The sequence below is a fragment of the Neoroseomonas lacus genome (assembly GCF_014644535.1).
Taxonomy (GTDB): Bacteria; Pseudomonadota; Alphaproteobacteria; order Acetobacterales; family Acetobacteraceae; genus Neoroseomonas; species Neoroseomonas lacus.
Map to the genome: position 1 here is coordinate 168,246 of NZ_BMKW01000011.1, position 55,451 is coordinate 223,696.

At 67.9% G+C, this 55,451-nt stretch carries 56 protein-coding genes, 1 tRNA gene and 1 other RNA gene (2 of these 58 cut by a window edge); 30 read left to right on the plus strand and 28 right to left on the minus strand.

The genetic code is table 11. The features are described from left to right. The 4 genes from IEY36_RS21560 to IEY36_RS21575 form a co-directional block, all read right to left on the minus strand. Positions 1-592, minus strand: the 5' portion of a protein-coding gene (locus IEY36_RS21560; protein ID WP_188970705.1) for an acyl-CoA dehydrogenase. It extends 419 nt beyond the left edge of the window; the window shows 592 of its 1,011 coding nt (coding positions 1-592); the start codon lies at positions 590-592; its stop codon lies beyond the left edge, outside the window. After that, a complete protein-coding gene (locus IEY36_RS21565) occupies positions 592-1,731 on the minus strand; it encodes an acyl-CoA dehydrogenase family protein (protein WP_188970707.1) in 1,140 nt (379 codons plus the stop codon). Before IEY36_RS21565 ends, IEY36_RS21560 begins: the two co-directional genes overlap by 1 nt. 43 nt (positions 1,732-1,774) lie before the next feature. Then, entirely contained in the window at positions 1,775-2,680 is a 906-nt protein-coding gene (locus IEY36_RS21570) for a DUF808 domain-containing protein (protein ID WP_188970710.1), read from the minus strand. 135 nt (positions 2,681-2,815) lie between these two features. Next, positions 2,816-4,024: a CaiB/BaiF CoA transferase family protein gene (locus IEY36_RS21575; RefSeq protein WP_188970712.1), complete on the minus strand. Its 1,209-nt coding sequence runs from the start codon at positions 4,022-4,024 to the stop codon at positions 2,816-2,818. A 119-nt stretch (positions 4,025-4,143) separates the two neighbouring features. Here IEY36_RS21575 and IEY36_RS21580 point away from each other — a divergent pair, with 119 nt between their 5' ends. Further along, positions 4,144-5,121, plus strand: a complete 978-nt coding sequence (locus IEY36_RS21580; protein WP_188970714.1) for a Bug family tripartite tricarboxylate transporter substrate binding protein — start codon at positions 4,144-4,146, stop codon at positions 5,119-5,121. A 37-nt stretch (positions 5,122-5,158) separates the two neighbouring features. Next, positions 5,159-5,845 (plus strand): lysozyme inhibitor LprI family protein, encoded by a 687-nt coding sequence (locus IEY36_RS21585; protein WP_188970717.1) that lies wholly within the window; start codon positions 5,159-5,161, stop codon positions 5,843-5,845. 297 nt (positions 5,846-6,142) lie between these two features. Here IEY36_RS21585 and rfaE1 read toward each other — a convergent pair whose 3' ends face one another. The 21 genes from rfaE1 to IEY36_RS21690 form a co-directional block, all read right to left on the minus strand. Further along, entirely contained in the window at positions 6,143-7,603 is a 1,461-nt protein-coding gene (rfaE1, locus tag IEY36_RS21590) for a D-glycero-beta-D-manno-heptose-7-phosphate kinase (RefSeq protein WP_456307054.1), read from the minus strand. 78 nt (positions 7,604-7,681) lie between these two features. Continuing rightward, a complete protein-coding gene (locus IEY36_RS21595; RefSeq protein ID WP_188970719.1) occupies positions 7,682-9,007 on the minus strand; it encodes a TldD/PmbA family protein in 1,326 nt (441 codons plus the stop codon). 20 nt (positions 9,008-9,027) lie between these two features. After that, positions 9,028-9,774, minus strand: a complete 747-nt coding sequence (locus IEY36_RS21600) for a class I SAM-dependent methyltransferase (RefSeq protein ID WP_188970721.1) — start codon at positions 9,772-9,774, stop codon at positions 9,028-9,030. Then, positions 9,771-11,036: a M16 family metallopeptidase gene (locus IEY36_RS21605; protein WP_188970723.1), complete on the minus strand. Its 1,266-nt coding sequence runs from the start codon at positions 11,034-11,036 to the stop codon at positions 9,771-9,773. Before IEY36_RS21605 ends, IEY36_RS21600 begins: the two co-directional genes overlap by 4 nt. A gap of 123 nt (positions 11,037-11,159) precedes the next feature. Continuing rightward, the gene (thrC, locus tag IEY36_RS21610; protein WP_188970725.1) at positions 11,160-12,557 is read right to left on the minus strand and encodes a threonine synthase; all 1,398 of its coding nucleotides are present in this window, start codon (positions 12,555-12,557) and stop codon (positions 11,160-11,162) included. Between the two features lie 204 nt (positions 12,558-12,761). Beyond that, positions 12,762-13,568, minus strand: coding sequence for a sulfotransferase domain-containing protein (locus IEY36_RS21615; RefSeq protein ID WP_188970727.1), 807 nt, complete (start codon positions 13,566-13,568; stop codon positions 12,762-12,764). Further along, on the minus strand, positions 13,568-15,055 hold the full coding sequence (locus tag IEY36_RS21620; RefSeq protein ID WP_188970730.1) for a carboxypeptidase M32: 1,488 nt from the start codon (positions 15,053-15,055) through the stop codon (positions 13,568-13,570). The genes IEY36_RS21615 and IEY36_RS21620 overlap by 1 nt, the downstream gene beginning before the upstream one ends. Next, complete coding sequence (locus tag IEY36_RS21625) at positions 15,055-15,777, minus strand: SURF1 family protein (RefSeq protein WP_188970732.1); 723 nt, start codon at positions 15,775-15,777, stop codon at positions 15,055-15,057. The genes IEY36_RS21620 and IEY36_RS21625 overlap by 1 nt, the downstream gene beginning before the upstream one ends. 76 nt (positions 15,778-15,853) lie before the next feature. Next, positions 15,854-16,204 carry a DUF983 domain-containing protein gene (locus tag IEY36_RS21630; RefSeq protein WP_229681483.1) on the minus strand — a complete coding sequence of 117 codons (351 nt, stop codon included), beginning with the start codon at positions 16,202-16,204 and terminating at the stop codon, positions 15,854-15,856. Positions 16,205-16,315: 111 nt separating this feature from the next. Next, positions 16,316-17,182, minus strand: a complete 867-nt coding sequence (locus IEY36_RS21635) for a cytochrome c oxidase subunit 3 (protein ID WP_188970734.1) — start codon at positions 17,180-17,182, stop codon at positions 16,316-16,318. Positions 17,183-17,551: 369 nt separating this feature from the next. Then, positions 17,552-17,785 (minus strand): ribbon-helix-helix domain-containing protein, encoded by a 234-nt coding sequence (locus tag IEY36_RS21640; protein WP_188970736.1) that lies wholly within the window; start codon positions 17,783-17,785, stop codon positions 17,552-17,554. Next, the gene (locus IEY36_RS21645; protein WP_188970738.1) at positions 17,782-19,194 is read right to left on the minus strand and encodes a class II fumarate hydratase; all 1,413 of its coding nucleotides are present in this window, start codon (positions 19,192-19,194) and stop codon (positions 17,782-17,784) included. The genes IEY36_RS21640 and IEY36_RS21645 overlap by 4 nt, the downstream gene beginning before the upstream one ends. Before the next feature lie 258 nt (positions 19,195-19,452). Next, positions 19,453-19,860, minus strand: coding sequence for a VOC family protein (locus tag IEY36_RS21650; RefSeq protein WP_188970740.1), 408 nt, complete (start codon positions 19,858-19,860; stop codon positions 19,453-19,455). A gap of 65 nt (positions 19,861-19,925) precedes the next feature. Beyond that, the gene (locus IEY36_RS21655; protein WP_188970742.1) at positions 19,926-20,243 is read right to left on the minus strand and encodes a YXWGXW repeat-containing protein; all 318 of its coding nucleotides are present in this window, start codon (positions 20,241-20,243) and stop codon (positions 19,926-19,928) included. A 121-nt stretch (positions 20,244-20,364) separates the two neighbouring features. Further along, the gene (locus tag IEY36_RS21660; RefSeq protein WP_188970744.1) at positions 20,365-20,751 is read right to left on the minus strand and encodes a RidA family protein; all 387 of its coding nucleotides are present in this window, start codon (positions 20,749-20,751) and stop codon (positions 20,365-20,367) included. 48 nt (positions 20,752-20,799) lie between these two features. Continuing rightward, positions 20,800-21,057, minus strand: coding sequence for a DUF1272 domain-containing protein (locus IEY36_RS21665; protein WP_188970746.1), 258 nt, complete (start codon positions 21,055-21,057; stop codon positions 20,800-20,802). A 31-nt stretch (positions 21,058-21,088) separates the two neighbouring features. After that, the gene (locus IEY36_RS21670) at positions 21,089-21,337 is read right to left on the minus strand and encodes a DUF2798 domain-containing protein (RefSeq protein WP_229681484.1); all 249 of its coding nucleotides are present in this window, start codon (positions 21,335-21,337) and stop codon (positions 21,089-21,091) included. Between the two features lie 192 nt (positions 21,338-21,529). After that, positions 21,530-23,191 (minus strand): fumarate hydratase, encoded by a 1,662-nt coding sequence (locus tag IEY36_RS21675; protein WP_272873140.1) that lies wholly within the window; start codon positions 23,189-23,191, stop codon positions 21,530-21,532. Between the two features lie 322 nt (positions 23,192-23,513). Further along, positions 23,514-24,032 (minus strand): SspB family protein, encoded by a 519-nt coding sequence (locus IEY36_RS21680; RefSeq protein WP_188970748.1) that lies wholly within the window; start codon positions 24,030-24,032, stop codon positions 23,514-23,516. 39 nt (positions 24,033-24,071) lie between these two features. Further along, positions 24,072-24,392: a transfer-messenger RNA gene (gene ssrA / locus IEY36_RS21685) on the minus strand. A 2-nt stretch (positions 24,393-24,394) separates the two neighbouring features. Next, the gene (locus tag IEY36_RS21690) at positions 24,395-25,567 is read right to left on the minus strand and encodes a M20 aminoacylase family protein (protein WP_188970750.1); all 1,173 of its coding nucleotides are present in this window, start codon (positions 25,565-25,567) and stop codon (positions 24,395-24,397) included. A 230-nt stretch (positions 25,568-25,797) separates the two neighbouring features. On the opposite strand from IEY36_RS21690, the gene thyX reads away from it, so the two are divergent. Genes thyX through IEY36_RS21715 form a run of 5 tightly spaced genes read left to right on the plus strand, consistent with a single transcriptional unit; the run spans position 25,798 to position 28,050 of the window. Beyond that, positions 25,798-26,739 carry an FAD-dependent thymidylate synthase gene (gene thyX / locus IEY36_RS21695; RefSeq protein ID WP_188970752.1) on the plus strand — a complete coding sequence of 314 codons (942 nt, stop codon included), beginning with the start codon at positions 25,798-25,800 and terminating at the stop codon, positions 26,737-26,739. Beyond that, a complete protein-coding gene (locus tag IEY36_RS21700) occupies positions 26,729-26,875 on the plus strand; it encodes a hypothetical protein (RefSeq protein ID WP_188970754.1) in 147 nt (48 codons plus the stop codon). Before thyX ends, IEY36_RS21700 begins: the two co-directional genes overlap by 11 nt. Further along, entirely contained in the window at positions 26,872-27,138 is a 267-nt protein-coding gene (locus tag IEY36_RS21705) for a hypothetical protein (RefSeq protein WP_188970756.1), read from the plus strand. The genes IEY36_RS21700 and IEY36_RS21705 overlap by 4 nt, the downstream gene beginning before the upstream one ends. Before the next feature lie 35 nt (positions 27,139-27,173). Continuing rightward, a complete protein-coding gene (locus tag IEY36_RS21710) occupies positions 27,174-27,533 on the plus strand; it encodes a solute carrier family 23 protein (RefSeq protein WP_272873141.1) in 360 nt (119 codons plus the stop codon). Between the two features lie 58 nt (positions 27,534-27,591). After that, positions 27,592-28,050 carry a DoxX family protein gene (locus IEY36_RS21715; RefSeq protein WP_188970758.1) on the plus strand — a complete coding sequence of 153 codons (459 nt, stop codon included), beginning with the start codon at positions 27,592-27,594 and terminating at the stop codon, positions 28,048-28,050. 49 nt (positions 28,051-28,099) lie between these two features. Here the strand turns inward: IEY36_RS21715 and ilvD are convergent, their stop codons facing one another. Together ilvD and IEY36_RS21725 are read right to left on the minus strand one after the other, a co-directional pair. Then, the gene (gene ilvD, locus IEY36_RS21720; RefSeq protein WP_188970759.1) at positions 28,100-29,956 is read right to left on the minus strand and encodes a dihydroxy-acid dehydratase; all 1,857 of its coding nucleotides are present in this window, start codon (positions 29,954-29,956) and stop codon (positions 28,100-28,102) included. Positions 29,957-30,273: 317 nt separating this feature from the next. Then, positions 30,274-31,380, minus strand: coding sequence for an Mrp/NBP35 family ATP-binding protein (locus IEY36_RS21725; RefSeq protein WP_188970761.1), 1,107 nt, complete (start codon positions 31,378-31,380; stop codon positions 30,274-30,276). Between the two features lie 326 nt (positions 31,381-31,706). Here IEY36_RS21725 and hflK point away from each other — a divergent pair, with 326 nt between their 5' ends. From hflK to IEY36_RS21750, 5 genes are all read left to right on the plus strand, one after another. Then, complete coding sequence (gene hflK, locus IEY36_RS21730; protein ID WP_456307053.1) at positions 31,707-32,807, plus strand: FtsH protease activity modulator HflK; 1,101 nt, start codon at positions 31,707-31,709, stop codon at positions 32,805-32,807. Beyond that, positions 32,804-33,778 (plus strand): protease modulator HflC, encoded by a 975-nt coding sequence (gene hflC / locus IEY36_RS21735; protein WP_188970765.1) that lies wholly within the window; start codon positions 32,804-32,806, stop codon positions 33,776-33,778. Before hflK ends, hflC begins: the two co-directional genes overlap by 4 nt. Beyond that, complete coding sequence (locus IEY36_RS21740) at positions 33,775-33,969, plus strand: DUF2065 domain-containing protein (RefSeq protein WP_188970767.1); 195 nt, start codon at positions 33,775-33,777, stop codon at positions 33,967-33,969. Before hflC ends, IEY36_RS21740 begins: the two co-directional genes overlap by 4 nt. 107 nt (positions 33,970-34,076) lie before the next feature. Next, positions 34,077-35,591, plus strand: coding sequence for a DegQ family serine endoprotease (locus IEY36_RS21745; protein ID WP_188970769.1), 1,515 nt, complete (start codon positions 34,077-34,079; stop codon positions 35,589-35,591). A 75-nt stretch (positions 35,592-35,666) separates the two neighbouring features. Then, the gene (locus IEY36_RS21750; protein ID WP_188970771.1) at positions 35,667-37,361 is read left to right on the plus strand and encodes a DUF6311 domain-containing protein; all 1,695 of its coding nucleotides are present in this window, start codon (positions 35,667-35,669) and stop codon (positions 37,359-37,361) included. Here IEY36_RS21750 and serB read toward each other — a convergent pair. Then, positions 37,331-38,224 (minus strand): phosphoserine phosphatase SerB, encoded by an 894-nt coding sequence (serB, locus tag IEY36_RS21755; protein ID WP_188970773.1) that lies wholly within the window; start codon positions 38,222-38,224, stop codon positions 37,331-37,333. The genes IEY36_RS21750 and serB overlap by 31 nt on opposite strands. Before the next feature lie 23 nt (positions 38,225-38,247). On the opposite strand from serB, the gene miaA reads away from it, so the two are divergent. The 18 genes from miaA to IEY36_RS21845 all read left to right on the plus strand — a co-directional run. Further along, on the plus strand, positions 38,248-39,213 hold the full coding sequence (miaA, locus tag IEY36_RS21760; RefSeq protein WP_188970775.1) for a tRNA (adenosine(37)-N6)-dimethylallyltransferase MiaA: 966 nt from the start codon (positions 38,248-38,250) through the stop codon (positions 39,211-39,213). Between the two features lie 89 nt (positions 39,214-39,302). Continuing rightward, positions 39,303-41,102 (plus strand): acetolactate synthase 3 large subunit, encoded by a 1,800-nt coding sequence (locus tag IEY36_RS21765; RefSeq protein ID WP_188970777.1) that lies wholly within the window; start codon positions 39,303-39,305, stop codon positions 41,100-41,102. A gap of 12 nt (positions 41,103-41,114) precedes the next feature. Beyond that, entirely contained in the window at positions 41,115-41,633 is a 519-nt protein-coding gene (gene ilvN / locus IEY36_RS21770) for an acetolactate synthase small subunit (RefSeq protein ID WP_188970786.1), read from the plus strand. Between the two features lie 38 nt (positions 41,634-41,671). Further along, positions 41,672-42,688 carry a ketol-acid reductoisomerase gene (ilvC, locus tag IEY36_RS21775; protein WP_188970789.1) on the plus strand — a complete coding sequence of 339 codons (1,017 nt, stop codon included), beginning with the start codon at positions 41,672-41,674 and terminating at the stop codon, positions 42,686-42,688. Positions 42,689-42,796: 108 nt separating this feature from the next. Next, entirely contained in the window at positions 42,797-43,243 is a 447-nt protein-coding gene (locus IEY36_RS21780; protein WP_188970791.1) for a hypothetical protein, read from the plus strand. A gap of 231 nt (positions 43,244-43,474) precedes the next feature. Beyond that, positions 43,475-44,401, plus strand: coding sequence for an allantoinase PuuE (puuE, locus tag IEY36_RS21785; protein WP_188970793.1), 927 nt, complete (start codon positions 43,475-43,477; stop codon positions 44,399-44,401). A gap of 64 nt (positions 44,402-44,465) precedes the next feature. Continuing rightward, positions 44,466-45,452 (plus strand): tripartite tricarboxylate transporter substrate binding protein, encoded by a 987-nt coding sequence (locus IEY36_RS21790; protein WP_188970795.1) that lies wholly within the window; start codon positions 44,466-44,468, stop codon positions 45,450-45,452. A gap of 271 nt (positions 45,453-45,723) precedes the next feature. After that, on the plus strand, positions 45,724-47,304 hold the full coding sequence (locus IEY36_RS21795; RefSeq protein ID WP_188970797.1) for a 2-isopropylmalate synthase: 1,581 nt from the start codon (positions 45,724-45,726) through the stop codon (positions 47,302-47,304). Further along, complete coding sequence (locus tag IEY36_RS21800; protein WP_188970799.1) at positions 47,301-47,576, plus strand: hypothetical protein; 276 nt, start codon at positions 47,301-47,303, stop codon at positions 47,574-47,576. The genes IEY36_RS21795 and IEY36_RS21800 overlap by 4 nt, the downstream gene beginning before the upstream one ends. Positions 47,577-47,724: 148 nt before the next feature. Continuing rightward, positions 47,725-48,768: a rod shape-determining protein gene (locus tag IEY36_RS21805; RefSeq protein WP_188970800.1), complete on the plus strand. Its 1,044-nt coding sequence runs from the start codon at positions 47,725-47,727 to the stop codon at positions 48,766-48,768. Between the two features lie 70 nt (positions 48,769-48,838). Beyond that, positions 48,839-49,705, plus strand: a complete 867-nt coding sequence (gene mreC / locus IEY36_RS21810; RefSeq protein ID WP_188970802.1) for a rod shape-determining protein MreC — start codon at positions 48,839-48,841, stop codon at positions 49,703-49,705. A 127-nt stretch (positions 49,706-49,832) separates the two neighbouring features. Then, a complete protein-coding gene (locus IEY36_RS21815; protein WP_229681485.1) occupies positions 49,833-50,273 on the plus strand; it encodes a rod shape-determining protein MreD in 441 nt (146 codons plus the stop codon). Beyond that, positions 50,270-52,174, plus strand: a complete 1,905-nt coding sequence (gene mrdA / locus IEY36_RS21820; protein WP_188970804.1) for a penicillin-binding protein 2 — start codon at positions 50,270-50,272, stop codon at positions 52,172-52,174. The genes IEY36_RS21815 and mrdA overlap by 4 nt, the downstream gene beginning before the upstream one ends. After that, positions 52,171-53,316, plus strand: coding sequence for a rod shape-determining protein RodA (gene rodA / locus IEY36_RS21825; RefSeq protein ID WP_188970806.1), 1,146 nt, complete (start codon positions 52,171-52,173; stop codon positions 53,314-53,316). Before mrdA ends, rodA begins: the two co-directional genes overlap by 4 nt. A gap of 90 nt (positions 53,317-53,406) precedes the next feature. Next, positions 53,407-53,482 (plus strand) — tRNA-Lys (locus tag IEY36_RS21830). Between the two features lie 424 nt (positions 53,483-53,906). Continuing rightward, positions 53,907-54,308: a GAF domain-containing protein gene (locus IEY36_RS21835; RefSeq protein WP_229681486.1), complete on the plus strand. Its 402-nt coding sequence runs from the start codon at positions 53,907-53,909 to the stop codon at positions 54,306-54,308. A 16-nt stretch (positions 54,309-54,324) separates the two neighbouring features. Further along, positions 54,325-55,296: a Bug family tripartite tricarboxylate transporter substrate binding protein gene (locus IEY36_RS21840; protein WP_188970811.1), complete on the plus strand. Its 972-nt coding sequence runs from the start codon at positions 54,325-54,327 to the stop codon at positions 55,294-55,296. Between the two features lie 65 nt (positions 55,297-55,361). Next, positions 55,362-55,451, plus strand: the start of a protein-coding gene (locus tag IEY36_RS21845; protein WP_188970813.1) for a crotonase/enoyl-CoA hydratase family protein. Its footprint extends 711 nt past the window's final position; the window shows 90 of its 801 coding nt (coding positions 1-90); the start codon lies at positions 55,362-55,364; its stop codon lies beyond the right edge, outside the window.

The following is a 55,451-nucleotide window of genomic DNA, read 5'->3' on the forward strand; positions in this document are numbered from 1 at the left end:
CCAGTGCCAGCGCCGCCTGCATCGCGCCCGCGATCTGCGCCGAGCGCAACAGGGCGGTGACCAGCATCGCGGCCTCCGCACCCCAGGCGTTCGGCAGCGTACCCTCGGCGATCGGCGCGCCAGACACCTCGGCCACGTCACGCGCCTCGCGCGCGGTATTGCCGCCTTGGGTCCAGCGCAGCGCCGCGGCCGGGTACAGCGCCACCCGCGCGCCATCGACCAGCGCGACATGCGCCGCATGCCGCCCCCAGGGCACCGGCTTGCCGGCGGCGGCGAAACTCAGCACGCCCTCGGGCGCTTCGATGCCGGCGGCGGCCAGCAGCGCGGCGGCGCCGATCCCTTCCGCGAGCGGCACCGGCGCCCCGGCGCGGCCGAGCGCCTCCAGCACCGGCACGATATCCAGGAAGCCGAGGCCTGCCCCGCCACGATCCTCCGGCACCAGCGCGGCGCCGAGGCCGAGGGCCTCCACCGCGCCCCAGGCCCCGGCGGGGAAGGCGCCGTCCTCCACGCTGCGCAGCACGGCGACGCCGGCGGCATCCTCCAGCGCGCGGGTCGCCTGCTCGGCGAGTTCCGCCCCGATCGTGTCGGCCATCACCGCAGCCCCAGCTCGCGGGCGATGATGCCGCGCATGATCTCCCGCGTGCCGCCGCGCAGCGAGAAGGTCGGCACGATCTGCGTCAGATAGGCGTGCATGCGACGCATCTCCTCGGGCATGGCGTCGGTGTCGATGACGTCGCGCATGCGGTCGGGCAGGCCCTGTTCGAAATCATTGCCGAGGTCCTTCACCAGCGCCGCCTGGCGCAGCGGGTCCTCGCCTTCCTGCAGCATGCCGGCGACGGCGGTGGACATCGACCGCAGCGTCCACAGACGCGCCACCTGGCGGCCCAGCGTCGCGGCGGCGGCGGGGTCGTCGCGCAACGCCGCGATGCCCGCCTCCAGCAGCGGGTGCGACGACATGTAGCGGTCCGGCCCGGAGCGTTCGAAGGCGAGTTCGCTGGTCGCCTGCGCCCAACCCGCGCCTTCCTGGCCGACCAGCGCGTCCTCGGGCAGCATCACGTCGTCGAAGGTGATCTCGTTGAAGCCCTTCTCGCCGACCAGGTCGCGGATCGGGCGGATGGTCACGCCGGGCGCCTTCAGATCAACGAGGACCTGCGACAGCCCCTGATGCTTCGACCCGCCTTCCAGCGCGGGAGAGGTGCGCACCAGCGCGATCATCCAGTCGCAGAGATGCCCGAAGGTGGTCCAGATCTTCCGCCCATTGAGCTTCCAGCTGCCATCGACGCGATCCGCCCGCGTGCGCAGCGAAGCGAGGTCCGACCCGGAATCCGGTTCCGACAACCCGATGCAGAAGGCGAACTCTCCGGTGGTGATCTTCGGCAGGAACTTCTGCCGCTGCGCTTCCGTCCCGAGGCGCAGGATCAACGGCCCCGATTGCCGGTCGCCGATCCAATGCGCGCCGACCGGCGCACCGGCGGCGAGCATTTCCTCCAGTACGATGTTGCGATCAAGGAAGCTGCGCGCCGCGCCGCCATACTGCTTCGGCCAACACATGCCGATCCAGCCCTTGGCGCCGACCGCGCGGGTAAAATCGCGGTCGAAGCCCATCCAGGACCGCGCGCGCACCTCGGGCGTCCAGCGATGCTCATGCTCGGCGATGAAGGTGCGGACCTCCGCGCGCAGCGCGGCGGCGCCCGGTGGCGGGTCTCGAAGGTCGAAGCGCAATCCGGTCATGGCGTTTACTCCCGCCGTGATCCTCGCTGTCGGGCGCGCCGCGTCAATGCCCCTTGCCGAGCAGGCGCGACAGCACGGGGATCACAGCCACGCCGACCGCCAGCCCGACCACGCCCGACAGCGCCGCCTCCACCACCCAGCCGATGAAGCCGCCGCCGACCGCGAGCCCCGCCGCATGCACCCCATGCTGCGGCGCGGACAGGCCGAAGAACTCCAACCCATGCAGGATGATCCCGCCACCGACCCAGATCATCGCGATGGTGCCGACGATGGACAGCAGCCTCAGCACCTTCGGCATGCCGCGCACCAGCAGCGCGCCGGCGCTCATGCCGCGCAGCACCATCGCCGCACCCACGTCGTCCGCCTTCACGATCATCGCGACCACGCCATAGACGCCGACGGTGATGCCCAGCCCCACCACGGCCAGCGCCATCGCCTGCGTCCAGACCGCCGATTCCGGCATGGTGGCCAGCGCGATCGCCATGATCTCGGCCGAGAGGATGAAGTCGGTCTTGATCGCGCCCTTGACGCGCGTGTCCTCCAACTGCTTCGCGTCCATCGGCACGGCCGAGGATTGCGCCTGGTCCGGGTGCGGGCGGGTCCATTCGAGCACCTTCTCCGCGCCCTCGAAGCACAGGTAGATCCCGCCCAGTGTCAGCAGTGGCGTGATCACCCAGGGCGCGAAGGCCGAGAGCAGCAGGGCGGCCGGTAGCAGGATGACGAATTTGTTGAACAGCGACCCGAGCGCGATGCGCCCGATGATCGGCAATTCGCGCGACGCATGGAAGCCGACCACATAGCGCGGCGTCACCGCGGCATCGTCGATCACCACGCCGGCGGCCTTGGCCCCGGCCTTGGCGGCCTGCGCGGCGACATCGTCGATCGATGCGGCCGCCACCTTGGCGATGGCGGCAACGTCGTCCAGCAGCGCCAGAAGGCCTGTGCTCATGCGATGATCCCCGGCGGGTTGTGTCGTGTTCGGGCCATCATGGCACAGCCGGGCGCGGCGCGGAGTGACCTGTCTGTCAACGCGCGGAACGGAGAGGTGACGCCCCTCCCATAGGCATCAGCGGCGATGCGTCGGTCAAATCACCCCGGCCTGCCGGGCCGCCGCGATCTCGTCGCCCGTCATGCCGGCGAATTCCGCCAACACCGCATCGGTATCCCCGCCCGGCGCCGGGATGCCGTGGCGCACGGTCGGCGGCGTCGCCGAGAGATGCAGCGGCGAGGCGACGACGCGCACATTCCGTCCCGCATGGTGCGGGATTTCGATGATGGTCTCGCGCGCGGCCACATGCGGGTCGGCTTCGAAATCCTTCGCCGTGTTGATCGGGCCGGAGGTAATCTTTGCCACTTCCAGCCGCGCCAGCCATTCGGCGCGCGGGCGCGTCCTCAGCAGCGTGTTCATCCGGTCGAGCAGCGCGGCGCGATGTTCCGAGCGGTCGCGCGCCCGCTTGAAGCGCGGATCATCCGACCATTCCGGGTGCCCGAGCGCCTCGGCCAAACGCACGAATTCGCGGTCGTTCAACACGCCGATGACGAATTTCGCGTCCGACGCCTGGAACACGCCGTAAGGCACTGCGACCGGACTGTCATTGCCGCTGCGCGGGAAGATGCGCCCGGCGTTCAGCCAGGACGACATCGGCGCCTGCATCAGCGACGCCATGGTCTCGAACAGGTTCACATCGATGCTCTGGCCTTCGCCCGTCGCATCGCGATGGCGCAGCGCGGCGAGGATCGAGACGGCGGCGGCGAAGCCCGTGAACATGTCCGCCACCGGCACGCCGACGCGCTGCGGCCCGCCGCCGGGCGCACCGTCCGCCTCGCCCGTCACTTCCATCAACCCGGTCATCGCTTGCGCGACGAAATCATAGCCCGACCGTTCGGCATATGGTCCGCTCTGCCCGAAGCCGCTGACCGAGCAATAGATGAGCCGCGGATTGACGGCACGCAGGTCCTCATAGCCAAGCCCGTAGCGCGCCAGCGTGCCGGGGCGGAAATTCTCGATCAGCACATCAGCATTGGCGACCATGCGCTTGAGGATCGCCGCCCCCTCCGGCTTGGCGAAATCAACCGAAACGGAGCGCTTGTTGCGGTTGAGCGTGACGAAATAGGTGCTGTCCTCCGCCCCCGGCACGAAGGGCGGGCCGAGCGCGCGCAGGTCGTCGCCATCGCCGCGTCGTTCCACCTTGGCGATGTCGGCACCGAGGTCGCCCAGCATCTGCGCGCAGAGCGGCCCTGCCACCACCCGCGTCAGATCGATCACACGCAGGCCATCAAGCGCGCCGACCATGTTTCCTCCGGTTCGATTCGGCGGGCAGGGTGGCGCAGGTCGCGCGCGACGCAAAGCCCGCTGGCGCCATGCCTCCCGCCAAGGCACGATGCCCGCAACGAATTCGGGAGGAACCAACCATGCAACGCCGGGTCATTCTGGGTGCTGCCGCCGCATCGCTGCTCGCCGCACCATCGCTACGCGCGCAGGACCGTTTCCCCTCGCGCCCGATCCGCGTCGTCGTCCCCTTCGCGCCTGGCGGGCCGACCGATGTCTTCGCGCGCCGCTTCGTCGATCGGTTCCAGCGCGCGCTCGGCCATACCGTGGTGATCGAGAACAAGGCCGGCGCCGGCGGCATGCTCGGCGCGCAGGATGTCGCGCGGTCGCGGCCGGATGGGTATTCGCTGATCTTCCACGCTTCCTCCTCGGCGCTGACCAGCCCGCTGGTCTATCGCCGTCCGCTCTATGACCCGGTGAAGGATTTCGAGCAGGTTTCGCTGCTGGGCGTGGTGCCCTTCGTGCTCGCCGTCGGCCCGCAGACCGGCGCGCGCACCACCGCCGAGCTGGTGGCGAAGCTGCGCGAACGGCCCGGCGCGCTGTCCTACGGTTCCTCGGGTGTCGGCACCTCGAACCACTTGGCCGGCGCGCTGTTCCTTGCCCGCGCCGGGGAACTTCGCGCCGAACACATCCCCTATCGCGGCTCCGGCCCGGCGATCCAGGATCTGGTCGCCGGCACCACCGCCTTCCAGGTGGATACCTTCGGCACGCTGTACGAACTGCATCGCGACGGCCGCATCCGCATCGTCGCGGTGATGCACCCGACGCGCAGCGCGGTGGACCGCGCCATCCCGACCATGGCCGAACAGGGCATCACCGGCGCGGAGGCGAGCACCTTCAACATCCTCGCCGCGCCCGCCGGCACGCCGCCCGAGGTGATGGCCGTGCTGTCCGATGCGACCGCGCGCGTCATGGCCGACACCGCCTTCCAGCAGGAACTGCTCGGCATCGGCATTGAGCCCGAATCCGACACCAGCCCCCGTCGCGCCCTGGCCTTCCTCGCCGGCGAAGTTGAGAAATGGCGTGTCGTGGTGCAGGCGGCCGGTGTCTCCATCGAGTGATGGACGCGCCGGCGCTTGGCGTGCTGGTCTCCCGCCCATGATCCGCGCCCTGATGCTGACCGTCCTCGCCTTGCTGCCGTTTTCTGCCCGCGCGCAGTCCGGCCCGTCCTTCGACTGTCGCCAGGCGCGTGCCTGGGACGAACGCCAGATCTGCGCCCAGGCGGACCTCGCGGAACTCGACCGCCGCATCGCCGCCGCCTGGCGCGCCGCAACCGCGGGCGCCACGGCTGAGCAACGCGCCGGCCTGCAGGCGGCGCAGCGCGCCTGGCTCGGCGAACGCCGCGCCTGCGAGGGGCCGCAGGCGCGGGAAGCGCAATCCTGCCTGCGCCGCGTCATGCGAGCCCGCAGCCGCGACCTCGAGGCCCTGGCCCAGGGCGCACCAGCCACGGCGCTGCCCACTGCCAAGCCCGCCCCCGAGGCGGCACCGGCGGCGGTTGCGCTGAGCGCCGTCTCCTGCCCCGCCACGGCCGGCTGGGCCGCGATGCAAATCTGCGCCACGCCGGGGATGCGGGAACTGGATTTGGCGGTGGCGCGGGAGGCCGAGGCGGCGCGGGCCCGGTTGGCACGCAACCCCGCCGCGCTGGCCCGGTTCGAGACCTTGCTGCGGCGCTACGTTGCTGCCCGCGACGCCTGCGGCCGCGCGCCAGGCCGGGTGCCGCTCGATTGCCTGCAGGAGACGATGGAGGATACGCGGGCGGAGATCAGGCAGTCCGGCGCTGGGTGAGGGCAGGGGTGCATAGAACCGGAGAGGGCTTTGCCCCCTCCGGACCTCCCCCACCAAAGGCCTAAGGTCCTTTGGAAACCGATACCTGGCATTGGGCCGTGAAGTGGGTTTGGCGGCGGCAGAACGACCGATGTGCGGGGCGCCGAGAATCATCCTAGGCACTGTGCTGGGCGCGCCTTTCTCGCCTCGGCAAAGCTGTGATTCCGCACGCCAAAAACTGGTGTCCAGAGGCCCTTTGGCCTTTAGTGGGGAGATGTCCGGAGAGGGGCGACGCCCCTCTCCTGGTAGTCCCGCCCTTCAGCCCTTCATCCGCGCGACCGTCGCTGTCGTCGAATTGCCCGGCAGCAACTGCGCCAGCCGTACCTCGCCGCCATAGTCCTGCACGATATCGCCGCCGACCACCTGCGCCACCGTGTAGTCCGCGCCCTTCACCAGCACGTCCGGCTTCAACAGCTTGATGAGCTCGACGGGCGTGTCCTCGTCGAACACCGTCACGCAATCGGCCGTCGCCAGCGAAGCCAGCACCGCCGCCCGCGCCGCCTCCGACTGGATCGGCCGCGACGGCCCCTTCAGCCGCTTCACCGAGGCATCCGAATTCAGCCCGACCACCAGCCGGTCGCACCAGGACCGCGCCTGTTCCAGCAGATGCACATGGCCCGGATGCAGCAGGTCGAAGCATCCATTGGTGAAGCCGATGCGCCAGCCACGGCGGCGCCAGCGTTCCACCTGCTCGGCGGCGGCGGCGCGCGACATCACCTTGCGCAGCGCGCCGCGCTCGGGCGTCAGCGCCTCGGCCAGCTCTTCCTCGCGCACCACGGCGGTGCCGACCTTGCCGACCACGATGCCGGCCGCGATGTTCGCCAGCCTGGCCGCGACCGGCAGCGGCAGCCCCGCCGCCATCGCCGCGGACAGCGTGGAGACCACCGTGTCGCCGGCGCCGGAGACGTCGTGCACTTCCTCCGCCTCGGCGGGGAAATGATGCACCACATCGCCTTCGAGCAGCGTCATGCCGTCCTCGCTGCGGGTCACCAGCACGGCGCCGAAGCCATGCGCCGCCTTAAGCGCGCGCATCGCCGCGAGGATATCCGCCTCGGTATCGACCGGCATGCTAGTCGCGACCGAGAGCTCGGCGCGGTTCGGCGTGATCAGATCCGCCCCGGCATAGCGCGCGTAATCGCGCCCCTTGGGGTCCACCACCACCCGCCGCCCGGCGGCATGCGCGGCCTCGATCAACAGATGCGCCGTGGCGCCATCGAGCACGCCCTTGCCGTAATCCGACAGCACCACCACTGCGGTCGCCGCCACCGCATCGCCGGCGATCTTGATCATCCGCTCAGCCAGGCGCGGATGGATCGCCTGCAGCACCTCATGGTCCGCGCGGAGCATGTGCTGGCCATTGGCGATGAAGCGCGTCTTGGTCGTAGTCGCGCGGCCGCCCTGCACCAGCAGCCAGGGCTCGACATTCGGCTGGCCGCCGATCAGCCCGGTCAGGTCGCTGCCCGCCTGGTCGTCACCGACCACCGAGACGAAGGCCACCGCCGCGCCCAGCGCCGTCAGGTTGCGCACCACATTGCCGGCACCGCCGGGCATCGCCACTTCGCGCTCGACCGCGAGCACCGGCACCGGCGCCTCCGGGCTGATGCGCCGGACCGAGCCGTACACGTAGCGGTCGAGCATCGCATCGCCGACCACCAGCACCGAGGCGCGCCGCAGGGCGCGGATCCCCTCGGCAAGCTCGGCCACGGGGATCTCCGGCAGGGGGCGGTCGGCGTCGGGCACGGGGCCTGTCATCGTCATGCCCCTAGCCTATGGTTGTGTTGCAATGCAAGATAACGGTCACGATCCGGCCATCGTCAGGCCCTCGATCCGCACCGTCGGGCTGTCCGTCCCGCGCCGGAATTGCAGGTCATCGGCGGGCGTCATGTTCAGGAAGATGTCCTTCAGATTGCCGGCGATGGTCACTTCGCTGACCGCCTCCGCCAATTGCCCATGCCGGATCATGAAGCCTGCCGCGCCGCGACTGTAGTCGCCGGTCACCCCATTCACGCCCATGCCGATCAGGTCGGTGACGTAGAGCCCCTCGACGATGTCGGCCATCAACTCGGCCGGCGATAGCCTGCCCGCTTCGAGCCACAGATTGGTCGCGCCCGGCCCCGGCGGCCCGCCGGTGCCCCGGCTGGCATGGCCGGTCGAAACCAGCCCGAGCTGCCGCGCCGACCGCCAATCCAGCAGCCAGCTCTGCAACACGCCATCGCCGACGATCACGCGGCCCTCGCCGGGCATCCCCTCCCCATCGAAGGGCCGCGAGCGCAGGCCGCGCCGTCGCGACGGGTCATCCCGCACCACCAGCCCCTTCGCCAGCACCTGCTCGCCCATGCGGTCCTTCAGGAACGAGGTCCCGCGCGCCACCGCCGAACCGTTGATCGCCCCGCTCAGATGTCCCAGCAGGCTGCCCGCCACCCGCGGGTCGAACACCACCGGAATGCGCGCCGTCTTCGGCCTGGTCGGGTTCAGCCGCCGCACCGCCTGTTCCGCCGCGCGCCGCCCGATCGCCACCGGGTCGTCGAGATCCGCTAGATGCACGGTCGAGGACCAGTCATAGTCCCGTTCCATTCCCGTCCCCGTGCCCACCACCGCGGTGGTCGAGATGGCATGTGAGGTCCGCGCATAGGCCCCGGCAAAGCCATTCGACCCGGCCAGGGCAATCTCGTACCGGCTCCAGCTCGCATCGGCGCCGTCGGAATTGGTCACGCCGGGCACCGCCAGCGCGGCTTCCTCGGCCGCCGCGGTGCGCGCGAGCAGCATCTCGGCGGTCGGCTCCGCCGCATCCACCAGGTCGAGGTCGCGCGGCGCCAGCGTCACCGCCTCGGGCAGCCCGGCGAAGGGATCCTCCGGCACCACGCGGGCCATGGCGACGGCGCGCTCGGCCAGCGCGTCGAAACCCGTCACCGCCGGGTCGGTCGAGGAGACGATTGCCACCCGCCGCCCGATGAAGACGCGCAGGCCAAGATCGAACCCCTCCGAGCGTTCCAGCTGCTCGATGGCGCCGAGCCGGCGGCGCACCGACAGCGAGGTGGAGGCGACGATCAACGCATCGGCGGCATCCGCCCCGGCACGCTTCGCGGCGGCGATGAGGTCGGAGAGCTTGGAAAGGCGGTCCATGGATTACTCTCAGGAATGGGTCAGGAGGCCGCGCCCTGGCGCGCCTCGATGGCCTGGGCGCAGAGGTCGATCGCCTCCTGCTCGCTCGCGCGCCGCAGGACGGCGTCATGCGCCTTCAGGTCGAACCAGGTCAGGCGCGAGATGCGTTCGAGGCTGTCGAACACCGGCTTGCGCATTGGGCTCGCCGCACGCCAAGCCAGGGTCTGCGGGTTCCCCGAGCCTACGATGGTCCGGTAGTCGAGGAAGGGGAAGAAATCATGGATCAGGAAGGCGATCTTGAAGACATCGCCATGCCAGGCATTGCTTTTGCCGCCGCTTTCCTTGCGCAGGCGCAGCGCGTCGCGCTGCGAGGGCAGGGCGGAAAAGACGTCGTTGGGGATCGTGTCGTCGATCAAGATGGCCGATCGCCAGCCGGTCCAGGCCAACGTGTTGGTGAGGTCGCGCACCACCTGTTCGAAGACATGCAGCCCGTCGATGAAGACGATATCGAAGGGTGCCGTGCCGGCCGCCTCGGCGAAGAAGCGGTCGCTCGTCATGGCGTGCAGCCGGGTCGCCGCGTTCGCCACCGCATCCGTGTCGAACAGGAAGCGCGGATCGACGCCAACGCGTTCGGCCATCTCCACCGTGCGGAACGTGCGCCCGGTACTCACCCCGATCTCGAGGTAGTGTCGCGCGCCGATGCGCTGAGCCAGCGCGTTCACCCGCCGTGACGAGTGCGTCTGCTGTTCTGGGGTAGTAGTTGCGGCCTCGTGATCATTGTCACTCATGCTGTCAACTCCTCCATGATGGCTGCAATCGAGGGCACATGCTCTGCCGGCCCCATCGCCGCGAGTGTTGGCGTGGCGCGGAACATTGCCGCCGCCGCCTGCTGGATCTGCTCTACCGTCACCGCGGCGATCTTCGCCTTGGTTTCCTCGACCGGGATCACCCGCCCGAACACCTGCAACTGCCGGGCAAGCTGCTCGCAGCGGCTGCCGGTGCTCTCCAGCGACATCAGCAGCGAGGCACGCAGCTGCGCCTTGGCGCGGTTCAGCTCGTCCTCGGTCACGTCGCGCTGCACGGCGCGCAGGGCTTCGATGGTCACCGGCATCAACTCGCCGGCCTCCTTCTCGCCGGTGCCGGCGTAGATCTGGAACAACCCGCCATCGCGGAAGGGCGAGGCGAAGGAGTAGATCGAATAGACCAGCCCGCGCTTCTCGCGGATTTCCTGGAACAGCCGCGACGACATGCCGCCACCGAGCAGCGTGGACAGCAGCTGCGTCGGGTAATGCATCGGGTCGCCATGCTGCACTGACGGGAAGCCGAGCACGATGTGCACTTGGTCCAGTTCCCGCGTCTCGCGGAACTCGCCGCCGCCGTAGCGTGCGGCTTCCGGCGTCATCGCGCTGGTCGCCGGCAGGTCGGCGAAATGGGTGCGCACCAGGTCGAGCAGCGCGTCGTGCTCCAGCGCGCCGGCGGCGGCGACGACCATGGCATTCGGGCCGTAATGGCTGCGCATGTAGCCGGTCAGCGCATCGCGGCTCATCGCCTTGATGGTGTCCTCCGTGCCCAGCACCGGGCGGCCCATCGCCTGGGAGGGAAATGCCGTCTCCTGGAAATGGTCGAAGACGATGTCGTCCGGCGTGTCGTTGGCTTGGCCGATCTCCTGCAGGATCACGCCGCGCTCGCGCTCGATCTCGTCGGGGGCGAAGGTGGAATGGGTCAGGATGTCGCCGATGATGTCGACGGCGAGGCCCGTGTCCTCCTTCAACACCTTCGCGTAGAAGGCGGTCTGCTCGCGGGCGGTGTAGGCGTTCAGGTGGCCGCCGACATTCTCGATCTCGCGCGAGATGGCGGCGGCGTCGCGCCGTGCCGTGCCCTTGAAGGCCATATGTTCGAGGAAATGGGAAACGCCGTTGACCTCCGGCGATTCATGTCGCGTGCCGACGCCGATATAGGCACCGACCGAGACGGTCTCGACGCGCGGCATGGTTTCGGAAACGACGGTCAGGCCATTGGGCAGGCGGGTGACGCGGACGGCATCGGTCATGGTGGGGCGGGGGTTCCCTGAGAACGGATCCCGACCAGGTGGCATCACCTGGTCGGGTGAAAACGCACGACAATGCTATTATCTGGCGCGGCTTCCATGGGCCATGGGCGGACGGAACTCGCGTCAGGCGGCATTGCGCCGGGCATGGGCACGAACGGCAGCCTCGATGGCACCGAGGTCGTTGGGCAGGACGCTGAAACGTTCCTCCCTGTCATATAGGTCGCCAAGCCGCGCCGGCAGAGGGGGGCGGATGCCGGTCGCGCGTTCCACCGCATCGGGGAACTTCGCGGGATGCGCCGTGGCGGCGACGATGACCGGGATGGCCGGGTCGGCCGGCGCCAGGGCACGGGCGGCGGCGGTGCCGACGGCGGTATGCGGGTCCGCCAGATAGCCGGTGCTGGTCCACAGATGGCGGATTTCCGTCAACGTGCCGGCATCGTCCAGGGTGAAGCCGCTGAACAGCCTGGTCGCCTCGCGCCAGGCGGAGTCGGGGACCGGCATGCGGCCCTCGGCGCGGAAGCGCGTCATGGTCCCGGCGGTGGCCGCCCCGTCGCGACCAAGCAGCTCGAACAGCAGCCGCTCGAAGTTCGATGAGACCTGGATGTCCATCGAGGGCGACAGCGAAGGCTCGACCGGCTGCGCCGACATGTCGTTGGCGGCGAGGAACCGCGCCAGGATGTCGTTGCGGTTGGACCCGATGATGAGGTGGCTGATTGGCAGCCCCATCCGGCGCGCTGCCCAGGCCGCCAGCACATTGCCGAAATTCCCGGTCGGCACGCTGAACGCCACCTCCCGGTCCGGTGCGCCGAAGGCCAGCGCGGCGGAGACGTAGTACGGGATCTGCGCCGCGATGCGCGCCCAGTTGATCGAGTTCACCGCGGAGAGGTGCATCTCGGACCGGAAGGGCGCGTCGTTGAACATCGCCTTCACCAGGTCCTGGCAGGCGTCGAAATCGCCGTGCACGGCGATGTTCTTCACATTGGGCGCGAGCACGGTGGTCATCTGGCGGCGCTGAACGTCGGAGGTGCGGCCCTCCGGGTGCAGGATGACGATGTCCACCGCAGCGCGGTCTCGGCAGGCTTCGATGGCGGCCGAGCCGGTGTCACCCGAAGTGGCGCCGACGATCGTCACCCGCTCCCCCCGCTTGTCGAGCACATGGTCGAACATGCGCCCCAGCACCTGCATCGCCATGTCCTTGAAGGCGAGGGTCGGGCCGTGGAACAGCTCCAGCGCAAAGCTGCGCCGGTCGAGTTGCACCAGCGGCACCACGGCGGGGTGGCCGAAGCCGGCATAGGCTTCCTCGCAGATCCGCCCGATCGGCATATCGCCGGCGCCGAACAGGGTGAGGATGCGCGCGGCGAGCGCCGGATAGGACAGGCCGCGCATCGCCCGCCATTCGGCCGGCGTGAGCACGGGCCACTCGGCCGGGACGAACAGCCCGCCATCCTCGGCGAGCCCCGCCAGGAGGACGGCTTCGAAGTCGCGCGGGGCAGCCTGCCCGCGGGTGGAGATATAGCGCATGGCAGGGTCTTTACCGGGTCGATGCGATGGCGGCGAGGGGCCTTGCGCGGCGGGGCCGGGCCGGGCGGCCCCGGGGCGATGGTGATGGACGCGGTTCAGCCTCGAGCGTGATTGGTTCACATTCGTTCACCCACCACGCCCTAACCTATTGTTTGATCGCGCGATTCAGACCTCCGGTGCATTCGCACCTGCGGCCATCACGATCTAGACCCCGAAGCGCAGCATCGCCTCCCCGAAGGTCTCGAAGCCCAGGCGGATATCGGCCTCCCCGAGCAGGCCGGGGTAGCGCAGCGCCTCGGGGTCCTTGCCGACGAAGAAGTCGCCGATGCCCTGGCGCACCTTCTCCGGCGCCATCTGGGTCACCGCGCGGCGGACATGTGCCTCCTGCCACGGCAGGCCGAGCACCCCGGCCGCGGCCAGCAGCCGCGCCACCGGCTCGCGCACCAGCCGGTCATAGGAGAGCACCGCGCAGGGCAGCCCGGCCTGGTCCATCGCCGCCCGCCAGCCGGCCAGATGGTCGGACCACGATCCCCACAGGGGCACGAATTCCGGCGCGCCGCGATGTTCGCAGAACAGCCGGAAAAAGGCGGCGACATCCCCGCGCGCGGCCGCCGCCTCGAAGGAGGTCTCCGGCGTGCCGAGCCCGGGGACGAAGCCCTGCGTCGCGATGACGTAGCGGCAGACCGAGACCGCCACCTCCAGCGGGTGGCGCTGCACATAGATGATGCGCCCGACGCGCGCCCAGACCTCGGGGAAGTCCCGCCGCACCGTCTCGGGCGGGCTGTGGGTGCGGATGGAGAAGCGGTGCAGGCTGGCGACGGAGCGCTCGAAGGCCGCGCGGTCCAACGCGGCATCGAGCTGGAAGCCGGTGCGCGGCCGCTTCTTGTCGCGCAGTTCCAGCATGCCCTCGCCTTGGTGCCACCAGGCCTCGGCCGAGGCGCAGGACCCCGCGGTGAAGGTGGTGCCCGACCGCGGATAACCCGCGACCAGGGTGATGCTGGCACCGGTCATCAGTCGCGCAGGTAGCGGCCGGTCAAGTGCTCGATGAAATCCGCCGGGTCGAGCGGCTTGCCCGTGGCTGACCGCAGCAGGTCCTGGAAGCCAAGCAGCGAGCCCTTGCCATGCACATTGGCCCGCAGCCAGCCCAGCAGCGGCGCCATGTCGCCGCAGGCCAGCCCGTCATCGAGCCCCGGCACCGCCGCCCGCGCCGCCTTCATCAGCTGCGCCGCCGCCATCGCCCCGAGGGTGTAGGACGGGAAATACCCGAAGGCGCCGTCATGCCAGTGGATGTCCTGCAGGCAGCCCTTGGCATCGTCCGGCGGCGTGATGCCGAGCATCTTCCGCATGCCCTCATTCCACGCCCCCGGCAGGTCCGCGACCTGCAGGTCGCCGCCGATCAGCGCGCGTTCGAGCCGGAAGCGCAGGATGACATGGGCGGGATAAGTGATTTCATCCGCATCGACGCGGATGAAGCCGCGCCCGACATGCCGCCACAGCCCGGCGAGGTTGCCGGCCGTATAGGGTTCCGCCGGCCCGCCGAACGCACGGCGCAATTCGCCGCCGAGGAAGCCCAGGAAGGCATCCGACCGGCAGGCCTGCATCTCGATGATCAGCGACTGCGACTCATGCGCCGCCATCCCCGCTGCCTCGCCAACCGGCTGGCGCGCCCAGGCCTCGGGCAGCCCGCGCTCATACAGCGCGTGGCCGGTCTCGTGCAGCACGCCGAGCAGCGCCTTGGCGACGTCCTGGGCGTCGTAGAAGGTGGTCAGCCGCACATCCTGGGGCGTGCCGCCGCAGAAGGGATGCAGCGATTCGTCGAGCCGCGCATGCTCGTAGTCGAGCCCGATCCGGGCCGATAGCGCCTGGCACAGCCGCCGCTGGACCTCGACCGGGAAGGGACCGGGCAGCGGCACGGGGGCGGGGCGGGCGGCCTGGATCGCCTCGGCGCGCGGCAGCGCCTCGGCCAGGAAGGTCTCATAGGCGGCGAAGACCGGCTCGACATCGGCCGCCGTCACGCCGCGCTGGTAGCCATCCATCAGCGCGTCATAGGGGTCCATGCCCAGCTCAGCGGCCAGCGCCTGCGCCGTCTCGCGCTGCAGCCGCACCACCTCGGTCAATGCTGGGCGAACCATGGCGAAGTCGGCGCGCGCCTTGGCCTCGCGCCAAATCTTCTCGCAGGCCGAATTGGCCCGGGCGGTGGCCTCGACCAGCTCGGTCGGCAGGGCCGTGGCGCGGGCATGGGCGCGGGTCATCAAAGCGAGGTTGGCGTCCTCCCATTCGCCGTCGGCCAACGCGATCTCGAGGTCTTCCTCGACCACCGGCGCGGTCAGCAATTCATGCGACAGCCCGGCCAGGGCCGCGAGTTGTTCCCCACGCGAGGCGCCACCGCCCGGCGGCATCATGACGCTGGCATCCCAATGCAGCATGCCCGCGGCCTCGCCCAGCGCGGCGATGCGCGTGAAGCGGGCCTTCAGGCGGGCGAGGGCGGCATTGGGCATCAGGGATTCTCCTTCAGGCGGCGGCGCGCCCAGACGAGGAACACGCCAACCAGCGCGGCGGCCAGGCCATACCAGGTGATGGCGTAACCGAGATGATTGTTGTTCGGCCGTGGCAGCGCCTGGGAGGGTTGCGGCAGGGTGTCGGCCACGGCCGGGTCCATCGCCACCAGGCCCCAGGGGGCCACCGCCGGCAGCCCGAGCGCGGCGCCGATCGCCGCTGGGTTGAAGGTATAGAAACGCCGCCCCGGCACATCGTCGGTCGCCGAGGACCAGCCGGCCGTCTCGGCGGGGCGCACCCAGCCAGTGACTGTGACCTCGCCTTCGGGGTGGGTGACGGGGCGATCGCGTTCGAAGGGCGCCCAGCCGCGATCGACCAGGACCGGTGGGCCGTCATCGCGCATCAAGGGCGTGATCACCCGCCCGCCCAGGGTGGTGCCGCGCAGCTCGATCTCGAGCATCGCCTCTTTCGAATAGTCGAAGCGGCCTGTCACCATGACCTTGCTGAAGGGGGCAGGCGAGACGCTCGCCGGCTGGGCCGGGGCGGCCTCGGCGGCGGCGAGGCGATCCAGCAATTCGGTCTTCCACAGCAATCGCTCGACCTGCCAGGTGCCCAGGCCAAGGAGCGCCAGCATGGCCGGCAGCGTCGCCAGGATGGGCAGCAGCAGCCGCCGCCTTGGCTTGACCGGGGCGGGGGCGGCGTGGGGGTGATGGCGCTTGGGCATGATCGGAGGGCCTATAGGGTCTCGCACCATCGGTCGTAAGGGCCGGAGGGTCTCGCGGTCCGGCGCAATTCGCCCGTCAGCCCGTATTCTGCCGGTGCCGCCACTGCAGCGCGACCAGCGCCGCCTTGGCCAGCCGCATGGTGCCGACCGACAGCGGCAGGATCACCATCGGCCAGACCACCGCATGCACCCAGAGCGGCGGCCGGTAATGCGCATCGACCCACAAGGCGAGGCCGACCGCGATGGCGCCGATGACGAAAATGCCCGCCACCGCCGGACCGTCGCCGGCGTCATGGGCGCTGAGGTCGAGGTCACAGACCTCGCAGCGCGGTCGGATATCCAGCAGCCCCTTGAACAGCTTGCCCTTTCCGCAGCGCGGGCAGCGCCCGAGCAGCGCTGCGGTTACCAGGGATGACCCTTCACTCACCGGCAGGCTCCCTTTCCAGGCCCCGGAACGGCAACCGGCCGGGCGTGGGGCCCGGCCGGGGTCGGCGCGACAGCAGGCGCCGGGATGCCATGCCTGGCGCCCGGCTCGGCGTCAGTGCTGCGCGATCTCGCCGGCACCCAGCAGGTAGATGCAGATGAAGAGGAACAGCCACACCACGTCGACGAAGTGCCAGTACCAGGCGGCCGCCTCGAAGCCGAAATGCCGCTCCGGGGTGAAGTGACCCTTATAGGCGCGGATCAGGCAGACCAGCAGGAAAGTGGTGCCGACCATCACATGGAAGCCATGGAAGCCGGTCGCGAGGAAGAACACCGAGGGGTAGATGCCGCCATCCACGAAGGGGAAGGGCGCCTCGGCATATTCCCAGGCCTGCAGCGAGGTGAACGAGATGCCGAGCAGCACCGTCAGCGTTAGCCCGCGCAGCAGCCCCTTGCGGTCGTTGTTGAGCAGCGCCGCATGCGCCCAGGTCACCGTGCAGCCCGACAGCAGCAGGATCATGGTGTTGAGGAAGGGTAGGCCCCACGGGTCGAAGGTCAGGATGCCACGCGGCGGCCAGACCGGCGGCGCCGCGGCACCCGACACATGCTGCGGGAAGAGCGCGAAGTGGAAATAGGCCCAGAAGAAGGCCACGAAGAACATCACCTCCGAGGCGATGAACAGCGTCATGCCGTAGCGCAGGCCAATCTGCACGATCGGCGTGTGCAGGCCGGGGGTGCGCGACTCCAGCACCACGTCGCGCCACCAGAAGAACATGGTGGCGAGCACGCCCATCAGGCCGAGCCCGAACATCCAATGGATGTTGTCATGGGCCCAGAGCACGATGCCGAACAGCATCGCCCCACCGCTGAACGCCCCGATCAACGGCCAGGGAGACGGATCCACCAGATGGTAGGGGTGCTTGTAGTGCGGCGCGACGTCGCCGGTCGCCGGATCGGCGTGTGCGAGGCTGGTGCTGGCCATCGGAATCCCTGGACCTGAAGGTTGCGCGCGATCGGCCTGCGCCGCCCGCCCGCATCGCGCCGCATCAATCCCGAAAAGCCCCGCCGGATCAAGCCCGCGACCGCGAATCTTGCTGTTTGCACCGGTGGTGTAACCATGGCGGCAGGGAAGTCCGGAAGGGCGCCGTCCCTCCGGACCACCCGGCCAAAGGCCCGAGGCCTTTGGAAACCGTCAATTGGTGTCGGACGCCCCGCCCGCCTCGGATCATCTCGGGCTCGCGGGGCGCAGGCGGGTCTCGCCGCCGATTCCGCCAGGGGCGCGCGGCACCGACAGGTGGCGTTCCAAAGGGCGCTGTCCGCTATGGGCGGGCAAGGCCGCCAATTCTTCGGCTCACCCGATGCCATCGACGGCCCGCCCCTGCCGCAGCGCAAAGACCCTCAGTGTACTGGCCAGGGGCGCGCCGTCTTCCGCCCGTGCCGCGTCCAGTTCCACCACCAGCCCCGCGAGGCTGACCGCGCGGTCCCGCGCGACCTGTTCCAGCACCGCCCAGAAATCGGGTTCCAGGGCGATCGAGGTGCGGTGCCCGGCCAGGCTGAAGGATCGCTTGGCCAGATGCGGCTTCACCCGCCGCCCTCCAGCGTGCCGCCCGGGCGCAGCATGTCCTCCGGGCGCACCCAGCGGTCGAAATCCGCCGGCGTCACATGGCCGAGCCGTTCGGCCGCGTCCTTCAGGGTGAGGTCCTCGGCCAGGGCGAGCTTGGCGATCTGCACCGCACGGTCATAGCCGATGCGGGGGTTCAGCGCGGTCACCAGCATTAGCGACTTCGCCATCTGGTCGGCGATCCGCGCCCGGTTGGGTTCCAGCTTGGCCACCATATGTTTGGCGAAGGAGGCGGCCGCGTCGCCCAGCAGCGTCGTGCTCTCCAGCACCGACTGGATGATCACCGGCTTGAACACGTTCAGTTCCAGATGCCCCTGCGCAGCGGCGAAGGTGACGGTGGTCTGGTTGCCCATGACGCGGGCGGCGACCATGGTCAGCGCCTCGGACTGCGTCGGGTTGGTCTTGCCGGGCATGATGGAGGAGGACAGCCCATCGGCCGGGATCACCAGCTCGCCGATCCCGGCCCGTGGGCCGGAACCGAGCAACCGGACATCATTGGCGATCTTGGTCAGCGAGACGGCGACGGTGTTCAGCGCGCCATGCAATTCGACGAAGGCGTCATGCGCGGCCATGCCTTCCGACTTGTCGGGGTTGGGGGCGAAGGCCTCGCCGGTGCGTTCAGCGACGATGGCGCAGAAGGTCTCGGCGAAGGCGGCATGGGTGTTCAGGCCCGTGCCGGCCGCGGTGCCGCCCTGCGGCAGCAACAGCAGGCGCGGGATGGCGTCGGTCACGCGGGCGATGCCGTTCTGCACCTGGCGGGCCCAGGTGGCGAATTCGCCGCCCAGGGTAACCGGCACCGCGTCCATCATGTGGGTCCGGCCGAGCTTCACGATCCCGGCGTATTCGTCTGCCTTGGCCGTCAGCGCGGTATGCAGCGCGGCCAGGCCGGGCAGTAGCCGGTGGCGCACCGCCTGGATGGCGGCGAGGTGCATCACCGTGGGGAAGCTGTCGTTGGACGACTGGCCCCGATTGACATGGTCGTTCGGATGGATCGGCTTCCGTGTCCCGAGCTTCTGGCCCAGCATTTCATTGGCGCGGTTCGAGATGACCTCGTTGGCGTTCATGTTGGTCTGGGTGCCGGAGCCGGTCTGCCAGACGGGCAGCGGGAAGTCGGCATCGCGCGCACCGGATTCGACCTCGGCCGCGGCCGCCTTGATCGGTTCGGCGATGTTCTCGGGCAATTCGCCGAGGCGGCGATTGGCCTCGGCCGAGGCCCATTTCTGCAGGCCGGTGGCGCGGACCACGCCAGGGTCGAGCCGGGCATCGCCGATGCGGAACAAGTCGCGGGCGCGCTCGGTCTGCGGGCCCCAGTAGCGATCGGCGGGGATCTCGATGGTGCCGAGGGAGTCTGTTTCCGTGCGGGTGGCGGTCATGGCGGCTGTCCCGGTTGAATACCCGTGGAGGGGCGACACCGCGCTGCGTTACCTCATCGGCATCGGATCGAGCGGGAGGGGCTCAGCGGTGACCCATAGGATTGAGGAGATCGAGGGGATCGAAAAGGTCCATGGCGAAAAGTTGCGCGCCAGCGGCATCGAGGGCGGCGAGAGGCGCCAGGCCGGCGGATATCGCCGCCCTGGCCGAGTCGAGCGGCATCATGGCCAGGCGGCGGCTGGCCGACGGCGCGAGGCGTTTCAGTCCCGCGCCCCGTAGGTCGAGATCTCGATCAGGTTGCCATCCGGGTCGCGGCAATAGACCGAGGTGATCGGCCCCAGCGCGCCGGCCTTGGCGACCGGACCCAGGGCGACGGCCACGCCGCATTGCTGCAAATGTGCGATGATCTGGTCGGCATCGACGGTCACGATGAAGCAGAGGTCGGCGGTGCCCGGCACGCCGCCGGCCGCCCCGGTCCACCATTCCTGCTGGGTCGCCTCGATCGGGCGGAGATTGATCTTCTGCCCGCCGAACTTCAGCGCCGTGCGGTTCTGTTCGCCGAACTCCTCGACATCCATGCCCAGCACGCGCTGGTACCAGGAGGCGGAGATGGTGACGTCCCGGCAGGTGACGACCAGGTGGTCAAGGCGATCGACGGCGAAGCGCATGTCGTGTCCCGGAACAGTGGCGGCGCCAGCCCTGTACAGGCCGGGGGCCGCCCTGTCACCCGCGCTCAGTTCCAGCGGCCGGGGTGGTAGCGCCAACGGTCGCCATCCTGGTCCCAGCGCGGCTGGGCGTATTCGCGGCCGCGCCGGCCACGGACCCAATGGCCTTCCTCCCAGACATAGCGGCGACCATTCCAGCGGTAATGCCCCTCCACCCAGACCCGGCCGCGCCGTGGCGGCGGCGCCGGGCGGGCATAGGGCGGCGGTGGTGGCGGACCGAACTGCAGGGTGATGCTCTGCGCCTCGGCGGTCGTGGGCAGGGCGAGGCCGGCCGCGACGGCGGCAAGGGCGGGCAGGGCGGCGAACAGACCTCGGCGCGTCGTCATGGCGTACTCTCCTTCGCGGGCGGTCGGTATTGGCCCGTCCCGACAAGCATCCGCGCCGCCTGCGGCGGCACGGAGGCGGGATTGCTGCGAAGGGTAACGGTCCGTGGCAGTAAGGGTTGCCTCAGCCGCGGCGGCGGGCGGTGACCTCGATCTCGATCTTCATCGCATCGGTCTGCAGGCCGGCATGGATCAGCGTTGAGGCCGGGCGGGCCTTGCCGAAATACTTCTTCACCACCGGCCAGCAGGGTTCCCAATCGGCGCGGTTGGGCACGATGAAGGTGACACGCACCACGTCGTCGAGCGTCGCGTCGGCCTGGGCCAGCGCCGCGGCGATATTGCGGAAGGTCTGGTCGCATTGCGCCGCGACATCCGGGGCAATGGTCATGGTCGCGTAGTCATAGCCGGTGGTGCCGGAGACCCAGATGTCGTCGCCGACCACGACGGCGCGGGAATAGCCGATCTCCTCCTCGAACTTCGAGCCGGAGGAAATGAGTCGGCGTTCGGTCATGGGGTGGATCCTTGATGGTGTCGGGTGGCGGGCATGAGTGCCCCGGCTTCAGGCGGTGACGGCGCCGCCGCAGCGTTCGGGGCGATGGATGCGTTCGGTCGAGGCGGGGAATGTCGAAAGCTTCGCCGCCGGGCGGATCGGGCGCGGCACCAGGTTGCCGCCGCAATTCGGGCAGAGCCCGCCGGGCAGCCGGGTGCGCGCGCAATCCACGCACCATGTGCATTCGAAGGAACAGATCAGCGCCTCGCGGCTGTCGGGCGGCAGGTCCCGGCCGCAGCATTCGCAGTTGGGACGGAGCTGGAGCATGGGTCGTTCCTTTCTCGGCCCGCCCATACTGTCATCGCATGGGCGGCGCGACGAGGACCGAGACGAGGTGCCGGACGATCGGCAGCACCACCAGCAGGGTGGGGAAGGCGAAGACCCAGGACATGGCCCAGGCGAGCGGCCAGGCATCGAGCGCCTCACGCGAGAAGCCCAAGGCGAGGAAGGTCGACACGCCCGAGATGATGCAAGTCATGATGACGGACAGCAGCAGGGGCATGACGATCCCGGCAAAGCGGGCCGGGATGCGGGGAATCGTGGTCACGATGGAACCTCACAGGACAAACGCCCGAACCAGCCGGCGGCATGGAGCCGCCTGGATGGGGGCAGGTTGGTGCGTTGCCTGGCGTGAGACGCTTACGGTCGCCGGGAGGCGACGGGCGCTGGATATCGCCAGCCGGCCCGGGTGGTCAAGCCATCGCGCCGGCCCCGCCTGCGCGGCCCGGCGCGGCGCGCGCTACTCCAGCCCTTCGTAGAAATCATTGCCCTTGTCGTCGACGACGATGAAGGCGGGGAAGTCCTCGACCTCGATCTTCCACACCGCTTCCATGCCGAGTTCGGGGTATTCCAGCACCTCGACCTTGCGGATGCAGTCCTGCGCCAGCCGGGCCGCCGGGCCGCCGACCGAACCGAGATAGAAGCCGCCGTACTTCTTGCAGGCGTTGAGCACCTGCTTCGAACGGTTGCCCTTGGCGAGCATGACCAGCGAGCCGCCATTGGCCTGGAAGGATTCGACGTAGCTGTCCATCCGCCCCGCCGTGGTCGGGCCGAAGGAGCCGGTGGCGTAGCCTTCCGGCGTCTTAGCCGGGCCGGCGTAATAGACCGGGTGGTCCTTGATGTATTGCGGCAGGCCCTGGCCGGCCTCGATGCGTTCCTGCAGCTTGGCGTGCGCGATGTCGCGGGCGACGACGATGGTGCCGGTCAGCGAGACGCGCGTCTTCACCGGGTACTGCGACAGCGTCGCGCGGATCTCGTCCATCGGGCGGTTGAGGTCGATCTTGACCACCTCGCCGCCGAGAATGTCCTCGGTGTGCTCGGGCAGGTAATGCGCCGGCTCGTGCTCCAGTTCCTCCAGGAACACGCCCTCGGGGGTGATCTTCGCCTTGATCTGGCGGTCGGCCGAACACGACACGCCGATGCCGATCGGCAGCGACGCACCATGCCGCGCCATGCGGATCACGCGCACGTCGTGGCAGAAATACTTGCCGCCGAACTGCGCGCCGATGCCGAGGTTCTGCGTCAGCTTGTGGATCTCGGCTTCGAGCTCGGTGTCGCGGATGGCGTGGCCGGAGGTGTCGCCCTTGGTCGGCAGTGCGTCGAGCCACTTCGTCGAGCCGAGCTTCACCGTCTTGAGGTTCATTTCGGCGCTCGTGCCGCCGATCACGATGGACAGGTGATAGGGCGGGCAGGCCGAGGTGCCGAGCGTCTTCACCTTCTCCTCGATGAAGGCGAGCAGCTTCGGCTTGTTCAGCACCGCGCGGGTCTGCTGGTACAGGAAGGTCTTGTTGGCCGACCCGCCGCCCTTGAGGATGAACATCAGGTGCATCTCATCGGCGTGGTGGTCGCCGGGCTGCGCCATGATGGAGAATTCGACCGGCATGTTGTTGCCGGTGTTGCTCTCCACGAAGGTGGAGATCGGCGCCATCATCGAATAGCGCAGGTTGGTCTCGGTGTAGGTACGCGCGACGCCGAAGGACAGCGCCTCCTCCTCGTCCCCCTCGACCCAGACGCGCTGGCCCTTTTTGCCGAAGACGATGGCGGTGCCGGTGTCCTGGCACATCGGCAGCACGCCGCCGGCGGCGATATTGGCATTCTTCAGCAGGTCGAGCGCGACGAAGCGGTCATTCGCGCTCGCCTCGGGATCCTTCAGGATGTTGGCGAGCTGCTGGAGATGCGCCGGGCGCAGCAGGTGGGAGACCTCGTGGCAGGCACGGAAGGCGAGTTCCGTCAGCGTCTCCGGCTTCACCTTGAGCACCGGCTTGCCTTCGACCTCGATGACCGAGACGCCGCCGATATCGAGCTTGCGATACGGCGTGGTGTCCTCGCCCAGCGGGAACATGGTGCTGAAGCGGTAGCCTTCGGGGCGGGCGGGGGCGGCGTCGTCGAGGGGCGGGGTCATGCGCGGTCTCCGGGCGCGCAACGGGCGCGCAAGGCGCGGTCTAGCGCAGGGCGGGGCAGGGCGCCAACCGGGCGCGGATGCGGCGATAAGGCTGGAGGGGCTCTGTCCCTCCAGACCACCTTGCCAAAGACCCGAGGCCTCTGGACACCTTTTGCCGCCTTTGCCATGGGGCGGCGCTGGATTTCGGAGAATTGTTCGTGTTATGTTCGCAGCATCAACAGGCGGATTGCGCTCAGCGCGGTAGCAGGCTGCGAGGAATAAAAGCTTAAAATCCTAAAATCTTAAAGTGTGCGATATCAAGCACTTCGATCCATTCGGCGGGTCAGCCATCCTTGGCTGGCTTGCGGCGGAAGGCATCCAAGCTGACCACCTGGGCCGGGCCGGACGGCGGTTCGGCGGCCGGGGCATCGGCCGGCGGCGCTTCCGGCTCCGGTACGTCATCCATCATCGCGGCGTCCATACCGAGCACCGGGAAGCGCAGGCCGAAGCGCACATGCGGGTCATGGAACATGGTCAGCGCGCCGAAGGGCACCACCAGCCGCGACGGCACGCCACCAAAGAACAATGTCACCTCGAAGCGCTGCGCCTGGCGGTCAACGATCAGGTCATCGTACTGGTGTTGCAGGACGATGGTGATCTCCTGCGGATAGCGCGCCTTGAGGTGCCCCGGCACCGAGGTGCCCGGATGATCGGTCCGGAAAGTCAGGTAGAAATGGTGATCCCCGGGCAAGCCATGGGCCGCCGCGCTTTCGATTGCGCGGATCGCGACTTCGCGCAGCGCTTCCTCCGCCCAGACATCGTAGGGCAGCAGGCTCTCAGGGGGTGGGGCATCATCGCTCATGCGGGCATCTATGGCACTTCGGCGAAAAATACCAAGAGAAGTGGGGGGCTTCTGTTGCCCGGTGCCCCCCGAACCGCGCTTACCTATCTCTAGGCAGCGAGCGCCACGGTCTCGCGACCGTTATCATTGGCACTTGTGATTTGGTCCGATGACGGCGGTACCATGCCGGGCAAAAGACGGATCTTTACCGCGCGCGTCGAGCCTATTTCGCCCCCATCTGCCGCTGATAAGGCGGGTTGAGTGGTGGAGGCGCCGGGTACCGCCCCCGGGTCCGCAACGCTTATTCCATACGCCGTTTATCGCCATAGTCACCAAGGTGACACGGTTCATATAGGCGAGAGCGCCGCGGATTTCGAGGGGTATTACGCTCCCTGCCCGTCGCGGCTCAATCCACGCTCGACAACGCGGGCATAGAGAGCCGCGCCATAGGGGATCGTCTCGTCGTTGAACTGGTAATGCGGGTTGTGCGGCATCGCCCCCGGACCGTTGCCGACATGGATGTACGCACCCGGGACCTTCTCCATCATGAAGGAGAAATCCTCCGACCCCATGCCCGGCGGATTGTCGCGCGCCACCTTCTCGGCGCCGACCAGTTCGGCCGCGGCCTCGGCATAAGCCTCGGTCTGGGTGGCGTCGTTGATGGTCGGGGCGAAGATCAGCCGCCAGTCGAGCGTCGCCGTCGCGCCGAAGCCGGCCGCCACGCCCTCGGCCAGGCGGCGCATTGCGTCCTCGATCTGCTCACCCACCTCGCGGGTGAAGAAGCGGGCCGTGCCCGAGATCGTCGCGGTCTCCGGGATGACGTTGTAGGCCTCGCCACCGATCACCTTGGTCACGCTGACCACGGCCGGGTCGCGTGGGGACAGCGTCCGGCTGACGATCGATTGCAGCGCGGTGGTGACGTGGCAGGCGGCGAGCACAGGGTCGATGCTGACCTCCGGCCGCGCGCCGTGCGAGCCCTTGCCGCGCACCACGATGTCGAAGAAGGCGCCACCGGCCGCGGTCGCGCCAGAACGGATGCCGTACTGGCCGACCGCCATGCCGGGCCGATTGTGCATGCCGTAGATGGCATCGCAGGGGAAGCGTTCGAACAGCCGGTCCGCGAGCATCGCCAGCGCGCCGCCGCAGCCTTCCTCGCCGGGCTGGAAGATGAAGTGGACGATGCCGTCGAAGTTGCGCGTCTCGGCCAGGTATTTGGCGGCACCCAGCAGCATGGTGGTGTGGCCGTCATGGCCGCAGGCATGCATCACGCCCTTGGTCGCGCTGCGGTAAGGGACGTCGTTGAGTTCCTCGATCGGCAGGGCGTCCATGTCGGCGCGCAGGCCGATGGCGCGGTTGCCGGTGCCGTTGCGCAGCACGCCGACCACGCCGGTGACGCCGACGCCGCGATGCACCTCGATGCCCCAGGATTCGAGCTTGCGGGCGACGATCTCGGCGGTGCGGTGTTCCGCCATGCCGAGTTCGGGATGGGTGTGGAAATCCTGCCGGATGGCAGTGAGTTCGGCATGGTCGCGGCGAATGGCGTCGAGGGGGGACATGGAGGCTCCGGTACGTGGTTGAGCCCATGCTGCACCCGGTTCCGGCGCCGGCCCAGCCCCCGGTCGGGCTGCCCATGCCCAGCGCTCCCAGCCTCGCGACCCCGCGTCCCCCCCCATGCCCATGGCCGGCGCCTTATCGGGTGCCGCTGTCTCTGGCCCTTGGCGCGGTGGTTCCAGGCCGCCTATTACGCGAGTTGGCGCGGCACGTTGCCGCCCCCGAGGGGACCGGCATGACGCTGACCGACGAACAGCAGCACGAAATCGAGGCCGCGCGGGCGGCGGAGGGCCGCACCCGCCGGCCGAGCGTGGCGGCGCTGGAACAGATGCTGTTTCAGGCGATTCCGGTGCTCGACCACGGCTTCGTCCGTGTCATCGACTATATGGGCGACGACGCGGCCATCGTGCAGGCGGCGCGCGTCTCCTATGGTCGCGGCACGCGGGCGGCGAATGAGGATCGTGGCCTCATCCGCTACCTGATGCGGCATCGCCATTCGACGCCCTTCGAGATGTGCGAGATCAAGTACCACGTGAAGCTGCCGATCTTCATCGCGCGGCAGTGGATCCGGCATCGCACGGCCAATGTGAACGAGTATTCCGCGCGCTATTCCATCCTCGATCGGGAGTTCTACATCCCCGCGCCGGACCAGTTGGCGGCACAGTCGGCGGTGAACCGCCAGGGTCGCGGCGATGTGCTGGAAGGTGCCGAGGCCGCCCGCGTGCTCGACCTGCTGCGCGAGGATGCGACGCGCAACTACGACCATTACCTCGAGATGCTGAACGAGGATGATGACGGCGCGGCGCGCGACCCCGGCCGGCAGGGGCTGGCGCGCGAATTGGCGCGGATGAACCTGACGCTGAATGCCTATACGCAGTGGTACTGGAAGACCGACCTGCACAATCTGCTGCACTTCCTCTCCCTGCGCGCCGATGCCCATGCCCAGTACGAGATCCGCGTCTATGCCGAGGCGATGCTGGACACCGTGAAGGCCTGGGTGCCGATGGCCTTCGACGCCTTCCGTGACTATCGGCTCGGCGCCGTGACGCTGTCGGCGCAGATGATGGGCATCGTGAAACGCATGTTGGCCGGCGAGGCGGTCGCGCAGGAAGGCTCCGGCCTGTCGAAGCGCGAATGGCGGGAGCTGATGGAGACGATCGGCCGCGATGCGGGCTGAGCGCGCCACGGCGATCCTCGATTTCCTGGCGGTCGCCGACCGGCTGAAGACCGTCGGGCGCCGTGGCCACGTGGTGCTGCCCGGCCGGCTTGATGACCGGGCGGAGGATGCCACCCTGTCGGGCCCGGCGGCATGAGCGGCAGCACGAAGACGCGTGCCCCCGCGAAACCGCGGACGGCAGGGACGCCGCGGGCGCCGCGGGCAAAGGCGAAGAAGCCGATCAGCCGGTGGGCCGCCCTCGGGCCCGCCACGCGGCGCTGGATCTTCATCGGGGGCTTCACGCTGGGCCTGCTGGTAGGCCTGCCGCTGGTGCATGCGCTGATGGGGGAGGTGGCGGCGATCCTCATCGGCACCTTCATCTTCGGCTTCGTGGTCGGACGGATGACCCAGAAGCGATAGCGCGTACCTGTCGGAAGGATTTCCGCGACATAACCATGGCCCTCCTTGTGCTTGAAGCGACGCCCGGTCTGTGGCGCGGCAGAAGGGCTTGGACATGGCATCACCCCCCCGTCGTGCATCCGGTTGACGAGACGCTGTCGCTGCCACGGCTGCTCCTGCTCGCCTTGCAGCATGTGCTGGTCATGTATGCCGGTGCCGTGGAGGTGCCGCTCATCATCGGTCGCGCATTGCACCTGCCGCCCAAGGACGTCGCCTTCCTGATCAGTGCCGACCTGTTCGCCTGCGGGCTTGCGACGCTGGTGCAGTGCGTGGGCTTTGGCGGGGTTTCATCGCGTGATCCAGGCCGCCGGCGCATGTGCGCCTGTGGTCATCATGCTCTAACGGCGCGCCTGTAACCTTCCGTCGCCGGCTGACGAAATCCTGATCAGTCCGACAGCTTGGGGGGAACCCGCCATGACCCGCACCGACCGCATCCTGCGCCTGCTCGCCTGGCCTGCCGCGATTTGGATCGCCTACGAATTTCTCTGGTACGAGCAGTACAAGCTGACTGGCCATCCGGCATCGGTGGAAGGAATATTCCAACCGCTGGCGAATTGGTTCGGCATCCCGGCTTATGAGAAGCCGTTCCGCTTGACCGTCGCGATCATGGAGATCATCGCCGCGCTGCTGGTGTTGGTGCCGCTGACGCGCGCCTGGGGTGCGCTGCTGGCGGTCGGGCTGATGAGCGGCGCGATCTTTTTCCACACGATCGGGCCGATCGGCATCGACCCCTATGGCGATGGCGGGCAGCTGTTCAAGGAAGCCTGCTTCACCTGGGTGATGGGCGTCTTCGTCGCCTATGCGCACCGGCAGGATATCTTCGCCGTCGCCGCGCGGTGCGGCCTGCCTGTGCGAGCCGTCCGGGCCGGGTAGGTCCGGTGCCCCGGTCGCGGCGTGCTGCGCGACCGGGGCGAGGGCTGCGTCACCGGCGGCGTAGCGTGCTCACATCCCGCACTGCCCCGCGCGAGGCACTGGTCGCCAGCGCCGCATAGGCCTTCAACGCCGTGCTCACCTGCCGCTTGCGCGGCGCGGCCGGCTGCCAGGCATCCGCGCCCTTCGCTTCCATCGCGACGCGGCGGCGGGCGAGGTCCTCCTCCGACACGGCGAGGCGGATGGTGCGGGCGGGGATGTCGATCTCGATCGTATCGCCTTCCTCGACCAGGCCGACCGTGCCGCCTTCCGCCGCCTCCGGCGAGCAATGCCCGATCGACAGGCCCGAGGAGCCGCCCGAGAAACGCCCATCCGTCACCAGGGCGCAGACCTTCCCCAGGCCCTTCGATTTCAGATAGCTGGTCGGGTAGAGCATCTCCTGCATGCCCGGCCCGCCGCGCGGGCCTTCATAACGGACCAGCACCACATCGCCGGCCTTCACGGTGCCGCCGAGGATGGCCTCGACCGAGGCGTCCTGGCTTTCGAAGACGCGGGCGGGGCCGGTGAAGCGCAGGATTGCGGCATCGACACCGGCCGTCTTCACAATGCAGCCTTCCTCGGCGAGGTTGCCGTAGAGCACCGCCAGCCCGCCATCGACCGAGAAGGCATGCGCCGCGTCGCGGATCACGCCCTTCTCGCGGTCGAGGTCGAGGCTCTCCCACCGTTCGGACTGGCTGAAGGCGACGGTGGTCGGGATGCCGCCGGGTGCGGCGCTGAAGAAGTCGTGCACCGCCTTGGCGTTGGTGCGGCAGACATCCCACTGGGCCAGCGCCTCGGCGAGGGAGGGCGCGTCGACGCGCGACACCGAGGTGTCGATCAATCCGGCGCGGTCGAGTTCGCCGAGGATGCCCATGATGCCGCCGGCGCGGTGCACATCCTCGACATGGACGTTGGCAACCGAGGGCGCGACCTTGCACAGCACCGGCACGCGGCGCGACAGGCGGTCGATATCGGCCATGGCGAAGGACACCTCGCCTTCCTGCGCAGCGGCGAGCAGGTGCAGCACCGTGTTGGTCGACCCGCCCATGGCGATGTCGAGCGTCATGGCGTTCTCGAAGGCAGTGCGGGTCGCGACGTTGCGCGGCAGCACCGTGTCGTCGTCGGTTTCGTAGTGCTGGCGGGTGATCTCGACAATGCGGCGGCCGGCTTCGAGGAAGAGGCGCTCGCGGTCCGAATGCGTCGCGACGACCGTGCCGTTGCCGGGCAAAGCGAGGCCGAGCGCCTCGGTCAGGCAGTTCATCGAGTTGGCGGTGAACATGCCCGAGCAGGATCCACAGGTCGGGCAAGCGGAGCGTTCGATGACCGCCACTTCCTCATCGGTCACCGAGGCATCGGCGGCGACGATCATGGCGTCGATCAGATCCACGCTGCGCTTCTGGCCGCGATGCACGACCTTGCCGGCCTCCATCGGCCCGCCCGAGACGAAGATGGTGGGGATGTTCAGTCGCATCGCGGCCATCAGCATGCCGGGCGTGATCTTGTCGCAGTTGGAGATGCAGACCAGCGCGTCGGCGCAATGGGCGTTGACCATGTACTCGACGCTGTCGGCGATCAGCTCGCGCGAGGGCAGGCTGTAGAGCATGCCGTCATGGCCCATGGCGATGCCGTCATCGACTGCGATGGTGTTGAATTCCTTGGCGACGCCGCCGGCCTTCTCGATCTCCCGCGCGACCAGCTGGCCGAGGTCCTTCAGATGCACATGGCCCGGGACGAACTGGGTGAAGGAATTGGCGATGGCGATGATCGGCTTGCCGAAATCGCCGTCCTTCATGCCCGTGGCGCGCCATAGGCCCCGCGCGCCGGCCATGTTGCGGCCATGGGTGGTGGTGCGGGAGCGATATTGCGGCATGCGGGCGTTCCTCGTCGCGGTTCCGGTGGCCGGGCGCCAATCAGGTCCGGCCGGCATTGCGCCAGGATGTAGCGCGGATGGCCGTCGAGGCCAAAATGGGTCGGTGGCTCGAGGGGCGCCGCCCCTCGAGCACCCCCGCCAGGAAACTCAGCTTCCTGGACCTTCGGGCGATTTCTGCGAAATCGAGTGGGCCCCGGGCACGACATGGCCGTCAGGAGCTAAAAGATGCCATTCCGAAGGTCGCCGGCCTTTGGTGAGGTGGCTTGGAGGGGCAAGGCCCCTCCAACCTTCAGCCGGTCAAGTCGATACGCGCGGCGTCAGTCCACCACGATGGCCGGCCCGGCCTCGGCCTTGGCTCGCGCCTTCTCCCACACCCGCGCGGCGATGGCGCGGTAGGTGGCGGCTTCCTCGCTGTCCGGCCGGGCGGTGACGATTGGTGTCCCGGCATCGGCCAGCTCGCGGATTTCCAGCTTCAGCGGCAATTCGCCGAGGAATTCGACGCCGAGGCGGTCAGCCTCCCGCTTTGCCCCGCCATGGCCGAACAGATCGGCCCGGTGGTTGCAGTTCGGGCAGCAGTAGTAGGACATGTTCTCGATCAGCCCGAGCACTGGGACGTTCACCTTCTCGAACATCCGCACGCCGCGGCGGGCGTCGAGCAGGGCCACGTCCTGCGGCGTGGAAACGATGACGGCGCCGGCCAGCGGCACGCGCTGGGACATGGTCAGCTGCGCGTCGCCGGTGCCGGGGGGCATGTCGACGATCATGATGTCGAGCGCGCCCCACTCGACCTGGCCCATCATCTGTTCGAGCGCGCCCATCACCATCGGGCCGCGCCAGATCATCGGCGTCTCCTCATCGACCAGGAAGCCGATGGACATGGCCTTCAGGCCCCAGCGGGTCAGCGGGGTGATGCGGTCCCCGGTCGCGCGCGGGCGTTCCCGGGTGCCGAGCATCTGCGGCAGGGAGGGACCGTAGATGTCGGCGTCCAGCAGCCCGACCTTCAGCCCCTGCGCCGCCAGCGCGACGGCGAGGTTCACCGCCGTGGTCGATTTGCCCACACCACCCTTGCCGGAGGCGACGGCGACGATCGCACCCACTTCCGGCAGCAGCATCGGGCCCTGCCCGGATGGCGCCTTCGCGGCCTGGCGGGGGGTAGCGGGTTGCGGCGCGACGTCGCGATGGGCGGTCAGCACGACGGTGGCGCTGAGGACGCCGGGCACGGCGGCGGCGGCTTTCTGGGCGGCGGCGCGCAGCGGTTCCATCTGCGCGGCCCGTTCGCGCGGCACCTGGAGGGAGAATTGCACTAGGCCATCGCGCGCCGCGAGGCCCTGCACTATGCCCGCGGATACCACGTCGCGCCCCGTTGCGGGGTCCTTCACCGACCGCAGCGCCACCGTCACCGCTTCCGCCAGAGTCTCAGCCATCGCTTGAAAAGCCCTCGTTACTGGACAATATCGCCTACGCCGGGCGAGGTTGACGCTTCGAACGGGTCACCCCCCCGGTGACCCGACCGGCATGCATATGGTCGGTCGCGGCGCGTCATGCATCCCCACATGGCAGGCGCCGGGCGAGACGTCACCACCTTGAATTGAGTTTGGAGGCCCAACGTCGAATGCCCTGGAACAACAGCGGCGGCCAGAGTCCCTGGGGGAACCCGAAGCCCGGCGGGCCGTGGGGCTCGCCGCCTCCGCCCGGCGGTGGCGGACCCGGTGGGCCCACCGGTGGTGGGCGCGGACCCGACCTCGATGATATGATCCGCCAGGCGCAGGAGGCGGTGCGCCGCTACCTGCCGCGCGGCGGCGGCAAGGGGCTGGCGCTGCTCGGTCTGGTGCTGGTGGCGTTCTGGGGGGCCTCGGGCTTCTATCGGGTGCAGCCCGACGAACAGGGCGTCGTGATGCGCTTCGGTGCCTTCAACCGCACGGCGCCGCCGGGCCTGAACTATCACATCCCCTGGCCGGTCGAATCGGTGACGACGCCGCGCGTGACGCGCATCAACCGCGTCGATATCGGCTTCATCGGCACGCCGGAGGTGGGGGTCGTCTCCGGCCGTGTGCAGCCGTCGCGCGACGTGCTGGCCGAAAGCATGATGCTAACGGGTGACGAGAACATCATCGACATCGACGTCGCGGTGTTCTGGCGCATCCGCGATGCCGGCGAATTCCTGTTCAACACCCGCAACCCGGAAAGCACCGTCAAGGCGGCCGCCGAATCGGTGATGCGGGAGGTGATCGGCCGCACGCCGATCCAGCCCGCGCTGACCGAGGCGCGCGCGCAGATCGAGCAGGATGTCCGTGCCGGCACCCAGGCGATCATGGACCAGTACAACGCCGGCATCGAGATCATGCAGGTGCAGTTGCAGAAGGTCGATCCGCCGCCCCAGGTGGTCGATGCCTTCCGCGATGTGCAGCGCGCCAATGCCGACCGAGAGCGGCTGCGCAACGAGGCGGAATCCTTCCGCAACGACATCATCCCGCGCGCCCGCGGCGAGGCCGAGCGGATCGTCCAGGAAGCCCGCGGCGTCCGCGAAAGCCAGATCGCCCGCGCCAGCGGCGAGGCGGCGCGGTTCACCTCGGTGCTGACCGCCTATCAGTCGGCGCGCGATGTGACGGTGCGGCGCCTTTACCTTGAAACGATGGAGGACATCCTGCGGCGCAACCCGATGGTGATCGTCGATGACCGGCTGCAGGGCGTGGTGCCCTTCCTGCCGCTCGGCGACGCCGGCAATACCCCGCGCGCGCTGCAGGGCAGCAGCAGCAGCGTGCCGACGACGCGGCCGGCACCCCTGCCGCCGTCCGGGGCGCCGGGCGGTCCCGCCGTTCAGGGCCGCATTCAGCCAGGAGCCACGCGATGAACCGCTCGGTCATTGCCATCGGTGCGCTGGTGGTCGTCGGGCTGACGGCGGTTTCCTCCGTCTTCACCGTGCAGCAGACGCAGCAGGTGCTCATCACCCAGCTCGGCGACCCGATCCGGGTCATCGAGACGCCAGGCCTGCATGTGAAGTTGCCGTTCATCCAGTCGGTCATCACCTTCGACCGCCGGCTGCTCGACTTCGATGCGCCGGGCGAGGAGGTCATCCTGGGTGACCAGCGGCGGCTGATCGTGGATAGCTTCACGCGCTATCGCATCACCAATCCGCTGGTGTTCTACCAAACCGTGGGAGCGACCGAGCAGGGCATCCGCGCGCGGCTGAATTCGATCGTCTCGTCCTCGTTGCGGCGCGTGCTGGGCAATGAGCCGCTGCTCTCGGTCCTGTCGACCGACCGGCCGCGGATCATGGGTGAGATCCGCAACCAGGTGAACGCCGAGGCGCGGCAGTTCGGCATCGAGGTCGTGGATGTCCGCATCCGTCGCGCCGACCTGCCGGAGGAAAACACCCAGGCGATCCTGTCGCGCATGCAGTCCGAGCGCGAACGCGTCGCCCGGGAAGCCCGCGCGGAGGGTGCCGAGGTGGCGCAGCGCGTGCGTGCCGGCGCCGAGCGCGAGCGGACCGTGCTGCTGGCGGAAGCCCAGGCGCAGTCCGACGTGTTGCGCGGCCAGGGCGAACAGGAAGCGATCGGCATCGTTGCCGCGGCATTCGGCCGTGACATCGAGTTCTTCCAGTTCTGGCGCAGCATGCAGGCCTATCGCGAGGCGTTCTCGGAAGGGCACACCCGCATGGTGATGACGCCGGATTCCGAGTTCTTCCGCTACTTCCGCGGCAGTGGCGGGCTGCCGCAGGCACCGGCGTCGACGTCCGCGACAGCGCCGACGCCCGCAACGGCTCCGGCTCCGGCTGATAGGCCGTCGCCAGCGCCGGCAACGGATGCGCCGGCGCCGAAGTGACGCTGACCGGGCTCCTCCAGGGTGTGGCCGTCGTGCTGGCCCTGGAGGGTATGGCCTACGCCCTGGCCCCCGCTGCCATGCGCCGGGCGATCAAGACCCTGGCCGAGGCGCCCGAACAGCGCTTGCGCCTCGGTGGTTTGGTGGCAGCCGTGCTGGGTGTTGCCATCGCCTGGGCGCTGAAGGATGGTTAAGTGGCCGTTCATGGCGTCCATGCAGCATTTCGTTGCATGATGAAGGCTTCCGCCCCAGGGCTGGATCGCCGCATCCTCCCTATACGACCCGCTCTGGATCATTCCGCATGAGGTTCACCGCCGTGCGCTTTGCCGTCATCGTCCTTTCCGCCGTTCTGGCGGGTGCTTCCCTCGTATCGCCCGCCGACGCGCAGCGAGCGCCGGAAACCTTCGCACCGCTCGCCCGCCAGCTGCTGCCGGCGGTGGTCAATATCTCGACCACGCAGGCCGTGCAGGCGCGCCCCGGCCGGCCGGATGCGCCGGAGATGCCGCAGGCCCCGCCCGGCAGCCCCTTCGAGGAATTCTTCCGCGACTTCTTCAACCGCAACCGCCCTGGCCAGGAAGGCGGCCCGCAGCAGCCGCAGCGCCCGCAGCGGCGCGGCCAGTCGCTCGGGTCGGGCTTCATCATCGATGCGGCGCAGGGCATCGTGGTGACGAACAACCACGTCATCGACGGCGCGGATGAGATCAACGTCATCCTGCAGGACAACACGACCATCCGTGCGGAGCTGCTGGGCACCGACCCGCGCACCGATGTGGCCGTTCTGCGTATCCGCACCGAACACCCGCTGAGCGCCGTCACCTTCGGCAATTCCGATGACGCGCAGGTCGGCGACTGGGTGCTGGCGATCGGGAACCCCTTCGGGCTGGGCGGGACCGTCACGGCCGGCATCGTCTCGGCGCGCGGCCGCGACATCCGCCAGGGGCTCTATGACGACTTCATCCAGACCGATGCCGCCATCAACCGCGGCAATTCGGGTGGGCCGCTGTTCAACATGGCTGGCCAGGTGGTGGGCATCAACACCGCGATCTATTCGCCTTCGGGCGGTTCGATCGGCATCGGCTTCTCGATCCCGTCCAATCTCGCGAGCCGCATCGTGGTGCAGCTGCGCGACGGTGGCCGGGTGCGTCGTGGCTGGCTCGGGGTCAATATCCAGCAGGTGACGGACGAGATTGCCGAGGCGCTGCGCCTGCCGGGCGGTGCCCGCGGCGCGCTGGTCGCCCGCGCCCAGGAAGGTGGGCCGGCGGCGGCGGGCGGTATCCGTTCGGGTGACGTCATCCTGCGCTTCAATGGGGCCGAGGTGCGCGAGATGCGCAACCTGCCGCGCATCGTCGCCGACAACACCGTGGGCGAGCAGGTGCCCGTGGTGATCTGGCGCGATGGCAAGGAAGAGACGGTGTCCATCACGCTCGGCGAGCTGCCGGCTGACCAGAGCCAGGCTGCCGCCGCCGCACCGGCCCCGGCCCAGCCGGCGCGCCCGGTGGAGCTGGAGGGTCTTGGCCTGATGGTGGCGCCGATAACCGATGAGCTGCGCCAGCGCTTCAGCCTGCGGGCCGAGCAGAACGGTGTCGTCATCGTGGAGGTGGCGCCGAACAGCCCGGCAGCCGAGCGGGAACTTCGGCCGGGTGACGTGATCGTCGAAGTGCAGCAGGAACGCGTGACCACACCGGCCGAGGTGCAGGAGCGCATCGCGCGGCTGCGCCAGCAGAACCGCGGCGTCGCCCTGTTCGGGGTGGAGGGCACGGGCGGCCAGCGCTTCGTGCCGCTGCGGTTGCGCGGGGAGCGCGGCGCGCCGGGTTGATCGCGGAGGGGCCAGACCCCTCCGGCTGTCACAGGCTGCCGTTGTTTCGACACGCGGGGCCGCGATGCTGCCCCGATGAAGCGTCAGGCCACGCCAGATCCGACGCTGAACGCCAGCCCCGCCGACTGGTTTGGCGGGCTGGCCGCGATGGTGCTGGGTCTGTTCGTCATCCACGCCGCTTTTGGCGCCCGAATCCTGTTGCCGGGCGAGACAGGCTGGATGCTGTCGGGGCGGATTGGCCCTGATCCCGTCCAATATTGGCTTGGCTGGACCGCCTTCGCCCAGGATGTCTGGCGCTGGCCGCCCGGGGCCAATCCCGGCTGGGGGCTGGAGCTGGCCTCCTCTATTTTCTATTCCGATTCCATTCCATTGCTGGCCTTTGCTTTCAAGGCGCTGCGGCCGGTGGTCGAGGTCGCCCAATATTGGGGGATGTGGATCTATGCCTGCGGGGCGTTGCAGGCGCTGTTTGCCTGGGCACTCATCGGGCAGGTGACGCGCCACCCGCTGGCACGGCTGGCGGGGGCAGGGCTGTTCGTCTTGCAGCCACTGCTGCTGGGGCGGCTGGGTGGGCATTTCGCCCTGGGCGGCCAGTTCCTGCTGCTGGCGGGGCTGTGGCTGTGCGTCGTGCCGGGGACGGGGCTCCGGCGCTTGCTCGCCTGGGCCGCGCTGCTGGTCGCGGCGTCGTTGGTGCAGGCCTATATCCTGCCGATGGTCGGCGCCTTCTGGATGGCTGACTGGCTGGCGCGGGCGAGTGATCCGGCACGGCGCGGCGGGTGGCGGATTGTCGCCGAGCTGCTGGTCGTGCCGGCGCTGGGCGTTGCCGGGCTCTGGGCTGGCGGGTTGTTCGAGCTTGCTGGCGGCTTCGGCGGTACCTGGGGCGGCTATGGCCAGATGCAGCTCGACTTGCTGGCACCCTTCGATGCCGGATACTGGGGCGCGCTGCTGCCGGACATCACGACCGCCGACCATCTGGAGGCCGGCAACTCCTATCCAGGGCTCGGCGCGCTGGCGGTCATCGCTGCTGGCGCGCTGGCTTGGCTGCTGGGGCCTCGCGGGGCGCTGCACCGCCGTTGGGCGCTCGTTCTGGTGATGGCCGGGCTGCTCGTGTTGGCCGTGTCGCATCGGGTCGCTATCGGTGGCGTGGTCTTCGAGGTGATCCCGATGCCAGATTGGTTCGTCTCCCGCGCTGATGCGTTGCGGGCGTCGGAGCGCTTCTTCTGGCCGGTCCTCTACACTGTCCTGTTCGGGGCCTGCGTCGCGCTGGTGCGCGGGTTGGGCAGCAAGCGCGCGGGCTTCGTGCTGTTCGCCGCCCTGATGCTGCAGGCGGCGGATCTACGCCCCGGCCTGGCACGGTTGAACGATTTTTTCTCGCCGCAGCCGCCAACTGTGGCGCTGCGCCTGGCTGACCCGTTCTGGGCCGAGGCGGCGCGCCGCTACGCTTATGTCCGTGTCGTGCCGACCGGCATGCAGGCGACGAATTGGGAGGAAGTCGCAGTCTATGCCGCCACGCTCGGCCTGCAGACCGACGCGGTTTATCTGGCGCGGCTTGATCCGCGTGCGGTCGAGGCGGTGAACGCCGCGGTCGCCCGCCACCTCGAGACCGGGGAGCATGAGCCGCACACGTTCTATGTACTCGGCGATGCGGCGTCGTTGGCGCGGGCCCGCGCCGGGCTGCACTCCACGCGGGACCGGCTTGAACGCATTGACGGGCGTTGGGTGCTGGCGCCCGACTGGGAGCATCAGTCGGCGACGAATTCCGTGTTGCGATAGCCCTGGGCGAACAGGAGCGCGCTCAGGTCACCGTGCTCGACGCGCGCCCGCGCGGCGGCGGCCACGACCGGCTTCGCGCGATAGGCCACGCCAAGGCCGGCGGCCTGGATCATGTCGAGATCGTTGGCGCCGTCGCCGACCGCCAGCGTCGCCTCGAGCCCGATGCCCTCCTCGGCGGCAAGCCGCTTCAGCGTGGCCAGTTTCGCGTTGCGTCCCAGGATCGGGTCGGCGACATCACCGGTCAGGCGGCCATCCGCCTCGAGGAGCGTGTTCGAGTGGTGTTCGTGGAAACCAACCAGGGCGGCGACGCGGCCGGTGAAGAAGGTGAAGCCGCCCGAGACCAGCGCACAGCGCGCCCCGGCCGCGCGCATCGTCGCGACCAGTTGCGTCGCACCGGGCATCAGCTCGGTTTCTTCCCAGGTGCGCTGCATGGCCTCGACCGGCAGGCCCTTCAGCATGCCGACGCGCTCGCGCAGGGCGCCTTCGAAATCGAGTTCGCCATTCATCGCGCGCTTCGTGATGGCGGCGATGCGCTCCTTGATACCGGCCTGGCCGGCGAGTTCGTCCAGCGTCTCGGTGGTGACGATGGTGCTGTCCATGTCGGCGATCAGCAGGCGCTTGCGCCGGCCGGCGGCTGCCTGCGCGATGATGTCGACGGGCTGGCCGGTGAGGGCGTGCCGGGCCGCGGCATCCGCCTGGTCAGCAGCGAGGCCGGCGAAGGGCAGGTCGGCGGCCTGCTCCGGCGCGAGCCAATCCGGCGTGCCGGTGGTCGCACCAATGCGGGCCAGGGCGTCGCGCGCGGCATGCAGCGAAGCGGTGGAAAGACCACCGGGCGCCGCGATCAGGGTCAGAACATGGTCCATGCGCGCCGGGGTATGCTCCTGCCATGAGCGCGGATCAACCGACCGCACTGCTGGTCGCCGGCCCGACCGCCAGTGGGAAGTCGGCGCTGGCGCTGGCGCTCGCCGAACGGCTTGGCGGTGTGGTGATCAATGCCGACAGCATGCAGGTCTATCGGGAGCTGCGGGTGATCACCGCACGGCCGACGGTGGCAGAGGAGGCGTTGGTGCCGCATCGCCTGTATGGCGTACGCCCGGCGGCGGAAGCGGCCAGCGTCGCCTGGTGGCGCGGCGAGGCTCTGGCGGCGATGGCGGAGGCGCACGCGGCCGGCCGGTTGCCAATTCTGTGCGGTGGGACGGGTATGTATTTCGCGTCCCTGACGCAGGGGCTGTCCGACATCCCCGCGATACCAGAGGCCGCGCGGGAAGAGGCGCGTCGCCTGCTCGCCGAGGAAGGCGTGGCGGCGTTGCATGCGCGGTTGATGGCCGAGGACCCACTGACGGCGGGCCGGCTGCGGCCTTCGGATAGCCAGCGGATTGCCCGTGCCTGGGAAGTGTGGCGCGGGACGGGCCGAGGGCTGGCTGCCTGGCAGGCGGATGGCGGGACGGGGCCGGCGCCCTGGCGCTTCGCCGCCATCCTGATCGACCCGCCGCGGGAGGCACTGCGCAGCGCCATCGCGGCGCGTTGGGCGGCGATGCTCGACGGCGGGGCGATCGAGGAGGTGCGAGCCCTGGTCGCGCAGGGGCTGGACCCGGCCTTGCCAGCGATGCGCGCGCATGGCGTGCCGGAACTGGCGGCGCTTCTGGCCGGGCGGGTGAATCTGGCCGATGCCTCCGCCCGGGCGATGCTCAATACGGGGCGGTACACAAAGCGGCAGGCGACCTGGTTTCGGCATCATCCGCTCGCTGATGCGTCGCGAATGCATACGATCCATGCGCGCATAGCGGATGTGGCGCAATTTTCGGAAAGTTTTGAGGCTGACGTCATCGCTTTTATTGATCGCGTGCGTTGACGCGTCGCGGCGCGGGGTCTAAGAGCGCCCCCTTGCCCGCGGGATCCTTCCGCGGGTGGCAACCGTTCGATGAGGAAAGATCAGCCCCGATGTCCGCCGCCACCAAGACCGCCAGCACCGAAGCCGCCCTGACGATGTCGGGCGCCGAGGTCGTCCTGCGCGCGCTCAAGGATAACGGCGTCGAGGTTATCTTCGGCTATCCCGGCGGCGCGGTACTGCCGATCTACGACGCGATCTTCCAGCAGAACGCCATCCGCCACATCCTGGTGCGCCATGAGCAAGCCGCGGTGCATGCGGCCGAGGGCTATGCCCGGTCCACTGGCAAGGTGGGCTGCGTGCTGGTGACCTCCGGCCCTGGCGCCACCAATGCGGTGACCGGGCTGGTGGATGCGCTGTTGGATAGCATCCCGATCGTCTGCCTGACCGGCCAGGTGCCGACGCATCTGATCGGCAACGATGCCTTCCAGGAAGCCGACACCACCGGCATCACGCGCCCGGCGACCAAGCACAATTATCTGGTCAAGAAGTCCGAGGACCTCGCCCGTGTGGTGCATGAGGCCTTCTATGTGGCGAAGTCCGGCCGGCCGGGCCCGGTGGTCATTGACCTGCCGAAGGACATCCTGATCAACAAGGCGCCGTATTCCGAGGCGCCGAAGACCGAGCACCGTTCCTATCGCCCGCAGACGCAGCCGGATGGAGAGCAGATCCGCAAGGCTATCGCGCTGCTGAAGGGTGCGAAGAAGCCGATCGTCTATGCCGGCGGTGGTGTCATCAATGCGGGGCCGGAGGCGTCGCGGCTGCTGACCGACTTCGTGCACATGACCGGCTTCCCCTGCACGAACACGCTGATGGGGCTTGGCGCCTTCTCCTCCGACGACAAGCAGTTCGTCGGCATGCTGGGGATGCACGGGACCTACGAGGCGAACCTCGCCATGCATGGCTGCGACGTCATGCTGAACATCGGGGCGCGCTTCGATGACCGCGTGACGGGGCGGCTCAATGCCTTCTCGCCGGGGTCGAAGAAGATCCATGCGGATATCGACCCGTCCTCGATCAACAAGAACGTGCCGGTCGATGTGCCGATCGTGGGCGATGCGGGACGCGTGCTGGCCGCGCTGATCGAGGCGTGGAAGGCCGATGGGCAGGCGCAGGACAAGCCTGCGCTGACCGCCTGGTGGCGGCAGATCGACGAATGGCGCGGCATCGACTGCCTGCGCTATCGCCAGGAAGGCAAGATCATCAAGCCGCAGCATGCGGTGAAGCGGCTGTACGAGATCACGCGCGAACTCGGGCGCGAGACCTTCATCTCGACCGAGGTTGGCCAGCACCAGATGTGGGCCGCGCAGTATTTCGGCTTCCAGAAGCCGAACCGTTGGATGACCTCGGGTGGGCTTGGGACAATGGGTTACGGCCTGCCGGCGGCGATGGGCGTGCAGATCGCGCATCCCGATGCGCTGTGCATCGACATCGCCGGCGAGGCTTCAATCCTGATGAACATCCAAGAGATGGGCACGCTGGCGCAGTACCGGCTGCCGGTGAAGGTGTTCATCCTGAACAACGAGTACATGGGCATGGTCCGCCAGTGGCAGGAATTGCTGCATGGCGGGCGGTATTCCGAATCGTATTCCGCCGCGCTGCCGGATTTCGTGAAGCTGGCGGAATCCTTCCATGCCAAGGGCATCCGTGTGACCGACCCGGCCGACCTCGATGCTGGTATCCGCGAGATGATCGCCTACCCCGGACCCGTCATCGCCGATATCGCGGTGGCCAAGGATGAGAACTGCTTCCCGATGATCCCCTCTGGTGCCGCGCATAACGAGATGATCCTCGGGCCGGAGCAGGAGGGCGGCGTTGCCGGCGTTACCGACGAAGGCAAGGTTCTGGTCTGAAGGGCGCGGGCAATGTCGGAAGCAGAGAACGCGCAGCGCGCGGCGACGATCGCCGTGCTGGTGGAAAACGAGGCCGGCGTGCTGGCCCGGGTGATCGGGCTGTTCAGCGGCCGCGGCTACAACATCGACAGCCTGACTGTGGCGCCGGTGGATGAGACGGGGCGGATTTCGCGCATCACCGTCGTCACCTCCGGCACCGAGATGGTGATCGAGCAGATCAAGGCGCAGCTCGATCGCCTGGTACCGGTGCACAAGGTGTCGGACCTGACGCTGGAGGGACCGCACCTGACGCGCGAGCTGGCGCTGATCAAGGTGGTCGGCAAGGGCGAACACCGGATGGAGGCGCTGCGCCTGGCCGATGCGTTCCGCGCTCGCGTCGTGGATGCGACGATCGAGAGCTTCGTCTTCGAGATGACCGGCAATGCCGACAAGATCGACGCGTTCTGTGCGCTGATGCGGCCGATCGGGCTGGCGGAGGTGTCGCGGACGGGTGCGGTGGCGATCGCGCGGGGACCGCGCGGAATCAACTGAGTTTTTGGACGTTCTGTAGAAGAAGGGAGAGCGCAGCCATGCGCGTCTACTACGACCGCGATGCGGATGTGAACCTGATCAAGGCCCGGAAGGTCGCGGTCATCGGCTTCGGCAGCCAGGGCCATGCGCATGCGATGAACATGCGCGATTCCGGCGTGAAGGATGTCGTCATCGGGCTGCGTCCGGGCGGGTCCTGGGCCAAGGCCGAGGCCGCTGGCTTCAAGGTGATGACCCCGGCCGAAGCGGCCAAGTGGGCCGATGTCATCATGGTGCTGACGCCCGATGAGCTGCAGGGCGACCTGTACCGCGACCAACTGCACGACAACATGAAGCCGGGCGCGGCGCTCGCCTTCGCCCATGGCCTGAACGTGCACTTCAACCTGCTCGATCCGCGCGCCGATATCGACGTGTTCATGATCGCGCCGAAGGGCCCCGGCCATACCGTGCGCGGCGAATACCAGAAGGGCGGCGGCGTGCCCTGCCTGGTGGCGGTGCACCAGAACCCGTCGGGCAATGCGCTCGAGATCGCGCTGTCCTATGCCTCGGCCATCGGTGGCGGCCGTTCAGGCGTGATCGAGACGAGCTTCAAGGAAGAATGCGAGACCGATCTGTTCGGCGAGCAGGTCGTCCTCTGCGGTGGTCTCGTGGAGCTGATCCGCGCCGGTTACGAGACGCTGGTCGAGGCCGGCTACGCCCCCGAGATGGCGTATTTCGAGTGCCTGCACGAGGTGAAGCTGATCGTCGATCTCATCTATGAGGGCGGCATCGCCAATATGAACTACTCGGTGTCCAACACCGCCGAGTATGGCGAATACGTCACGGGGCCCCGCATCATCACCTCGGAGACCAAGGCCGAGATGAAGCGCGTGCTCGAGGACATCCAGTCCGGCAAGTTCGCGCGCGACTGGATGCTTGAGAACAAGGTGAACCAGGCGTCGTTCAAGGCGACGCGTCGCCGCAATGCCGCCCATCCGATCGAGGAAGTGGGCGCGAAGCTGCGCGGCATGATGCCGTGGATCAGCAAGAACGCCCTGGTGGACAAGGCGAAGAACTGAGGCGGAAGCGGGGCGCCGGCACGGGGATGCCGGCGCCCCTTGTCGCGGTTTCACTTCCGGGTTGCAGCCTCACCTGGTACGATTTCGCTACGGCGCGGGAGATGTGCGATGGTGGGCCTCATCGTTTATGAGTCAGAACTGAAGAATATTGCCAATTGCACATTTAAATGGAATTCGAATGGTTTCATCCTGCTTGAATATGATAACCGCGGCAGTCATTACCGATTAGATCTCAACGTGCAGGAAGGTGGCCGCCGAGTCTATGGTGGCGGCGATTACAAGTATTCAGTCAACAGTATTCATCTCAAGGACCAGCTAGACATTTCATCAGATGAGGGAATCGTTTTCTGGCTCTATTATTACGTCGCCTATGATGGCGGCGGGGTTTGGAAGTGGTCGCGCGACTACGTGAAGGAAGAGAACGAGCGCTCCAAGCAGTTCCGAACCCACAAGACGGCTGGCGAGGACAGCGAGAACGGGCATCAGGCCATTGCCTGGCTGCTTGGTGAGTTGGGCCGCGTGACCAACACTACCCAGGGCATCGGCGTCGCGTAGTAGCGCCTGGCGGCATGTCCGGCGTCTGCGCGCCGCATGCAACTTTCCGCACAGTCGCGGCATTGCAGGGTTTTCCCGAACGGAAGCCCAGCCATGGGCCCATTGCCGGACCTCTACCCCTTCGTGCTGTCGCCGGCGGTGGTTGGAAATCTGGGTTTCATCCAGGCGCTCGTGCACGGCACGCAAACGCGGCGTTGACCGGGCGGGGAGTGTCTCGTCACTCTTGTCGCCATGATCCCCGACCCCGAGACCTTCTATCCTCGCAACTTCCGGGGCTACGGCCCCAACCCGCCCGATCCGTGCTGGCCGGGCGGAGCAAAGCTCGCTGTCTCCTTCGTGCTGAATTACGAAGAGGGCGGCGAGAACACGATTCTCAATGGCGATGCCGGCAGCGAGTTGTATCTGCACGAGGTGCCGGGCGGCTCACCTCTTGTTGGCGAACGCAATCGGACGGTGGAATCGCAGTTCGACTATGGAGCAAGGGCAGGTGTCTGGCGTGTGTTGCGCGCCTTTGCTGCACAGGATTTCCCGTTGACCGTGTATGGCGTTGGCCGGGCGTTGGAACTCAACCCCGAGGCGGCCAGCGCCTTTGCCGCCGCCGGGCATGAGGTTGCCTCCCATGCCTGGCGCTGGATCGACTATCAGAACATGGATGAGGCGACGGAACGCGCCGAGATCGCCCGCTGCGTCGAGACCATCGCACGTCTGACCGGTACCCGCCCGGTTGGCTGGTACACCGGACGCATCAGCCCGAATACGCGCCGGCTGGTGATGGAACATGGCGGCTTTCTCTACGACAGCGACGCCTATGATGATGACCTGCCCTATTACGTGCAGGGTGCGGCCGGGCCGCATCTCGTCATCCCCTACACGCTCGATGCCAACGACATGAAGTACGCGGTGCCGCCAGGCTTCTCGAGCCCGGATGGTTGGGAGCGTTACATGACCGACGCTTTCGAAGTTCTGCTCGCAGAGGGCCGCGGCGGTGCACCGAAGATGATGTCGGTCGGGCTGCATTGCCGCATGATCGGCCGGCCCGGGCGGGCGGCGGCTCTGCAGCGCTTCCTGGCCCGGGTAGCGGCTGAGACGGATGTCTGGGTCTGCCGCCGGGCCGACATTGCACGGCATTGGTGGGCGAGGCATCCGCCGGCGGCATAGTGCTTGCGTTCGTGGCTGCCGGACCGCGATCGTCCTCCGCGGAGATCGAGCTGGAGCTGCCATCATGTCTGTGCCGCGACCCGTTGCCGCCCTTGGCCGTCGTACCATCCTCGCCCTGCCGGCGCTCGCGCTTGCGCGTGGCGCTGTGGCGCAGGGTGGCCGCACGGTGGAACTCATCGTCCCCTATCCACCCGGCGGTGGGAACGACATTGGTGCCCGCGCCCTGGCGCCGCTGCTCGAGCGCGAGATCGGCATGCCCGTCGTCGTGCAGAACCGGCCCGGTGCGGGCAGTCAAATCGGCATGGGGCAGGTGGCGCGTGCCAGGCCGGATGGGTTGACGATCGGCTACGGGCTGTGGCCGCAGACCACGACGCTCTATCTCGACCCTTCGCGTCAGGCGGGCTTCGCGCGCGCCAGCTTCACTGCGCTCGCGCTGCATGTGACCGACCCGGGCGCCATCGTGGTGCGCGCCGACAGTCCGCTGCGTAGCCTTGCCGACATGATCGCCGCCTCGAAGGCGCGGCCGGACGACTTCCGGATGTCCGACAACGGCATCCTCGGGCATGAGCACCTGGCCTCGATCCGACTGCAGCGGCTGGCCGGCGTCACCTTCAACCAAGTGCATTTCAATGGCGCCGGACCGGCGCTGACGGCCCTGCTTGGTGGCCAGACCGAAGCCGCGATCTTCGCAGTCGGGACCACCAGCGGGCAGATCCGTCAAGGCACCATGCGGGCCATCGCCGTGCTCTCGCCGCAGGAGAGTCCCTTTTTGCCGGGCGTGCCGACGGCGCGGACGCAGGGTTATGACATCGTGGCCGGGTCGACCCGAGGCTTTGTCGGTCCGGCCGGGCTGCCGCCGGAGGTGCTGGCGCGAATGGCCGGCGGGCTGGAACGCGCCATCAAGGCGCCGGAACACGCCGAACGCATGCGTCAGCTCAACATTCCGATCACCTTCCAAGGGCCTGAGGGATTCGCCGCCTATTGGGCGAATGAGGAGGAGGAATTGCGGCCGCTGATCGAGGAATTACTGCGGGCCGGCCAGACCCAGTGATCCGCCCCGTCGCGGTGCCGTGCGGCCAGGAGGCTTGCCGGAGCGGCACGGCCATGACTAAACTATAGTTGCGATGAAGCTGCGCGCCATCTCGGCCGGTCTGATGTTGGGGCATTCCGCCCAGACCTGCGCGCGCGCCCCGCTCGGCCTCCTTCTGCTTCGACTTACTCGCCCCTGGGCGTGACGCCCGGCTGAACGCGGCCGGACATCGCTCAGGGGAAGCTGAGACCGATCGCGCGCAGCCACATCACGACCACGGGAAACGCAGTCCATGGCCATCAATCATCCCTCCTTCGGCGAACTGGCCGACGGCCGCATCATCATCTTCGACACCACCCTGCGCGATGGCGAGCAGTCGCCGGGCTTCTCGATGAACCTCGAGGAGAAGCTGCGCATGGCGGAGGCGCTGCACGAACTTGGCGCCGATGTATTGGAAGCCGGCTTCGCCATCGCCAGCCCCGGCGATTTCGACTCCGTGCAGTCGATCGCCAAACGCTTCGCGAAGGACGGGCCCGTGGTGGCCAGCCTCAGCCGCGCCAATACCGCCGACATCATGGCCTCGGCCGAGGCGACCAAGGGTGCGGCGCGGCCGCGCATCCACATCGTGCTCGCCACCTCCGACCTGCATATGCGGGTGAAACTGCGCATGTCGCGCGAGGATGTCCTGCAGCGCATCACGGAGACGGTGACGCTCGCGCGCAACCACGCCGCCGATGTGGAATGGTCGGCCGAGGACGGTTCGCGTTCGGACCTCGAGTTCCTGTGCCGCTGCGTCGAAGCCGCGATCAAGGCCGGGGCGACGACGATCAACATTCCCGACACCGTCGGCTATTCGCTGCCGGCCGATATGGGGCTGATCTTCTCGACGCTGATCAACAAGGTGCCGGGGGCGGAGAAGGTGATCTTCTCGACCCACAACCACAATGACCTGGGCCTCGCGGTGGCGAACACGCTGGCGGCGATCCAGGCCGGCGCGCGCCAGGTGGAATGCACCATCAACGGCATCGGCGAGCGGGCCGGCAATGCGAGCCTCGAGGAAGTGGCGATGGCGCTGCGCACGCGCCACGACGCGCTGCATGCGACGACGGGCATCGCTTCCCAGCGCATCCTGCGCACCTCGAAGCTGCTGGCGACCATCACCGGCTTCGACGTGCAGCCGAACAAGGCGATCGTCGGGCGCAACGCCTTCGCGCATGAATCGGGCATCCACCAGGATGGCGTGCTGAAGGATGCCTCGACTTACGAGATCATGACGCCGGAATCGGTAGGCTGGACGACCAACAGCATCATTCTTGGCAAGCATTCGGGCCGCGCCGCCTTCCGGGACCGGCTGAAGACGCTGGGCTATGAGGTCGGCGACAACCAGCTCAACGACGCCTTCAAGCGCTTCAAGGACGTCGCCGACCGCAAGAAGGTCGTCTATGACGAGGACATCGCCGCCCTGGTCGATGACGAGGTCGGCCGCGCCAATGAACGCATCCGCCTGACCGGGCTGAATGTCTCCACCGGCATGGGTACCAAGCCGATGGCGACGGTGGCGATCGAGGTCGATGGCGAGCGCGCCGACGGCATGGCCACCGGCGACGGCGGCGTAGACGCAACCTTCGCCGCGCTGCGCCAGGCCTTCCCGCATGAGGTGACGCTCAAGCTCTATGCCGTACAGGCGGTGACCAGTGGCACCGATGCCCAGGCGCGGGTGACGGTGCGGCTGGAGGAAGACGGCAAGCTGGTGGACGGGCAGGGGGCGGATACCGACACCATCGTCGCTTCGGCGCGGGCCTATGTGCATGCGCTGAACAAGCTGCTGGTGAAGCGGCAGCGGACGGAGCCGCCTGTCGTGCTCCGCGCGTGAGCCGGGTCCTGCGCCGGGCGGTGCTGGCAATGATGCTCGCACCGTCTGGCGCGGCGTTCGGTCAACAGGCGACCCCTTCCGACACGCCGATCGGCACGGCGCGGATGTTGGCGGATGGGACCATCGTGCTCGACCTGGTCGCCCGGGGGCGTGGCACCATCGGTGATGCCCGCCTGACCTACCCACTTGGCGACCCACAGTATCAGGCCATCCTGCGGCATCTCGGCGGTCTGCAGCCTGGCGAAATAAAGCCGGTTCGGCCCTTCCCCTGATCGGCATGGGGACGGTTTGGGGAATCCGGCTTGAGAGTCCGGCCAGGGGGGGGTAAAGCCCCCCGTCCTCTCTTAAGCCCCATCAGTCGCGACTGCGGCACTGGCCCGCATCGCCGGCTGTGCGGCACCGTCGGAAGGTCCGGTACGCATGTTTTCTCGCCTGTTCGGCTTCCTGTCCGCCGACATGGCCATCGATCTCGGCACCGCCAACACGCTTGTCTACGTGAAGGGGCGCGGGATCGTGCTGAACGAGCCGAGCGTGGTCGCGATTTCCGACCTGCGCGGCCGCAAGCAGGTGCTGGCCGTGGGTGAGGAGGCCAAGCTGATGCTGGGTCGCACCCCGGGCAACATCGCCGCCATTCGACCGCTCCGCGACGGCGTCATCGCCGATTTCGAGGTCGCGGAGGAGATGATCAAGCACTTCATCCGCAAGGTGCATAACCGGCGCTCCTTCGCCTCGCCGATGATCATCGTCTGCGTGCCGTCGGGCAGCACGGCGGTGGAGCGGCGCGCCATCCAGGAAAGTGCCGAGTCGGCCGGGGCGCGCAAGGTGCTGCTGATCGAGGAACCGATGGCCGCGGCGATCGGCGCCGGGCTGCCGGTGACGGAACCCTCCGGTTCCATGATCGTCGATATCGGCGGTGGAACGACCGAGGTCGCGGTGATTTCGCTGGGCGGCATCGTCTATGCGCGGTCGGTGCGCGTCGGCGGCGACAAGCTGGATGAGGCGATCATCTCCTACATTCGCCGTCAGTTTAACCTGCTGATCGGCGAGAGCACGGCTGAGCGCATCAAGCTTGAGATCGGCGCCGCTTCCCCGCCGGAGGATGGCGAGGACGGGCCGCTCGCGGAGGTGAAGGGCCGTGACCTGATGAACGGCGTCCCGCGTGAGGTTGTCGTCGGGCAGCGCCAGGTTGCCGAGTCGCTTGCCGAACCGGTGGCCCAGATTGTCGAGGCGGTGAAGGTCGCGTTGGAGAATACGCCCCCCGAGTTGGCCGCCGACATCGTGGACAAGGGGATCGTGCTGACCGGCGGTGGGGCTCTGCTGAACCGTCTGGACCAGGTGCTGCGGGATGCGACGGGCCTGCCTGTCGTCGTGGCAGAAGATGCCTTGTCGTGCGTCGCCCTTGGCACCGGGCGCGCGCTTGAGGATATCAAGCGGCTTCGCCATGTCCTGAGTTCGATGTATTGATATCCATATCGGCCTCGCCGTTCCGGCGGGGCCATGGGCTTCACAATCCGGGCAGGGGGATGAGGGGCGCGTGATCCGGCTGAGCATTCCGCTCCGTCAGGCATTGGCGCGGCTATCGCTGCCGCTGATGATCGCGGCTGCCTTCGGCATCATGCTCCTTGGCAAGGCCGATACGCTGTTGGCCGAGCGACTGCGCACGCACCTGTCCGATGCGCTGTCCCCGATCTACGCCGCGCTTGCGGAGCCCATGGCGGCCGTGCGGTCGGCCATCCAGGACCTCCAGGATCTCGCGACCTTGCGGGAGGAGAATGGCCAGCTGCGAGAGGAGAATGAGCGCCTGCGCCGCTGGCATGCCTCTGCCCTCGCGCTTGAGACCGAAAACCAGATGCTCCGGCGGCAACTGAACTTCCTGCCGGAGGCAGCGCCGGCCTTCGTCACGGCGCGTGTCGTTGCCGATGGCGGGGGTACCTATGTACGCGCCGTGCTGCTGGCAACCGGCCCACAGAACAGCATTCGCAAAGGCCAGGTGGCGCTTGACGAGCGTGGCTTCGTTGGCCGGGTGACTGAAGTGGGCAGCCGTTCGGCCCGCGTCCTCCTTGCCACCGACATGAACAGCCGCATTCCGGTAGCGCTTGAATCGAGCCGTGCTCGCGCGATCATGACCGGCAACAACGGCACCCGGCCGCGGCTTCAGCATTGGCCTGAAGGCGTAATTCCAATGGATGGTGAACGGGTCGTCACCAGTGCCGAGGCCGGCGCCTTCCCGGCCGGACTGCCCGTTGGAATCGTCCGGCTGTCTTCGCAGGGCGTGCCTGAGGTCGAACTCTTTGCCAGGCTCGACCGGCTCGATGCGGTCCGACTGTTCGATTATGGTCTGAGTGGCATCATTCCGCCCGAGGCGGTTGCCCGGCCGGAGCCGCGGTCCGGTCGCCGCTGAGGGGCATGCCATGGCAACCCCTCCCGCCCGCCGTCCGCACGGAAGGCCGGCCCCCGCTCCCGGCCTGTTACGGCGGATCGACGCTTTCGCCAGGGTCGCCTTTCCGGGTTTTTCGACTGCGTTCCTGATGGTCCTGGCGGCGGCGCCGATCAACCTGCCGTCGCCGGTGTTCGCCATGGCATTGCCTTGCGTCACCTTCTGGTCGGTGTTCCGGCCGACAGCGATGATGCCACCCGTCGTCTTTCTGCTAGGCCTGCTGATGGACCTGCTGACCTTCGCGCCGCTCGGTTCCGGGGTGCTTGTCTTGCTGGCGCTGCATGCGGTGGGCCTGCGGTTCCGTTATTTCCTGGTTCGGCAGTCTTTCCTGACCGTCTGGCTCTGCTTTTGCGTCGCGGCGGTGGGTGCCGCCTGTTTCTATTGGGGGCTGCAGTCCCTGCTCGGGCTTCGCCTGCCGCCGATCGCGCCTGCGCTGAATGCGGCGATGCTGGCTTGCGGCCTTTATCCGGCTATCGCGCTTGTCCTCACGCGGATCCACGAAGCCATGCTCCATGCGGAGATTGCGCCATGACCTGGCGTCCATGGGGTGGGGCCGGTCTGCTTGGACGTGAGAGAACCGTTCGCAAGGAGGAAGAGCGCCGGCGGGGTATCTTCACCCGTCGGGCGGCCGTCCTTGGCGTTATCCAGTTGGGTGCCTTCGGATTCCTTGGTTCACGTCTGTATCGCCTGCAGGTCGAGGAGGGCGCCCGCTACGCGACCCTTGCCGAGGAGAATCGGGTCAGTGCTCGTTTGTTCGCCCCGCCACGCGGCCGCATCCTGGACCGCACTGGCAAGGTGGTGGCGGGCAACCGGCTGAACTGGCGCGCGCTGTTGGTGGCAGAGCAGACTGCCGATGTCCGCGCGACGTTGGAGACGTTCTCGAAGATCGTGCCGCTCGGTGATCATGAAAAGGCACGCATCGAGCGCGAAATGCGCCGAAATCGCCGCTTCGTGCCGGTGGTGTTGCGCGACTTCCTGAGTTGGGAGGAGATGGCGCGCATCGAGGTGAATGCCCCCGATCTGCCAGGCATTTCCATCGATATGGGTACCACGCGCATGTACCCGGAGACCGAGAATCTCGCCCATGTGGTGGGCTATGTCGCGGCCCCGGCCGAAGCCGACGCGGGTGATGATCCGCTCCTGCAGTTGCCTGGCATCCGCGTTGGTCGAGCCGGCGTGGAACGGTTCCACGATCGTATCCTGCGCGGGCGGGCCGGGGCGGTGGAGGTCGAGGTCAATGCTGTCGGCCGGGTCATCCGCGAATTAGATCGGCGTGAGGGCATTCCTGGCCAGGATGTGCAGATCAGCGTCGAGACCGAATTGCAGAAGGCGGTTCTCGCCAAGATCGAGGAAGGCACCACGGCAGTTCTGTTGGATGCACGGAACGGCGAGGTGCTGGCGATGGCGACCAAGCCTTCCTTTGATCCGAACATCTTCAATTCCGGCGTCAGTGCGGCGCAATGGCGGCAATGGACGTCCACCCGTTCCACGCCGCTGATCAACAAGGCAACCAATGGCCTCTACGCGCCCGGTTCGACCTTCAAGATGATGGTTGCGCTGGCGGCCCTCGACGCCAAAGTCTGTCGGCCGGGCGATACCGTCGTTTGTCCGGGGCATCTCGATTTCGGCAATAACCGCTTCCATTGCCACAAGCGCAGCGGGCACGGCGCCATGAATATGCGTAGCGCCATCATGGCGTCCTGCGACGTCTATTTTTACGAAATGGCACGGCGTGTTGGTATCGACCGGATCGCTTCAATGGCCAATCGGTTTGGTCTCGGTGTTGATCTCGACATTGAACTACCTGGGACGCGCCGAGGTCTGGTGCCGACACGGGCTTGGCGCCAGGCCCAGGGCAAGCCCTGGTCGATCGGCGACACGATTGTGCACGGCATCGGGCAGGGCTTCTATCAGCTGACTCCCTTGTCCCTTGCGGTCATGACGGCGCGGCTCGCATCGGGGCGCGCCCTGCAGCCGCACCTGACGCGCGCCATTGGCGGCCGTCCGCAGCGCGGCAGCCGCCCGGAGGACTGGCCAAATCTGGGCATTCCGGATGCCGACATGCGCCTGATCCGCGAGGCGATGTGGGGGGTGATCAATGGCGGCGGGGGCACCGCCGGTATCGCCCGTCTACCTGCGCAGTACGGCCAGATGGCTGGCAAGACAGGCACCACCCAGGTCCGGCGCGTGACGCGCGAGCAGCGTGAGCGCGGCTACAACGTCAATGCGGTGCCGCGGGAATGGCGGCCGCATGCGCTGTTTGTGGCCTTCGCGCCGCATGACAATCCGCTGTTCGCGCTGTCGGTGGTGGTCGAACACGGAATGGCCGGCGGCGCCACGGCGGGGCCGATCGCCCGGGACATCATGGTCGAGGCGTTCCAGCGTCTGGGACCGCAGCGTCCTGGGCAGCGGGTGGCGGAGGTGACGCGATGATCTTCGAACGCCGCCTGCTGACGCGCGATCGTGGGGCGGGGATTCTCGAGAAGTTCTGGCAGATCCCCTGGTCGTTCGTGGTGCTGCTCTGTGCGGTGGCGGCGGTCGGCTATGTCGCGCTGCTGTCGGCCGGCAGCGGCAATCCAGACACCTATGCGCAGAAGCATGCCATCCGCTTCGGTTTCGGCCTGGTGTTGATGCTCGGGCTGGCGATGATCGACATCAGGGTGATCGCGCGCTTTGCCTGGCTGGGATATCTTGGCGGTGTCGCGCTGCTGGTGCTCGTGCTGGTGCATGGCAACGTCGGCAAGGGCGCGCAGCGCTGGATCGATATTGGCCCGGTGCAGTTGCAGCCCTCCGAGCTCATGAAGATCATGCTCGTGCTGGGATTGGCATCCTGGTTTCACCGGGCGTCGTGGGAGAAGGTGGGCAATCCGCTGTTCCTCATTCCGCCAGCGATCGCGGTGCTGGTGCCGGTCGGGTTGATTCTGAAGCAGCCCAACCTTGGCACGGCGCTGATCACCGGCATGGTGGGCGCTGCGGTGTTCTGGGCGGCCGGGATGCGCTGGTGGAAGTTTGCGATCGGCTTCGCGGCCATCGGCGTGGCCGCACCGATCGCCTATGAACGGCTGCACGATTACCAACGCGCACGCATCACCACGTTTCTCGACCCTGAGAGTGACCCGCTCGGCGCCGGCTACAACATTATCCAGTCGAAGATTGCGCTGGGGTCGGGTGGGCTTTGGGGCAAAGGGTTCCTGCAGGGTACGCAGGGCCATTTGAACTTCCTGCCGGAGAAGCAGACCGACTTCATTTTTACGATGATTGCTGAAGAGTTCGGCCTGGTTGGCGCATTGACGACGCTGACGATGCTGCTGCTGGTCGTGGTGTTCTGTTACTTGGTTGCCTTCCGCAGCAAGCATCAGTTCGGGAGACTGCTGGCAATTGGGCTCGGCACTAATTTCTTCCTGTATGTCTTTGTGAATGTTGCGATGGTCACAGGGTCGATACCGGTTGGCGGGGTGCCATTGCCGCTTATCAGCCACGGCGGCTCCGCGATGATTACGGTGATGCTGGGCTTCGGCCTGCTGCTGTCGGCCTATGTCCATCGCGATGCCGAGATGGGACCGATGCGGGAATGAGGCCCCACGACTGCGCAAAGGGGCTGGACAAAGCCGTGCCGCAGGCTATGAAGCGCGTCCTTGGAACTGGCGTGCGTGCCGGCTCCTGGCGGGCGCCTAGCTCAGTTGGTAGAGCAGCTGACTCTTAATCAGCGGGTCGTAGGTTCGAATCCTACGGCGCCCACCATTTCCCGATATTCTTACGAAGCAAATGAGGAAGCTCTCGCCGGTTTTCGGCTGGCAGTTCGTTTGCTGCGTGTCCCGCTGGACGCTGCGCGTCAATGTTAGCAAGATGTCGTGCGCTTGGGGCGTTCCCCAAGCCAGCGATAGTTTTCAGATCTGGCTTACGATCAAATCGAGCCGAAGTTTTTCATGCTTCCGCATTGATGCTCTCCGGCCAAATTCTGGTTTGCCCCATAGCCGGTGGCGGTTGGCGAGCGACCTTCTCGTGTTGCTGAACGGTAGCTCAAGGAATGTCGGACAGCCTCGCGCGACTAGGCTAAGCCGATGCCATGCTTCAACCGGATCCCCTGCCGTCCCTTCGCAGCGTCGCCGCGGCGCTCGCTGCTGCTGACCAGCCCCAGCCGCTTTTCACTGCGATTGAACAGGCGATGGCCGAGGCGATCGGCCATCGCCTGTTCACCATCATGCGCCATGACCCGGTCATGGGCCGGAATCGCCGGGTCCATTCAAGCAACCCGGCCGCCTACCCTGTCTCGGGCTTCAAGCCAGTGAATTGGGACCATCCGTGGTCTCGACGCCTCCTGGCCGATGGTCTGCCCTGGATCGGGCACGATGCGGCCGATATCGTCTGGGCCTACCCGGACCATCAGAAGATTGCCGCGTTGGGTCTCGCCAGTGCGATGAACCTGCCGGTACGCTGGAACGGACGCACGCTCGGTACGTTGAACCTGCTGCACGGCGCCGCACATTTCACCGAGGCCGATTCCCAGACCGGGGCGATATTTGCGGCGCTGGCCGTGCCGGCGCTGTTGGCGATCAATGGGGAATGAGATGACACAAGGACCGATGACCAGGCTGCCGCGGCGCGGGCTGTTGCTGGCAGCACCTGCGCTGCTCACGGCCACGCCGCTCGCTGCGCAGACCACCTTCACGCGGCCTATCCGGCTGATCATTCCCTGGGCGCCTGGCGGCACCACGGACATACTCGGCCGTATCGTTGCCGAACCTCTCGGTCAGGCGCTCGGTCAGACGGTTCTGGTGGAAAACCGCTCCGGTGCCAGTGGCAATGTCGGGTCCGATGTCGTCGCGAAAGCGGCGCCGGACGGGCAGACCCTGCTGTTCGGGTCGATGTCGACCCATGCGATGAATCACGCTCTGATGCGCAGCATGCCATTCGACGGTGTGACGGACTTCACGCCGCTCGCGATGCTGGGTTTCGCGGTGAACACCATGGTGATCCACCCGTCCGTGCCGGCACAGACAGTGCCGGAATTCATCGCCTATGCCCGCGCCAATCCCGAGAAGATTGCCTATGCCTCGGCCGGGCCAGGTTCGACCAACCATCTCTGCGCCGCGCTGTTCGAGAGCATGACCGGCATCAAGATGGTCCATGTGCCGTATCGTGGCGGCCAGCCGGCCGTGACGGACACCGTGGCCGGTCAGACACAACTGCTGTTCAGCGCCGCGACGCAGACGATGCCGCACGTCGATGGCGGCCGTCTCCGCCTGCTCGCGGTGACAGAAGGCGTGCGCTGGAGTCGCAAGCCGGATGTACCGACTGTCGGCGAGACGGTGACGGGTTATGAAATGGCCGTCTGGTACGGCGCCTTCGGGCCAAAAGGCATGGAGCCCGGCCTGCAACAGCAACTGAATACCGAACTGAACCGGGTCCTGGCGATGCCGGCGATCAAGGAACGGCTTGGCGGCATCGGCGTCGAAATGGCGCCGGAATCGGCTGAGGCCTTCGGGCGGCGCGTCAGTGCTGATGCGCAGAAGTGGGGTGCCCTGATCCAACGGCTCGGTATCGAAGCGACCTGACCGGCGACTTGCCGCCCTGGCGGCCGCGTTCCATCCTCCGCGCCGATGATTTGGGGGAAGCGCCAATGGATGCGCCGCTGAAGGTCGAGATTGAGGATGGCATTGCCCTCCTCACCATGAACCGTGCCGAGACGCGCAATCCGCTTGATCCGGAG

Excerpts from the sequence above, each read along its gene's own strand:
- rodA (WP_188970806.1), top strand. The coding sequence starts at position 52,171 with ATGATCTTCGAACGCCGCCTGCTGACGCGCGATCGTGGGGCGGGGATT.
- IEY36_RS21625 (WP_188970732.1), bottom strand. The coding sequence starts at position 15,777 with ATGCCCAAGCGCCATCACCCCCACGCCGCCCCCGCCCCGGTCAAGCCA.
- mrdA (WP_188970804.1), top strand. The coding sequence starts at position 50,270 with ATGACCTGGCGTCCATGGGGTGGGGCCGGTCTGCTTGGACGTGAGAGA.
- IEY36_RS21750 (WP_188970771.1), top strand. The coding sequence starts at position 35,667 with ATGAAGCGTCAGGCCACGCCAGATCCGACGCTGAACGCCAGCCCCGCC.
- ilvN (WP_188970786.1), top strand. The coding sequence starts at position 41,115 with ATGTCGGAAGCAGAGAACGCGCAGCGCGCGGCGACGATCGCCGTGCTG.
- IEY36_RS21565 (WP_188970707.1), bottom strand. The coding sequence starts at position 1,731 with ATGACCGGATTGCGCTTCGACCTTCGAGACCCGCCACCGGGCGCCGCC.
- puuE (WP_188970793.1), top strand. The coding sequence starts at position 43,475 with ATGATCCCCGACCCCGAGACCTTCTATCCTCGCAACTTCCGGGGCTAC.
- serB (WP_188970773.1), bottom strand. The coding sequence starts at position 38,224 with ATGGACCATGTTCTGACCCTGATCGCGGCGCCCGGTGGTCTTTCCACC.
- IEY36_RS21790 (WP_188970795.1), top strand. The coding sequence starts at position 44,466 with ATGTCTGTGCCGCGACCCGTTGCCGCCCTTGGCCGTCGTACCATCCTC.
- IEY36_RS21840 (WP_188970811.1), top strand. The coding sequence starts at position 54,325 with ATGACCAGGCTGCCGCGGCGCGGGCTGTTGCTGGCAGCACCTGCGCTG.
- ilvC (WP_188970789.1), top strand. The coding sequence starts at position 41,672 with ATGCGCGTCTACTACGACCGCGATGCGGATGTGAACCTGATCAAGGCC.
- IEY36_RS21715 (WP_188970758.1), top strand. The coding sequence starts at position 27,592 with ATGACCCGCACCGACCGCATCCTGCGCCTGCTCGCCTGGCCTGCCGCG.
- IEY36_RS21690 (WP_188970750.1), bottom strand. The coding sequence starts at position 25,567 with ATGTCCCCCCTCGACGCCATTCGCCGCGACCATGCCGAACTCACTGCC.
- IEY36_RS21615 (WP_188970727.1), bottom strand. The coding sequence starts at position 13,568 with ATGACCGGTGCCAGCATCACCCTGGTCGCGGGTTATCCGCGGTCGGGC.
- thrC (WP_188970725.1), bottom strand. The coding sequence starts at position 12,557 with ATGCGCTATATCTCCACCCGCGGGCAGGCTGCCCCGCGCGACTTCGAA.
- IEY36_RS21700 (WP_188970754.1), top strand. The coding sequence starts at position 26,729 with ATGCGGGCTGAGCGCGCCACGGCGATCCTCGATTTCCTGGCGGTCGCC.
- IEY36_RS21650 (WP_188970740.1), bottom strand. The coding sequence starts at position 19,860 with ATGCGCTTCGCCGTCGATCGCCTTGACCACCTGGTCGTCACCTGCCGG.
- IEY36_RS21795 (WP_188970797.1), top strand. The coding sequence starts at position 45,724 with ATGGCCATCAATCATCCCTCCTTCGGCGAACTGGCCGACGGCCGCATC.
- IEY36_RS21765 (WP_188970777.1), top strand. The coding sequence starts at position 39,303 with ATGTCCGCCGCCACCAAGACCGCCAGCACCGAAGCCGCCCTGACGATG.
- ilvD (WP_188970759.1), bottom strand. The coding sequence starts at position 29,956 with ATGCCGCAATATCGCTCCCGCACCACCACCCATGGCCGCAACATGGCC.
- IEY36_RS21585 (WP_188970717.1), top strand. The coding sequence starts at position 5,159 with ATGATCCGCGCCCTGATGCTGACCGTCCTCGCCTTGCTGCCGTTTTCT.
- IEY36_RS21570 (WP_188970710.1), bottom strand. The coding sequence starts at position 2,680 with ATGAGCACAGGCCTTCTGGCGCTGCTGGACGACGTTGCCGCCATCGCC.
- IEY36_RS21815 (WP_229681485.1), top strand. The coding sequence starts at position 49,833 with ATGGTCCTGGCGGCGGCGCCGATCAACCTGCCGTCGCCGGTGTTCGCC.
- IEY36_RS21660 (WP_188970744.1), bottom strand. The coding sequence starts at position 20,751 with ATGACCGAACGCCGACTCATTTCCTCCGGCTCGAAGTTCGAGGAGGAG.
- miaA (WP_188970775.1), top strand. The coding sequence starts at position 38,248 with ATGAGCGCGGATCAACCGACCGCACTGCTGGTCGCCGGCCCGACCGCC.
- IEY36_RS21745 (WP_188970769.1), top strand. The coding sequence starts at position 34,077 with ATGAGGTTCACCGCCGTGCGCTTTGCCGTCATCGTCCTTTCCGCCGTT.
- thyX (WP_188970752.1), top strand. The coding sequence starts at position 25,798 with ATGACGCTGACCGACGAACAGCAGCACGAAATCGAGGCCGCGCGGGCG.
- IEY36_RS21575 (WP_188970712.1), bottom strand. The coding sequence starts at position 4,024 with ATGGTCGGCGCGCTTGATGGCCTGCGTGTGATCGATCTGACGCGGGTG.
- IEY36_RS21655 (WP_188970742.1), bottom strand. The coding sequence starts at position 20,243 with ATGACGACGCGCCGAGGTCTGTTCGCCGCCCTGCCCGCCCTTGCCGCC.
- IEY36_RS21665 (WP_188970746.1), bottom strand. The coding sequence starts at position 21,057 with ATGCTCCAGCTCCGTCCCAACTGCGAATGCTGCGGCCGGGACCTGCCG.
- IEY36_RS21635 (WP_188970734.1), bottom strand. The coding sequence starts at position 17,182 with ATGGCCAGCACCAGCCTCGCACACGCCGATCCGGCGACCGGCGACGTC.
- IEY36_RS21600 (WP_188970721.1), bottom strand. The coding sequence starts at position 9,774 with ATGAGTGACAATGATCACGAGGCCGCAACTACTACCCCAGAACAGCAG.
- IEY36_RS21605 (WP_188970723.1), bottom strand. The coding sequence starts at position 11,036 with ATGACCGATGCCGTCCGCGTCACCCGCCTGCCCAATGGCCTGACCGTC.
- IEY36_RS21835 (WP_229681486.1), top strand. The coding sequence starts at position 53,907 with ATGGCCGAGGCGATCGGCCATCGCCTGTTCACCATCATGCGCCATGAC.
- IEY36_RS21595 (WP_188970719.1), bottom strand. The coding sequence starts at position 9,007 with ATGGACCGCCTTTCCAAGCTCTCCGACCTCATCGCCGCCGCGAAGCGT.
- IEY36_RS21725 (WP_188970761.1), bottom strand. The coding sequence starts at position 31,380 with ATGGCTGAGACTCTGGCGGAAGCGGTGACGGTGGCGCTGCGGTCGGTG.
- hflK (WP_456307053.1), top strand. The coding sequence starts at position 31,707 with ATGATCCGCCAGGCGCAGGAGGCGGTGCGCCGCTACCTGCCGCGCGGC.
- hflC (WP_188970765.1), top strand. The coding sequence starts at position 32,804 with ATGAACCGCTCGGTCATTGCCATCGGTGCGCTGGTGGTCGTCGGGCTG.
- IEY36_RS21710 (WP_272873141.1), top strand. The coding sequence starts at position 27,174 with ATGGCCCTCCTTGTGCTTGAAGCGACGCCCGGTCTGTGGCGCGGCAGA.
- IEY36_RS21780 (WP_188970791.1), top strand. The coding sequence starts at position 42,797 with ATGGTGGGCCTCATCGTTTATGAGTCAGAACTGAAGAATATTGCCAAT.
- IEY36_RS21805 (WP_188970800.1), top strand. The coding sequence starts at position 47,725 with ATGTTTTCTCGCCTGTTCGGCTTCCTGTCCGCCGACATGGCCATCGAT.
- IEY36_RS21645 (WP_188970738.1), bottom strand. The coding sequence starts at position 19,194 with ATGACCGCCACCCGCACGGAAACAGACTCCCTCGGCACCATCGAGATC.
- IEY36_RS21620 (WP_188970730.1), bottom strand. The coding sequence starts at position 15,055 with ATGCCCAATGCCGCCCTCGCCCGCCTGAAGGCCCGCTTCACGCGCATC.
- IEY36_RS21680 (WP_188970748.1), bottom strand. The coding sequence starts at position 24,032 with ATGAGCGATGATGCCCCACCCCCTGAGAGCCTGCTGCCCTACGATGTC.
- IEY36_RS21675 (WP_272873140.1), bottom strand. The coding sequence starts at position 23,191 with ATGACCCCGCCCCTCGACGACGCCGCCCCCGCCCGCCCCGAAGGCTAC.
- IEY36_RS21580 (WP_188970714.1), top strand. The coding sequence starts at position 4,144 with ATGCAACGCCGGGTCATTCTGGGTGCTGCCGCCGCATCGCTGCTCGCC.
- IEY36_RS21705 (WP_188970756.1), top strand. The coding sequence starts at position 26,872 with ATGAGCGGCAGCACGAAGACGCGTGCCCCCGCGAAACCGCGGACGGCA.